At 43.6% G+C, this 57,671-nt stretch carries 61 protein-coding genes, 1 tRNA gene, 1 pseudogene and 1 other annotated feature (2 of these 64 running past the window's edge); of the genes and pseudogenes, 16 read left to right on the top strand and 47 right to left on the bottom strand.

What is annotated here, in order from left to right; translation table 11 throughout:
- The 7 genes from NLX67_RS09215 to hemA form a co-directional block, all read right to left on the bottom strand.
- Window positions 1-170: the beginning of a hypothetical protein gene (locus NLX67_RS09215; protein ID WP_254311496.1), read on the bottom strand. 478 nt of this gene lie to the left of the window's left edge; only the first 170 of its 648 coding nucleotides appear in the window; the start codon lies at window positions 168-170; its stop codon lies off the left edge, out of view.
- A gap of 107 nt (window positions 171-277) precedes the next feature.
- A complete protein-coding gene (gene hemL, locus NLX67_RS09210) occupies window positions 278-1,567 on the bottom strand; it encodes a glutamate-1-semialdehyde 2,1-aminomutase (RefSeq protein ID WP_046178651.1) in 1,290 nt (429 codons plus the stop codon).
- 14 nt (window positions 1,568-1,581) lie between these two features.
- A complete protein-coding gene (gene hemB, locus NLX67_RS09205; RefSeq protein ID WP_254311495.1) occupies window positions 1,582-2,562 on the bottom strand; it encodes a porphobilinogen synthase in 981 nt (326 codons plus the stop codon).
- 2 nt (window positions 2,563-2,564) lie between these two features.
- Window positions 2,565-3,320: a uroporphyrinogen-III synthase gene (locus NLX67_RS09200; RefSeq protein WP_254311493.1), complete on the bottom strand. Its 756-nt coding sequence runs from the start codon at window positions 3,318-3,320 to the stop codon at window positions 2,565-2,567.
- Window positions 3,317-4,243 carry a hydroxymethylbilane synthase gene (gene hemC, locus NLX67_RS09195; RefSeq protein WP_046178648.1) on the bottom strand — a complete coding sequence of 309 codons (927 nt, stop codon included), beginning with the start codon at window positions 4,241-4,243 and terminating at the stop codon, window positions 3,317-3,319. The genes NLX67_RS09200 and hemC overlap by 4 nt, the downstream gene beginning before the upstream one ends.
- Before the next feature lie 34 nt (window positions 4,244-4,277).
- Window positions 4,278-5,111 carry a cytochrome C assembly family protein gene (locus tag NLX67_RS09190; protein WP_046178647.1) on the bottom strand — a complete coding sequence of 278 codons (834 nt, stop codon included), beginning with the start codon at window positions 5,109-5,111 and terminating at the stop codon, window positions 4,278-4,280.
- 13 nt (window positions 5,112-5,124) lie between these two features.
- Window positions 5,125-6,468, bottom strand: coding sequence for a glutamyl-tRNA reductase (hemA, locus tag NLX67_RS09185; RefSeq protein WP_254311492.1), 1,344 nt, complete (start codon window positions 6,466-6,468; stop codon window positions 5,125-5,127).
- Window positions 6,469-6,688: 220 nt separating this feature from the next.
- On the opposite strand from hemA, the gene NLX67_RS09180 reads away from it, so the two are divergent.
- The gene (locus NLX67_RS09180) at window positions 6,689-7,183 is read left to right on the top strand and encodes a hypothetical protein (protein ID WP_046178645.1); all 495 of its coding nucleotides are present in this window, start codon (window positions 6,689-6,691) and stop codon (window positions 7,181-7,183) included.
- Between the two features lie 42 nt (window positions 7,184-7,225).
- Here NLX67_RS09180 and yihA read toward each other — a convergent pair whose 3' ends face one another.
- From yihA to NLX67_RS09155, 5 genes are all read right to left on the bottom strand, one after another.
- A complete protein-coding gene (gene yihA, locus NLX67_RS09175; protein WP_046178644.1) occupies window positions 7,226-7,864 on the bottom strand; it encodes a ribosome biogenesis GTP-binding protein YihA/YsxC in 639 nt (212 codons plus the stop codon).
- Window positions 7,861-10,185 carry an endopeptidase La gene (gene lon / locus NLX67_RS09170; protein ID WP_046178643.1) on the bottom strand — a complete coding sequence of 775 codons (2,325 nt, stop codon included), beginning with the start codon at window positions 10,183-10,185 and terminating at the stop codon, window positions 7,861-7,863. The genes yihA and lon overlap by 4 nt, the downstream gene beginning before the upstream one ends.
- Window positions 10,186-10,453: 268 nt before the next feature.
- The gene (clpX, locus tag NLX67_RS09165; protein ID WP_046178642.1) at window positions 10,454-11,719 is read right to left on the bottom strand and encodes an ATP-dependent protease ATP-binding subunit ClpX; all 1,266 of its coding nucleotides are present in this window, start codon (window positions 11,717-11,719) and stop codon (window positions 10,454-10,456) included.
- A 197-nt stretch (window positions 11,720-11,916) separates the two neighbouring features.
- Complete coding sequence (gene tig / locus NLX67_RS09160; RefSeq protein WP_046178641.1) at window positions 11,917-13,203, bottom strand: trigger factor; 1,287 nt, start codon at window positions 13,201-13,203, stop codon at window positions 11,917-11,919.
- Window positions 13,204-13,324: 121 nt separating this feature from the next.
- The gene (locus NLX67_RS09155) at window positions 13,325-14,272 is read right to left on the bottom strand and encodes a hypothetical protein (protein ID WP_254311491.1); all 948 of its coding nucleotides are present in this window, start codon (window positions 14,270-14,272) and stop codon (window positions 13,325-13,327) included.
- Window positions 14,273-14,408: 136 nt separating this feature from the next.
- On the opposite strand from NLX67_RS09155, the gene NLX67_RS09150 reads away from it, so the two are divergent.
- From NLX67_RS09150 to NLX67_RS09130, 5 genes are all read left to right on the top strand, one after another.
- Complete coding sequence (locus NLX67_RS09150; RefSeq protein WP_046178639.1) at window positions 14,409-14,798, top strand: SET domain-containing protein; 390 nt, start codon at window positions 14,409-14,411, stop codon at window positions 14,796-14,798.
- Between the two features lie 686 nt (window positions 14,799-15,484).
- A complete protein-coding gene (locus tag NLX67_RS09145; protein ID WP_082193962.1) occupies window positions 15,485-15,577 on the top strand; it encodes an IS3 family transposase in 93 nt (30 codons plus the stop codon).
- Window positions 15,578-16,278: 701 nt separating this feature from the next.
- Window positions 16,279-16,791, top strand: coding sequence for a type 1 glutamine amidotransferase domain-containing protein (locus NLX67_RS09140; protein ID WP_254311489.1), 513 nt, complete (start codon window positions 16,279-16,281; stop codon window positions 16,789-16,791).
- Window positions 16,792-16,892: 101 nt separating this feature from the next.
- The gene (locus tag NLX67_RS09135) at window positions 16,893-17,609 is read left to right on the top strand and encodes an SDR family oxidoreductase (RefSeq protein ID WP_254311487.1); all 717 of its coding nucleotides are present in this window, start codon (window positions 16,893-16,895) and stop codon (window positions 17,607-17,609) included.
- Window positions 17,610-17,868: 259 nt separating this feature from the next.
- The gene (locus NLX67_RS09130) at window positions 17,869-18,759 is read left to right on the top strand and encodes an aldo/keto reductase (protein WP_375143363.1); all 891 of its coding nucleotides are present in this window, start codon (window positions 17,869-17,871) and stop codon (window positions 18,757-18,759) included.
- Window positions 18,760-19,938: 1,179 nt separating this feature from the next.
- Here the strand turns inward: NLX67_RS09130 and NLX67_RS09125 are convergent.
- On the bottom strand, window positions 19,939-20,226 hold the full coding sequence (locus tag NLX67_RS09125; RefSeq protein WP_254311483.1) for a hypothetical protein: 288 nt from the start codon (window positions 20,224-20,226) through the stop codon (window positions 19,939-19,941).
- A gap of 331 nt (window positions 20,227-20,557) precedes the next feature.
- Here NLX67_RS09125 and NLX67_RS09120 point away from each other — a divergent pair, with 331 nt between their 5' ends.
- From NLX67_RS09120 to NLX67_RS09105, 4 genes are all read left to right on the top strand, one after another.
- Window positions 20,558-21,448: an aminoglycoside phosphotransferase family protein gene (locus tag NLX67_RS09120; protein WP_256519734.1), complete on the top strand. Its 891-nt coding sequence runs from the start codon at window positions 20,558-20,560 to the stop codon at window positions 21,446-21,448.
- Window positions 21,449-21,926: 478 nt separating this feature from the next.
- Window positions 21,927-22,163: a hypothetical protein gene (locus NLX67_RS09115; protein WP_254311481.1), complete on the top strand. Its 237-nt coding sequence runs from the start codon at window positions 21,927-21,929 to the stop codon at window positions 22,161-22,163.
- A 130-nt stretch (window positions 22,164-22,293) separates the two neighbouring features.
- Entirely contained in the window at window positions 22,294-22,572 is a 279-nt protein-coding gene (locus tag NLX67_RS09110) for a colicin immunity domain-containing protein (protein ID WP_254311480.1), read from the top strand.
- Window positions 22,573-22,731: 159 nt separating this feature from the next.
- A complete protein-coding gene (locus NLX67_RS09105) occupies window positions 22,732-23,214 on the top strand; it encodes an SMI1/KNR4 family protein (protein WP_254311472.1) in 483 nt (160 codons plus the stop codon).
- A 386-nt stretch (window positions 23,215-23,600) separates the two neighbouring features.
- Here NLX67_RS09105 and NLX67_RS09100 read toward each other — a convergent pair whose 3' ends face one another.
- Window positions 23,601-23,957, bottom strand: a complete 357-nt coding sequence (locus tag NLX67_RS09100; RefSeq protein ID WP_254311471.1) for a hypothetical protein — start codon at window positions 23,955-23,957, stop codon at window positions 23,601-23,603.
- A gap of 43 nt (window positions 23,958-24,000) precedes the next feature.
- Window positions 24,001-24,555, bottom strand: a complete 555-nt coding sequence (locus NLX67_RS09095) for a site-specific integrase (protein ID WP_254311578.1) — start codon at window positions 24,553-24,555, stop codon at window positions 24,001-24,003.
- 376 nt (window positions 24,556-24,931) lie between these two features.
- On the opposite strand from NLX67_RS09095, the gene NLX67_RS09090 reads away from it, so the two are divergent.
- Window positions 24,932-25,354, top strand: a complete 423-nt coding sequence (locus tag NLX67_RS09090) for a hypothetical protein (RefSeq protein WP_254311470.1) — start codon at window positions 24,932-24,934, stop codon at window positions 25,352-25,354.
- Window positions 25,355-25,612: 258 nt separating this feature from the next.
- Window positions 25,613-26,290, top strand: a complete 678-nt coding sequence (locus tag NLX67_RS09085; protein WP_254311468.1) for a DUF3885 domain-containing protein — start codon at window positions 25,613-25,615, stop codon at window positions 26,288-26,290.
- Between the two features lie 598 nt (window positions 26,291-26,888).
- On the opposite strand, the pseudogene NLX67_RS09080 reads toward NLX67_RS09085, so the two are convergent.
- From NLX67_RS09080 to NLX67_RS09020, 13 genes and pseudogenes are all read right to left on the bottom strand, one after another.
- Window positions 26,889-27,886, bottom strand: a pseudogene (locus NLX67_RS09080) (tyrosine-type recombinase/integrase).
- A 157-nt stretch (window positions 27,887-28,043) separates the two neighbouring features.
- Window positions 28,044-28,117 (bottom strand) — tRNA-Arg (locus tag NLX67_RS09075).
- Window positions 28,118-28,276: 159 nt separating this feature from the next.
- A complete protein-coding gene (locus NLX67_RS09070) occupies window positions 28,277-28,786 on the bottom strand; it encodes a metallophosphoesterase (RefSeq protein ID WP_046178623.1) in 510 nt (169 codons plus the stop codon).
- A 2-nt stretch (window positions 28,787-28,788) separates the two neighbouring features.
- Window positions 28,789-29,391 (bottom strand): XTP/dITP diphosphatase, encoded by a 603-nt coding sequence (locus tag NLX67_RS09065; RefSeq protein ID WP_254311466.1) that lies wholly within the window; start codon window positions 29,389-29,391, stop codon window positions 28,789-28,791.
- Window positions 29,384-30,142: a ribonuclease PH gene (gene rph / locus NLX67_RS09060; RefSeq protein ID WP_046178622.1), complete on the bottom strand. Its 759-nt coding sequence runs from the start codon at window positions 30,140-30,142 to the stop codon at window positions 29,384-29,386. Before rph ends, NLX67_RS09065 begins: the two co-directional genes overlap by 8 nt.
- 69 nt (window positions 30,143-30,211) lie before the next feature.
- Window positions 30,212-31,207, bottom strand: coding sequence for a GerMN domain-containing protein (locus NLX67_RS09055; protein ID WP_046178621.1), 996 nt, complete (start codon window positions 31,205-31,207; stop codon window positions 30,212-30,214).
- Between the two features lie 64 nt (window positions 31,208-31,271).
- A complete protein-coding gene (racE, locus tag NLX67_RS09050) occupies window positions 31,272-32,066 on the bottom strand; it encodes a glutamate racemase (protein ID WP_256519733.1) in 795 nt (264 codons plus the stop codon).
- 10 nt (window positions 32,067-32,076) lie between these two features.
- Complete coding sequence (locus tag NLX67_RS09045; RefSeq protein WP_046178619.1) at window positions 32,077-32,526, bottom strand: MarR family winged helix-turn-helix transcriptional regulator; 450 nt, start codon at window positions 32,524-32,526, stop codon at window positions 32,077-32,079.
- Between the two features lie 117 nt (window positions 32,527-32,643).
- Entirely contained in the window at window positions 32,644-32,850 is a 207-nt protein-coding gene (locus tag NLX67_RS09040; protein ID WP_156153950.1) for a helix-turn-helix domain-containing protein, read from the bottom strand.
- An 82-nt stretch (window positions 32,851-32,932) separates the two neighbouring features.
- Window positions 32,933-33,370, bottom strand: a complete 438-nt coding sequence (locus tag NLX67_RS09035) for an acyl-CoA thioesterase (protein WP_046178617.1) — start codon at window positions 33,368-33,370, stop codon at window positions 32,933-32,935.
- An 82-nt stretch (window positions 33,371-33,452) separates the two neighbouring features.
- Window positions 33,453-34,220 (bottom strand): succinate dehydrogenase iron-sulfur subunit, encoded by a 768-nt coding sequence (sdhB, locus tag NLX67_RS09030; protein ID WP_046178616.1) that lies wholly within the window; start codon window positions 34,218-34,220, stop codon window positions 33,453-33,455.
- On the bottom strand, window positions 34,220-35,983 hold the full coding sequence (gene sdhA, locus NLX67_RS09025) for a succinate dehydrogenase flavoprotein subunit (RefSeq protein WP_046178615.1): 1,764 nt from the start codon (window positions 35,981-35,983) through the stop codon (window positions 34,220-34,222). Before sdhA ends, sdhB begins: the two co-directional genes overlap by 1 nt.
- 67 nt (window positions 35,984-36,050) lie before the next feature.
- Window positions 36,051-36,659: a succinate dehydrogenase cytochrome b558 subunit gene (locus NLX67_RS09020; protein ID WP_046178614.1), complete on the bottom strand. Its 609-nt coding sequence runs from the start codon at window positions 36,657-36,659 to the stop codon at window positions 36,051-36,053.
- A gap of 220 nt (window positions 36,660-36,879) precedes the next feature.
- On the opposite strand from NLX67_RS09020, the gene NLX67_RS09015 reads away from it, so the two are divergent.
- Window positions 36,880-37,314 carry a YslB family protein gene (locus NLX67_RS09015; RefSeq protein WP_052728298.1) on the top strand — a complete coding sequence of 145 codons (435 nt, stop codon included), beginning with the start codon at window positions 36,880-36,882 and terminating at the stop codon, window positions 37,312-37,314.
- Window positions 37,315-37,337: 23 nt separating this feature from the next.
- Here the strand turns inward: NLX67_RS09015 and uvrC are convergent, their stop codons facing one another.
- Window positions 37,338-39,113, bottom strand: coding sequence for an excinuclease ABC subunit UvrC (gene uvrC, locus NLX67_RS09010; protein WP_046178613.1), 1,776 nt, complete (start codon window positions 39,111-39,113; stop codon window positions 37,338-37,340).
- Between the two features lie 14 nt (window positions 39,114-39,127).
- On the opposite strand from uvrC, the gene NLX67_RS09005 reads away from it, so the two are divergent.
- Entirely contained in the window at window positions 39,128-39,277 is a 150-nt protein-coding gene (locus tag NLX67_RS09005; RefSeq protein ID WP_254311464.1) for a hypothetical protein, read from the top strand.
- A gap of 73 nt (window positions 39,278-39,350) precedes the next feature.
- On the opposite strand, the gene trxA is transcribed toward NLX67_RS09005, so the two are convergent.
- The 9 genes from trxA to zapA all read right to left on the bottom strand — a co-directional run bounded on the left by trxA (window position 39,351) and on the right by zapA (window position 49,029).
- The gene (gene trxA / locus NLX67_RS09000) at window positions 39,351-39,665 is read right to left on the bottom strand and encodes a thioredoxin (RefSeq protein WP_046174009.1); all 315 of its coding nucleotides are present in this window, start codon (window positions 39,663-39,665) and stop codon (window positions 39,351-39,353) included.
- Window positions 39,666-39,767: 102 nt separating this feature from the next.
- On the bottom strand, window positions 39,768-40,748 hold the full coding sequence (locus NLX67_RS08995) for an electron transfer flavoprotein subunit alpha/FixB family protein (RefSeq protein WP_254311461.1): 981 nt from the start codon (window positions 40,746-40,748) through the stop codon (window positions 39,768-39,770).
- Between the two features lie 21 nt (window positions 40,749-40,769).
- The gene (locus NLX67_RS08990) at window positions 40,770-41,543 is read right to left on the bottom strand and encodes an electron transfer flavoprotein subunit beta/FixA family protein (RefSeq protein WP_254311459.1); all 774 of its coding nucleotides are present in this window, start codon (window positions 41,541-41,543) and stop codon (window positions 40,770-40,772) included.
- A gap of 20 nt (window positions 41,544-41,563) precedes the next feature.
- On the bottom strand, window positions 41,564-42,157 hold the full coding sequence (locus NLX67_RS08985) for a fatty acid metabolism transcriptional regulator FadR (protein WP_046178610.1): 594 nt from the start codon (window positions 42,155-42,157) through the stop codon (window positions 41,564-41,566).
- 102 nt (window positions 42,158-42,259) lie between these two features.
- Window positions 42,260-43,948 (bottom strand): long-chain-fatty-acid--CoA ligase, encoded by a 1,689-nt coding sequence (locus tag NLX67_RS08980; protein WP_254311457.1) that lies wholly within the window; start codon window positions 43,946-43,948, stop codon window positions 42,260-42,262.
- 229 nt (window positions 43,949-44,177) lie between these two features.
- Window positions 44,178-44,585, bottom strand: coding sequence for a DUF350 domain-containing protein (locus NLX67_RS08975; RefSeq protein ID WP_046178608.1), 408 nt, complete (start codon window positions 44,583-44,585; stop codon window positions 44,178-44,180).
- 12 nt (window positions 44,586-44,597) lie between these two features.
- Complete coding sequence (locus NLX67_RS08970) at window positions 44,598-46,952, bottom strand: endonuclease MutS2 (RefSeq protein WP_046178607.1); 2,355 nt, start codon at window positions 46,950-46,952, stop codon at window positions 44,598-44,600.
- Window positions 46,953-46,976: 24 nt separating this feature from the next.
- Window positions 46,977-48,683 carry a DNA polymerase/3'-5' exonuclease PolX gene (gene polX / locus NLX67_RS08965; protein WP_254311455.1) on the bottom strand — a complete coding sequence of 569 codons (1,707 nt, stop codon included), beginning with the start codon at window positions 48,681-48,683 and terminating at the stop codon, window positions 46,977-46,979.
- 67 nt (window positions 48,684-48,750) lie between these two features.
- Window positions 48,751-49,029 (bottom strand): cell division protein ZapA, encoded by a 279-nt coding sequence (gene zapA / locus NLX67_RS08960; RefSeq protein ID WP_046178605.1) that lies wholly within the window; start codon window positions 49,027-49,029, stop codon window positions 48,751-48,753.
- A gap of 91 nt (window positions 49,030-49,120) precedes the next feature.
- Between zapA and rnhC the strand changes: the two genes are divergently transcribed.
- Entirely contained in the window at window positions 49,121-50,044 is a 924-nt protein-coding gene (gene rnhC / locus NLX67_RS08955; protein WP_046178604.1) for a ribonuclease HIII, read from the top strand.
- Between the two features lie 91 nt (window positions 50,045-50,135).
- Here rnhC and pheT read toward each other — a convergent pair whose 3' ends face one another.
- The 3 genes from pheT to NLX67_RS08940 form a co-directional block, all read right to left on the bottom strand.
- Window positions 50,136-52,550, bottom strand: coding sequence for a phenylalanine--tRNA ligase subunit beta (gene pheT / locus NLX67_RS08950; RefSeq protein WP_254311453.1), 2,415 nt, complete (start codon window positions 52,548-52,550; stop codon window positions 50,136-50,138).
- Window positions 52,551-52,564: 14 nt separating this feature from the next.
- Window positions 52,565-53,560 carry a phenylalanine--tRNA ligase subunit alpha gene (pheS, locus tag NLX67_RS08945; protein ID WP_256519742.1) on the bottom strand — a complete coding sequence of 332 codons (996 nt, stop codon included), beginning with the start codon at window positions 53,558-53,560 and terminating at the stop codon, window positions 52,565-52,567.
- 81 nt (window positions 53,561-53,641) lie between these two features.
- Window positions 53,642-53,872 (bottom strand) — a binding site (T-box leader).
- A gap of 47 nt (window positions 53,873-53,919) precedes the next feature.
- Window positions 53,920-54,675, bottom strand: a complete 756-nt coding sequence (locus NLX67_RS08940) for a TrmH family RNA methyltransferase (RefSeq protein WP_156153949.1) — start codon at window positions 54,673-54,675, stop codon at window positions 53,920-53,922.
- Between the two features lie 91 nt (window positions 54,676-54,766).
- Between NLX67_RS08940 and sspI the strand changes: the two genes are divergently transcribed.
- Window positions 54,767-54,967 (top strand): small acid-soluble spore protein SspI, encoded by a 201-nt coding sequence (gene sspI / locus NLX67_RS08935; RefSeq protein WP_082091445.1) that lies wholly within the window; start codon window positions 54,767-54,769, stop codon window positions 54,965-54,967.
- Between the two features lie 39 nt (window positions 54,968-55,006).
- Here the strand turns inward: sspI and NLX67_RS08930 are convergent, their stop codons facing one another.
- The 6 genes from NLX67_RS08930 to infC all read right to left on the bottom strand — a co-directional run.
- Window positions 55,007-56,092, bottom strand: coding sequence for a M42 family metallopeptidase (locus NLX67_RS08930; protein WP_046178599.1), 1,086 nt, complete (start codon window positions 56,090-56,092; stop codon window positions 55,007-55,009).
- 20 nt (window positions 56,093-56,112) lie between these two features.
- Window positions 56,113-56,595, bottom strand: a complete 483-nt coding sequence (locus NLX67_RS08925) for a dUTP diphosphatase (RefSeq protein WP_254311452.1) — start codon at window positions 56,593-56,595, stop codon at window positions 56,113-56,115.
- Window positions 56,592-56,861 (bottom strand): DUF1294 domain-containing protein, encoded by a 270-nt coding sequence (locus NLX67_RS08920; RefSeq protein WP_082091444.1) that lies wholly within the window; start codon window positions 56,859-56,861, stop codon window positions 56,592-56,594. The genes NLX67_RS08925 and NLX67_RS08920 overlap by 4 nt, the downstream gene beginning before the upstream one ends.
- Window positions 56,862-57,002: 141 nt before the next feature.
- Window positions 57,003-57,359: a 50S ribosomal protein L20 gene (gene rplT, locus NLX67_RS08915; protein WP_046178597.1), complete on the bottom strand. Its 357-nt coding sequence runs from the start codon at window positions 57,357-57,359 to the stop codon at window positions 57,003-57,005.
- Window positions 57,360-57,394: 35 nt separating this feature from the next.
- A complete protein-coding gene (rpmI, locus tag NLX67_RS08910; protein ID WP_046178596.1) occupies window positions 57,395-57,592 on the bottom strand; it encodes a 50S ribosomal protein L35 in 198 nt (65 codons plus the stop codon).
- A gap of 23 nt (window positions 57,593-57,615) precedes the next feature.
- On the bottom strand, window positions 57,616-57,671 hold the end of the coding sequence (gene infC / locus NLX67_RS08905; protein WP_156153964.1) for a translation initiation factor IF-3. It continues 463 nt past the right edge of the window; the window shows 56 of its 519 coding nt (coding positions 464-519); its start codon lies off the right edge, out of view — the gene reads right to left on this strand; it ends in the stop codon at window positions 57,616-57,618.

Here is a 57,671-nt window from a genome sequence, read left to right as displayed (position 1 = left end):
CCGGATATACTGTTTATCCGGTACTCGCCTGTTATCTCAATCGATCCCTGTATAACAGAATCCTTAATCGTTACCTGCGGGTCAAGCGAAATGGACAGCAGCTCATCCACTTCTTCCCCTTCCGGAAATACAACATCCTCCTGAATGGAAACAAAAAATAACTCCTCCATGCACACCCCTCCCTTTCGCGCTAGTGTATGCGCCAAAGAGAAGAAACATGAAAAAAAGTGTCAGTCCCCACAACGGTTTAACGCAATGGGGGACTGACACCAAAATATTATTTTTTTAAACGGCTGAATGCTTTTTCAGCCGCTTCAATCGTTTTGTTTATATCTTCATCGGAATGAGCCGTTGAAAGGAATAAGCCTTCAAACTGAGATGGCGGCAAAAAGATGCCTTCAAGCGCCATTTCACGGAAATAGTCCGCGAACAAGTCAAGATCAGAATTTTTTGCATCATCATAATTTTGAACCGGTCCTTCGTGGAAGAAAAATCCAATCATCGAACCTGCACGATTAAATGTAATCGGAATGCCGTGCTTGCCGGCTGCGTCCGTAAAACCTTTTTCAAGGAGATCTGCTTTGCGTGTAAATTCTTCATAAGAAGCAGGCGTCAATTGGCGCAGCGTTTCGAGCCCAGCAGCCATTGCCATTGGGTTGCCGGACAAGGTGCCTGCTTGATAAATAGAACCAGCCGGTGCAATGTTATTCATAATTTCTGCTTTCCCGCCATACGCACCAACAGGAAGACCGCCGCCGATCACTTTGCCAAGACACGTCAAGTCCGGCGTGACCCCGAAGTGGCCTTGCGCACAGTTGTAGCCGACGCGGAAGCCAGTCATGACTTCATCAAAAATAAGCAGTGAGCCATTTTGTTCTGTCACTTCACGCAGCCCTTCCAAAAAGCCCTGCTGCGGGGGGACAACCCCCATATTGCCTGCAACCGGCTCCACAATTACGCACGCAATATCATCACCAAATTGTTCAAACGCGAAACGAACACTCTCTAAATCATTATATGGAACGGTAATCGTATTTTTCGCGACGCTTTCCGGTACACCAGGGCTGTCCGGCAAACCAAGCGTCGCCACACCAGAACCCGCTTTAATCAGCAGCGAGTCCCCATGACCATGGTAGCACCCTTCAAATTTCAAAATCTTGTCACGGCCAGTATAACCGCGAGCGAGGCGAAGTGCGCTCATCGTCGCTTCCGTTCCGCTCGACACCATCCGGACAACTTCAATCGATGGAACGCGCTCAATAACAAGCTTGGCCATTTCATTTTCTAAGAGTGTCGAGGCCCCAAAGCTCGTACCTGTTTCCGCGCTTTTTTTCAACGCTTCCACGACCTGGTCGTTCGAATGGCCTAAAATAAGCGGCCCCCATGACAGCACATAGTCGATGTATTCATTTCCGTCAATATCGTAAATTTTCGAGCCTTTGCCCCGCTCCATAAAAATCGGATCGATGTTTACCGATTTAAACGCACGAACCGGACTGTTTACGCCGCCCGGCATCATTTGGACGGCTTCTTTAAAAGCTGCTTTTGATTTTTCGAATGAACGCATGAAAACGCCTCCTCTTATTGTTCGTTCAGCCAGCGTGCCGCATCTTTTGCATGATACGTCATAATTAAGTCGGCACCCGCGCGCTTCATGCTTGTTAACGTTTCAAGCACAATCGCTTTTTCATCTACCCAGCCGTTCAATGCGGCCGCTTTCACCATCGCATATTCACCACTTACGTTATACGCAACGACCGGCGCGGCAAATTCATTGCGCACATCCCGGACAATATCCAAATAAGACAAAGCCGGCTTAACGATTAAAAAGTCTGCCCCTTGCTCGATATCCGCACGTGCTTCCCGTATTGCTTCACGGCGATTCGCCGGGTCCATCTGATATGTTTTCCGGTCGCCAAACTGAGGGGTAGAATCAGCCGCATCACGGAATGGACCGTAATAAGCAGATGAGTATTTGACGGCATATGACATAATCGGCACTTCTGTATAACCTGCTTCATCCAGCCCTTTCCGGATCGCCGCCACAAACCCGTCCATCATGTTTGATGGGGCAATGATATCTGCCCCGGCTTCTGCCTGGCTGACCGCTGTTTTTGCCAGTAAATCAAGCGATGGATCGTTTAAAACAGTACTTCCCTCAATCACACCGCAATGGCCATGATCCGTATATTCACATAAACACGTATCGGCGATCACAACAAGATCCGGATACTGGCCTTTTATATAGCGAGTCGCCTGCTGGACGATGCCATGATTGTGATACGCACCGGTTCCGACCGCATCCTTCACATCGGGCAAGCCGAATAAAATGACTGATTTAATACCGAGACCGACCACTTCATCCAGTTCTTCTTTTAACTGGTCAATCGACAGCTGGAATACACCCGGCATCGATGGTACTTCATTACGGATTCCTTCTCCTTCCGCCACAAAAAGCGGATAAATAAAATCATTCACCTGAAGCTGTGTTTCCCGCACAAGCGCACGCATATTCGCTGTCTGGCGCAAACGGCGGTGTCTGTCAAAATTCAATTCCATCATGATCACTCCTTATAAAATTCGCTTATTTCGCTTACAAGTGCATCAATTGTAAATTCCGCTGGACAAACCGAAATCGGCATGCCAAAAGATAATGCTTCTTTTTCTGTCACCGGTCCGATCACACCGTAGTCCGCATCCGGGAGCGGTTCTCCCGCTTCCTGAAGCGTCTTCATAAAATGCCTTACAGCGGATGGACTTGTGAATGTAAACATATCCATCTTTTCCGTTCGGATCAGCTTTAATAAGTTCGCCTGCTCTTCTTTCGGAAAATAGGTTTCGTATACAGTCCAGTCATCGGCTCGTTTACCTGTTTGGCGGATTGTATCCCTGATCAAACTGCGGGCCAGATTACCTTTTGGAATCAGTACTTTCTCGGGCAGAAAAAGACCTTTTTTTATTTCTTCCGCTAGATCATCCGCGGAAAAACGTGCCGGCATATAAGAAACTGGCAGTCCATAAGATGCCATTGCTTTCGCCGTTTGAGTGCCGATTGCAGCCCACTTCGCCTCGATTCCATCCAAAAGATGCCCCGCTTTTTGCATAAAAAAATCAACACCATTTTTGCTTGTAAACAAAATCCAATCATATGTATGCAGGCTGCTCAGGATCGCCTCGTCCTGCTCATCATCAAACTGCCGGAACGCGATAAGCGGCACTGCGTATGCTGTGCCGCCCGCTTTTTCTATTTTACCAATAAACGGTGCTGCCTGTCCCGCAGGACGCGTCACAACGATTCGTTTATCAGCCAGTGGCTTCATTCTGATGCCGCTCTCGCCGCTTCGATCAGTTCCACAGCACCGCGTAATTTCAACAATCGTGCAGCTTCCAGCCCAACCTGCTCGGCATCTGCTCCCGAAACGGTTTCTTTTAAAATCGTTTTCCCGTCCGGCGAAGCAACGAGCGCCGTTAAAGAGACCTCTTCACCTGTGACCGCCGCGAAGCCTGCGACCGGCACTTGGCAGCCTCCATCAACCGCGCTTAAAAAAGCACGTTCCGCTGTAACGGTCCGTTTGGTGTTTTTACACGTAAATTGATCAAGAAGGGCCAGTAATTCCGCATCATCCGCGCGGCACTCAATCGCCAATGCCCCTTGTCCAACAGCGGATACCGACAATTCATCATCCAAAAATTCGGTGACAATATTTGATGACCAGCCCATACGCGCAAGACCTGCTGCCGCTAAAATAATCGCATCATATTCTCCATTTTCAAGCTTCGTCAGCCGCGTATCAATATTGCCGCGAATCCATTTGATTTCAAGATCTGGTCTTGCCGCCAACAGCTGTGCGCCACGACGAAGGCTGCTTGTTCCGATGACAGAACCTGCCGGCAAGTCACGGAACTTCACATGTCCATTCGAAATAAATGCATCACGATGGTCTTCACGCTCCGGCACCGCACCAATAACAAGTCCTTCCGGCAGGACAGCTGGCATGTCTTTCATGCTGTGGACCGCCATGTCAATCTCACCGTCAAACATTGCCTGTTCAATTTCTTTGACAAACAAGCCTTTCCCGCCGACTTTTGATAACGTGACATCTAAAATACGGTCGCCCTTTGTAACGATTTCTTTTACTTCAAATTCCGTTCCTGGTGATAGCACTTTTAGCTGGTCAATGACCTGATTGGTCTGTGTCAGCGCCAGACGGCTTCTTCTTGATCCGACAATAATTTTCCGCAAAATGATTCCCTCCATAACAGCCCGAAAGCCGGTGTCACGAATACCAGAAATGGAATGTGGACAGCCGGCTTCCGAGGAAAAAGTTCATTAAGATGATGAGAAATGCTGCTGTGTTCATATAAGCAAGTGTTTTTCCCGATACACCCTTTCGTACTTTCACGTACAAAAAAGCACTATATACAAACAGTAAAACAAAAGACGTAATAATTTTCAAATCAAACCAGCTGACGTCCGGCAATTTAATTGTTTTCCAGACAAGTCCAAGGATCAGGCTGAGCAATAGAAGCGGCACACCCATCGCATTTAAAATGACTGACAGCTTCTCAAGCTTTCCGAGATCCCCCAGACGCCAAAGCCGCTCGTTCCACTTTTTCGTTTTTAAGAGCCGGTACTGCAGCACGTAAAGCGCCGAAAAAATAAACGACAGGGAAAAGGCCCCGTATGATAAAATGGCGATCGTAATGTGCAAAAGCAATAATTCCGATATGAGCTTTTCTGCCGCCGCCTGCGATTCCACTTGTACAGGTGCAAACGTATGAATTGTCATGATCATAAATCCGATCACATTTGTAAAAAACACGGTAAAATCCATCCGGAGCAGTTTGTTTAGCACAAGTGAAAACGTAATAAGCACCCATGCATAAAAATAAAGGCCTTCAAAAAGGGTCAGGACCGGAAACCTGCCTGTGTTGTACATGTACAGGCATAAAAAAATTGTTTGAAGGCTCCAAACAATCGTTAAAATCCAGAAGGCGATTTTGTTCGCCCTCTGGTTTTTTTGAACAAAATCAAGAAAATAAAGCAGTACGCTTACTGCGTATAAAATAATCATAAGTTCATGAAGACGTGTCATTCCCTGCTCCAACATCGCGTAACCTCACTTAAAACTGGAGTAAAGGCTTTGTCTGAACCATTTGAACGCGCTCTTCTTCTTCCTGTGCACGCTTCAATTCATTGACGTCCTCTTCGATATTGAAAATGCGCATAAAGAGCTCAAGCTTTTCCGCTGCCCGCTTATCGCCGGCAAGTTCTTTCGCCTGCAAAATCGGGTCTTTCAGCATTTGATTGACAATACTTTTCGTATGCTTGCTCAACACTTTCCGGTCACGTTCCGATAAATTCGGCAGCTTCCGATCAAGGCTTTCCATCGTTTCCGCTTGGATCAAAAGCGCTTTTTGACGAAGTGCGGAGATAACCGGTACAACACCAAGCAAGTTAACCCATTCATTAAAAGCAACAATTTCGCCTTCAATCATGATACCGATTTTTTGGGCAGCTTTTTCACGTTCAGCCAAGTTCGCTTGGACAATTCCTTCCAAGTCGTCAATATCGTATAAAAAGATGCTGTCAAGATTGGCAATATCCGGTGCAATATCACGCGGCACTGCAATATCAACCATAAAGAGCGGCCGTCCTTTACGCATTTTTTGCACGCCAGTCATCAATTCTTTCGTAATGACATAGTCTTTTGAGCCAGTCGAACTAATTAAAATATCTGCTTCACCGAGCGCGGATTGCAGGTCTTCCATCGTTTTCGCCTCGCCGTTAAACCGGCCGGCGAGTGTTTCCGCTTTTTCAAAAGTCCGGTTCATTACAGTCACTTTTGTCGCACCGCTTCCGTGCAGGTTTTTAATCGCCAGTTCGCCCATTTTCCCGGCACCTAAAACGAGTACGTGACGGCCGTCAAGACGTCCGAAAATTTTCTTGGCAAGTTCAACTGCCGCATAGCTGACGGATACCGCGTTGGCGCCAATGTTTGTTTCTGCATGCGCGCGTTTCGCCAGTGTAACCGCCTGTTTGAACAAGTGATTGAAAACAGCACCCGCTGCGCCCATTTCCTGTGACTGAAGAAAGCTTTGGCGGACCTGTCCAAGAATTTGTGTTTCGCCTAGCACCATAGAGTTTAAGCCGGCGGACACACGAAAAAGATGTTCTACCGCTGCTTCTTGCTCATAAATGAACAAAAACGGCGTGAACTCCGCCTGCGGAATATGAAACCATTTTGATAAAAATTCTTTAATATAATAACGGCCGGTATGCAGCTGATCGACGACCGCATAAATTTCTGTACGGTTGCATGTCGATACAATGACATTTTCGAGCACACTTTTCTGTTTTTGGAGCTCGGTCATGGCTGCCGCAAGCGTCTCTTCCTGAAAAGACAAGCGCTCGCGGATTTCTACCGGGGCTGTTTTGTAATTTAATCCCACCGTGATGATATGCACGTATCTTGCACCCCCGAAAAACGAATCATTGTGGTCCCATTATAACATAATGTGACGTTTTTATTATTCAAAATTTGTGAACATATGCTAACATAAGAGACAATCAAAAACGATTAGTTTTTTTATACCCTATTTCCTATAGGTTATTCTTATTTATAAATATTATCAAATAAAAATGATTTTCGCAATAGAATTGAACTGGAAAGCGGGGCAAGACAATATGAATGGACAACGTATTTTTCCGGGCGTCCTGTTAATCGGGTTCGGCCTGTATTTTTTTCTTCAGCAATCCGCGTTTACGTGGGTAAAGCCATACCTTGGCTGGCCGGCTCTTTTGCTGATTACCGGTGTTGCTTTTCTTGTACAAGGTTTTAAAAGTGACGGCAGCGGTATTTTGCCCGGCGTTGTCCTTTCAGGTTTCGGCCTCCATTTTTATGTTGTCGATTATCTTGGCTGGTGGGCAAATGATACAGGTGTTTTTATTTTAATCATTGCTGTCGGTTTTTTATTGCAGCACCAAAAATCGGGCAGCGGTCTTTTAAATGGCATTTTATTTTTAGTGCTGGCTGCGGTCACGCTTTTCTATGGAACGGTAAAGCAATGGCTTGGCCCGGTTGGTTCCGTTTGGCAGTTTTGGCCGCTCATCCTTGTCGCCACGGGTGGATACTGGCTGTTTGTGCAAAAAAATGGCAGTTATACTCGTAAAAAATCATAAAAAAAGCTGTCTCTGAAATGCCGGAGACAGCTTTTTTCTCATTTATTCTTCTTCATGACGTTCTTTTTTACGTAATTCTGCTTCATATTCTTTGTGTTCATACATTCTCTTTTTAACGGCTTTCCATACTTCGTCCTTGCCGAGACCCGTTTCAGATGAAAAAACAATAATGTCATCGAGTGGATCAAAGTCTAATGTTTCTTTAACGATTTTTAAATGCTTCTGCCATTTGCCTTTTGGGATTTTATCCGCTTTTGTCGCAATAACAATGGCCGGAATGTTATGATGCTTTAAAAATTCATACATCGCTACATCATCGACGGACGGCGCGTGCCGCAAATCGACGATATGAATACAGGCCAAAAGAGGTTTCCGGTCTGTCATGTACATTTCGATCATGCGGCCCCAGACTTCACGTTCTGTTTTGGCCACTTTTGCATAGCCGTAGCCTGGCACGTCAACGAAAAACAGCGTGTCTTCAATTTTATAAAAATTCAATGTTTGGGTTTTGCCGGGCTTTGACGAAATGCGGGCCATGCTTTTACGGCCGATCATCCGATTAATGAGTGATGACTTTCCGACGTTCGAACGGCCGGCGAGTGCGAATTCCGGCAGCCCGTCTGCTGGGTACTGATGCGGCTTTGCGGCACTGATGACCAGCTCCACGTTGTTTACTTTCATGACTTGCTTCCTCCGATCGCGATATCCAGCACTTCATCCATTGTCGAAACTGGTAAAAACGTCAGTCCTTCACGGATGCTTGCTGGTACATCATCGATATCTTTTTCGTTATCTTTTGGCAAAATAATCGTTTTTAATCCGGCACGATGCGCACCAAGTGACTTTTCTTTTACACCGCCGATTGGCAGCACCCGGCCGCGCAATGTAATTTCCCCAGTCATGCCGACGTCACGACGCACCGGACGTCCAGTCAGTGCGGAAATAAGGGCAACCGCCATAGTAATACCGGCAGATGGCCCGTCTTTCGGAACAGCGCCTTCCGGAACGTGGATATGAATATCATGATGTTCATGAAATTCAGCTTCAATACCCAGTTCATCCGTTTTTGAACGGACGTAGCTGAATGCAGCTTGAGCGGATTCTTTCATCACATCTCCCAATTTTCCGGTTAAGATCAATTTTCCTTTTCCTGGCGAAAGGGATACTTCGATTTGCAGTGTATCGCCACCGACTGTTGTATACGCAAGACCGTTCGCAACGCCGATCTGATCTTCCGTTTCTGCCTGTCCATAGCGGAAAATGTGCTTGCCAAGGTATTCCTGCAAGTTTTTATCTGTTACTGTTACACGCTTTTTCTCGCTTGACACGATTTTCTTCGCGGCTTTACGGCAGATAGCGGCCAATTGACGTTCTAAGCTCCGCACACCTGCTTCACGTGTATAATAACGAACAATATCGCGAATGGCTTCTTCCTTCAAACGAATTTGATTGCTCGAAAGACCATTTTCTTTGACTTGTTTTGGAAATAGATGATCTTTTGCGATATGAATTTTTTCTATTTCTGTGTAGCCGGCAATCGAAATAATTTCCATCCGATCGCGCAATGGTCCGGGAATGGCACTTAAATCGTTTGCTGTTGCGATAAACATGACATTTGATAAATCGTATGTTTCTTCAATGTAATGGTCGCTGAAGGTATGATTTTGTTCTGGATCAAGTACTTCAAGCAGCGCAGATGATGGATCACCGCGGAAATCACTGGACATTTTATCGATTTCATCGAGTAAAAAGACAGGGTTGACTGTTCCTGCTTTTTTCATCCCCTGAATAATCCGCCCCGGCATCGCACCGACGTACGTGCGGCGATGGCCGCGTATTTCAGATTCATCCCGGACGCCGCCGAGTGAAATTCGGACAAAGTTCCGGCCGAGCGATTCCGCAATCGAGCGGACAAGGCTTGTTTTCCCCACTCCCGGAGGACCCCCCAGGCATAGAATCGGACCACGCAGCGATTGGGTCAGCTGACGGACAGCCAAAAATTCAAGTACACGTTCCTTTACTTTTTCCAATCCATAATGGTCACGGTTTAAGACGTCTTCGGCCTTCATTACATCGAGGTCGTCTTCTGTTGCATCGGACCAAGGAAGTGTCACAAGCCATTCAAGATAGTTGCGAATAACGGCACTTTCAGCGGCGCTTTGTGGAATTTTCTCGTAACGGTCCAGTTCTTTCATCGCTGTTTTTTCTACATGTTCCGGCATATTCGCTGCCATGATTCGCGTCGTCAGCTCTTCCACTTCACCCGTTTTTCCTTCTTTATCACCGAGTTCCTGCTGAATGGCTTTCATCTGCTCGCGCAAATAATATTCTTTTTGCGTTTTTTCCATTGACGTTTTCACACGCTGGCCAATTTTTTTCTCCAAATTAAGTACTTCACGTTCATTATGAAGAAGTGAAATAAGCTGTTCAAGTCGTTTTTTAACGGAAAATGTTGCTAAAATGTCTTGCTTTTCTTTTACTTTAAGCGACATGTGTGATGTGACGATATCCGCAAGCCGCCCTGGTTCCTCAATATCTGCAACAGAACTGAGCGTATCAGACGAACCTTTTTTCGACAGCTTCACATATTGTTCGAATTGTTTTAACAGCATGCGCATAAGCGCTTCTGTTTCCGAATCTTTTGATGAGTCTTCTTTATGAACTTCGACGACGGCTTCGTAAAATGCTTCTTGATCCACAATGGAAATCAGTTTTGCCCGCTCTAACCCTTCCACAAGTACGCGAATTGTTCCGTTCGGAAGCTTGAGCATTTGTTTGACTTTTGTTAATGTACCGACTTCATATACGTCATCGCCAGCCGGATCATCCAAATCCGGGTCTTTTTGAGCGGATAAAAACACGAGCTGATCGTTCATCATTGATTTTTCAAGTGCTTCAATCGACCGATCGCGGCCCACATCCAAATGCAGCACCATCGTCGGGTACACGTGCATCCCCCGCAACGGCAAAAGTGGCACCGTATAAATTGTATCTGCCTTCATGACAAATCTCCCTTCCCAATAAGAAAAGTGCAAGGTGGCCGTACAGGTCCGACAGACGTAAGACGAACCGGCAGAGTGGCGTTCTTTGCCACACAGCCGTGACGGCTTACGACCTAGGGACTGGCCGCCTGAAGCTGGACATCGTCCAAAACACATCTTTTCTTCTCTTTCTTTTTTCCTATCTTAACGCAAACGCACAGACGCTGTCGATTGAAAAGAAGGGACAGCACCTGTTGAGGCACTGTCCCTTCCTAAAATCAACTGGCACTTATGCAGATGTTTTATCAGCAGAACCAACGTCATTTCCATTTTCGTCAAGAAGACGAGGTGGTGCAAAATCGGTCACTGTTTCTTTTGTGATGACACATGTTTTAATATCTTCACGCGTTGGCAGTTCATACATCACATCCAGCATGATGCTTTCAATGATGGAACGAAGGCCCCGCGCACCTGTTTTGCGTTCAATCGCTTTTTTCGAAATTTCGCTTAATGCCGCTTCTTCAAATTCAAGTTCCACATCGTCAAGCTCAAGCATTTTTTTGAACTGCTTGACGAGTGCATTTTTCGGTTTTGTTAAAATTTCAATCAACGCTTCTTCATCAAGCTGTTCAAGGCTCGCAATAACCGGAAGACGCCCGATAAACTCTGGAATCAAACCGAAACGCAGCAAATCTTCGGGAAGAAGCTTAGAAAGAAGGGCCTTGTCATTCACTTCTTCTTTTTTCTGATCAGAGCCGAATCCGATCACTTTTTGACCGAGACGACGTTTAATAATTTGTTCAACACCATCAAACGCTCCGCCGCAAATAAAGAGAATGTTCGTTGTGTCGATTTGGATGAACTCCTGATGCGGATGTTTTCGGCCGCCTTGTGGCGGAACACTCGCAACTGTTCCTTCTAAAATTTTCAACAATGCCTGCTGAACACCTTCACCGGATACGTCACGTGTAATAGACGGGTTTTCCGATTTACGTGCGACTTTATCAATTTCGTCGATGTAAATGATGCCTTTTTCCGCTTTTTCCACGTCGTAATCTGCTGCCTGGATTAATTTCAGCAAGATGTTTTCAACATCTTCCCCAACATATCCTGCTTCTGTTAATGACGTTGCATCGGCAATCGCAAATGGCACGTTTAGAATACGCGCAAGTGTTTGCGCCAGGAGTGTTTTTCCACTTCCCGTCGGACCGATCAAGCAAATATTTGATTTCGCGAGTTCCACATCGTCAATTTTGCTGTTTGAATTGATGCGTTTATAGTGATTGTAAACAGCAACAGCAAGCGATTTTTTCGCACGCTCCTGGCCGATGACATATTCACCTAAAATTTCACGGATTTCTGTCGGCTTCGGTACATCTTTAAATTCTACTTCTTCTTCTGTACCAAGCTCTTCTTCCACGATTTCTGTGCACAGTTCAATACATTCGTCGCAAATATAAACGCCTGGGCCCGCAACGAGTTTCCTCACTTGGTCCTGCGATTTTCCGCAAAACGAACATTTCAACTGTCCTTTTTCTTCATTGAATTTAAACATCTGGTTCACCCCTTATGCTATGTTGGTGCAGCCGGAGCCATTCAGCAGTCCGCCTTTTAACTGCGCCGTAACTAAGTTATGTATCGCATTGTAGCACACTTGCCACAAAACAAAAACGAAAAAGCGTTTTTCGCCTGTTTATAGGTAGAAAACAAGGCACGATCACGTCGCGCCCTGTCAGTGTGTTCTTTTATTTATTATGCACCAGTCTTGCTGTTTTCCACAAGAAATTCGACTGCTTTACGGATTTTCAAGTCTGCTTTCATGCCTTCAAGGCTGCCAAGCGCTTTTTCAACGTCTTCTTTTGAAAGGCCGAATTGCTCAGACATTTTGCTTACTTCAGCATCGACATCTTCATCCGTCGGTTCAAGATTTTCTGCTTCCGCAATTGCTTCAAGCGTTAAGCTTGTGCGCACGCGTGTTTCTGCATTTTCCTTCATTTGGGCGCGAAGATCTGCTTCTGACTGACCTGAGAATTGGTAGTACAAGTCAAGATTCATTCCTTGCATAGAAAGATTTTGCGTGAACTCTTGAAGCATACGATCGATTTCAGAATCGATCATCGCATCCGGTACGTCTGTTTCAGCATTTGCTACCGCTTTTTCAACGAGGTCGTCACGAAGCTTTTGCTCAGAAGCGCTTTTCTTTTGCTCTACAAGACGCTCCTGCAATTTTGCTTTCAACGCATCAAGTGTTTCCACTTCTTCGTCTGTTTCTTGCGCGAACTCATCATTCAATTCAGGAAGCTCCTGTGCTTTTACTTCGTGAAGTTTCACTTTGAACGTTGCCGGCTTACCTGCAAGTTCTTCTGCATGATATTCTTCAGGGAATGTTACTTCAACGTCTTTTTCTTCGCCTGTTTTCATCCCAATTAGCTGCTCTTCAAAGCCAGGAATGAATGTGCCTGAACCGATCACAATTGAATAGTTTTCGGCTTGCCCGCCTTCGAATACTTCGCCATCAACGAATCCTTCAAAGTCAATTACAACTGAATCTTCATTTTCAACCGCGCCGTCTTCTTTCACAACAAGCTCCGCATGGCGTTTTTGAAGATCTTTTAATTCATTTTCAACGTCTTCATCTGTTACATCTGTATTATCTTGTTCCACTTCAAGGCCTTTGTAGTCACCAAGTGTAACTTCAGGCTTCACTGTAACTTTCGCTGTAAAAATGAATGGCTTGCCTTTTTCAAATTGCTCAACATCAATTTCAGGACGGTCAACCGGATCGATGCCTGTTTCGTCAATAGCATTTTCGTATGCTTCCGGAAGGATCGCATCGATCGCATCCTGGTAAAGCGCTTCTACGCCAAAACGTTGTTCGAACAATGGACGAGGCATTTTCCCTTTACGGAATCCTGGTACGTTAATTGTTTTAACGACTTTTTGGAATGCTGTGTTAAGACCTTGGTTAACCGTTTCAGCATCAACTTCAACTGTTAATACGCCTTGGTTACCTTCTAATTTTTCCCACTTTGCTGACATAAAAAATTCCCTCCAACAATCTATTAATAAATATGAACGTTCGTCCTATGTATATTCTTATTGGATATAAAAAGGACACAATACGACTTTTACATTATACCATACAGACACTTTCTTTCAACTAAAAGGCTGAAATTTCATCGAGTTCCTGCATGAACGCCAATGCTTGATCTATATCGGGATCAATTTTGTTCATTTCAACAGGCTCATACAGCTGGTTGATTTTTAATACGATCGCTTCTGCCCACTTTTCCGACGAAATGTCCGGATCAAACGGATGAAGCAGAAATTGATACTGCTTGGTCAATTCAACTGCCTGCGCGAATAAAGCGGGGTTATTTTGCCCGGCAGTTTTCTCTAAGCACTGCATTACTTCAAGGAAAAATGGCCCATTGAATGCTTCATCAGTAATAGCCGGGATCACCTTTTTTTCAAAATGAAATTTCCGGACCGTCACGTTTTTGGCTGTTCCCATTTCCCTCAGCAGCCCGAGCGCCACCGTTTGAATAAATGGATGCTCTGTTTGGTCTCCCGCTATGTGAATCAGCTCTTCTTCAAATGGAGCAGCGTCAAATTTAGCCAGTTCAGACAGCTTCATCATCTTATCCTGGATAGAATCTCCTACTTTAAACAGGGAATCCTTCTGCTTTGCACTCATTCGGTCGGCCAATGCCTTTAAATGAGCAAAATGCTCGTACCGGTCCGGCGGCAGCCCTTCTTCGAGCAGGACAGATAATGTGTCCGCAACTTCCTTGTAACGTCGCTTTTGAATGAGCATGAGGACATGTAAATCAAGCACATCAAAATAATGGCCTTCCCCGGCACGAAGCATCTCGCGTGACAAATCAATTCCCGCGTCGTGGCTGCCGCTTTCATGATAAGCGATCAAAAGCGCCATTTTAATCTCTTCCTGACGCCCTTCTTCAAAACGGAGCGCTTCCGTATAGAAGCGAATCGCTTCATCAAACCGCTTTTCTTCCAGTGCCTGCTGTCCTTGCTGTTCAAGCCGGGCTGATGTTCCAGGAAATTGAACAACATTGCCGGATTTCGCCCGCTTTTTTTTCTTCATTATTCTCACCCGCCCGTAGTTCTTTAGTTGAAGTGTAGCATGGCGTTATTCGATTGAACAGAGAAAACAGTTGCTCTTCGCCCGTCCGCCTGTCATGCTTAAGAAATGAATATGAAAAAGAAAAGGAGATCGAGTCATGATCGAAGTAAAAACATCTACATTAAGCGACGGCGAATTCAACCGGGGTGTCTTTGCCACGCGTGACATAAAAAAAGGCGAAATGCTTCACGAAGCGCCGGTTATTCCATATCCAAACGACCAGCACGTCCATATTGAAAAAACGCTTTTAGCCGATTATGCATTTGAATATGGGGCAAACCACACGGCAATGTTATTAGGGTATGGGATGCTGTTTAATCATTCTTATGAACCAAATGCAACGTACGATATTCATTTTGAAAGCCATTCGTTTAAATTTTACGCCTACCGTGACATAAAGGCAGGCGAAGAAATTTTAATTAATTATAACGGTGACGTGGATGACGATGCTCCGCTTTGGTTTAACGACGACAGCCTTGAGCAATAAAGGAACTGACCGCTTGCAGCTGGACAATACCACCTTCTCATTTGAAGGTGGTTTTTTGCACAGAAAAAAGACAATCCGCACCATAACGTGACAGATTGCCTTTTTGATTTCTTATGTATGATGTCCCAGGAGGGATTCGAACCCCCGACCGACGTTGAACACGTCATGTCTGCTCATACTAAGGCATCTATTTATAACACTGTTCATCTTCCAAAGGAGTGAAACGGTCACTTTACGAACTTAGACCGTTAATTGACTTACTTCTATTATAATGACGAAATGTTTAATAAACAACATATGATTTTAATACTCACTTTTTTCAACTTTCCACAAAAAGAACGGTCTTCTAGATGATTCTAAAACGGGTTTACCTTAGAACCAGCGACCTCTACTCTGTCAAAGCGAAACAAGCTGTTTTCTTAATTTCAGATATAATAGGTACCAACTAACCATCTGATAAACGTTGATTTATAGACTTTTTCAAAATATCAAATAGTATAGGTACTACCTGATGTTTTTAATGGTACCATTTAGGCACCAAAAATAGTGCAATAACAATTCCCTCTAAACGTTGATATGACAGGCTTCTTTTCACGCTATCTGTCTGCTCCTTAAAGGTCAAATATTGAAGAAAATAATGATCTTCCCCATTTGCGTACTTTTAATTTGCAAATTCATAACCTAATATAGATTACTATAATAACAAACGTATAAAGCAAAAATTGGCGGGAATGAGTCCGGTTCAATACCGCCTTCACACCAGCCAATTAACTGCCTAGTATAAACTCTAACTTTTTGGGGCACACCAGTTTAACGTCCTACTTCGCTTTTACCTTGAATTGGGACACTTCTACTGTTCCCCCATTCCATCAAGATTCTTTGACCCAAAGTTATCGAGCAATGCACCGCATACCCGCCGCCTCTTCTTTTTCATGAGTGAATATAAAAAAAGAAAGGCTGTTATAGCTTGATTCTTTCTAAAAAAAGAGGATAATCGCTGCGCCAATAAAAAGCGAAACTCTCCAGCTTGAATACTCGCTGCTCTTCAAAGCCAGTTGGTGAAATCCGGCAGGCTTCACCAACTGGCTCCCTTTCAAAACAACAGACATTCTCTACAAGACCGACCCATGCCTGTAAAAATAAGATGTTGGTTGGAAGAGTGGATCCTAGAACAAATTGGTGATCATCCTTGCATCTATACGAAACACGCACCAGCCTAAACAGGCACGGTTTTCTAAAGGAAGCATCTTTATTCAACTTATATAGAATCAGTGTTTTTAAAATTCTAAGTATTAATGTGACCTAAACCTCGTTCAATAAAAGTATATAATAGGACCACAATTCCCACTCAATTTCTATCATTGAGCATATTACGTGAGAAATGTAATAGTCTGCATTAATATATTCAATACACAGAAGAACATGTTATAAAAATACATATTCGTACTTCTGTCTTATCATTTTAAGGAGGTTATTCAGCATGAGCAAAAAAATCGCTACACTGATCACAAACTTATTTGAAGACGTTGAATACACTGAACCGGCACAAGCCTTTAAGGAAGCTGGTCATGAAGTGATCACGATTGACACACACTCAGGTAACGAAGTGACTGGTAAAAAAGGCACGACCGTAAAGATTGATAAAGCCATTGATGAAGTCAATCCTGCAGACTTTGATGCTTTGCTTATCCCTGGCGGATTTTCTCCTGATTTATTACGTGAAGACGATCGTTTTGGTGAATTTGCAAAAGTATTCATCCAAGAAGAAAAACCTGTTTTTGCCATTTGTCACGGTCCACAAGTGTTAATCGATACAGATCTTTTAAAAGGTATCGACATCACTGGCTTTAAATCCATTCGCAACGATTTGAAAAATGCTGGTGCAAACTATAAAGACGAAGAAGTTGTCATCAGCCAAAACATTGTAACAAGTCGGGAACCAAAAGATATTCCAGCATTTAATCGTGAATCATTAAAACTTTTAGCTAAATAATAATGCTGATGTAAAAACTTAAATATTTCCAACTTGTGAATTCTTTAAACAGAATCCGCAAGCTGGTTAAAATTAATATTTGAATAAAGGAGAGCATGAATTTGTCACTAAAAGGAAAAAGAGTGGTTGTTTTAGGAGGTACATCCGGCATTGGGTTAGCCACTGCTAAGGCGTTTCTCGATGGATCCGCCCAAGTCATTATAGCCAGCCGTTCTGCTTCAAAATTATCTGACGCAAAAGCAAAGCTTGGTGGTAACGCAGAAGGTTATGAAATCGACTTTCGCAGTGAGGAAAAGGTTGCTGACTTTTTCAAGAAGGTTGGAAAATTTGATCACTTAGTGGTTACTGCAGGTCAAGGAGCAATGGGTCACTTTAGCGAACTACCTGTCGCAGCCGTAAGAGAGGCTTTTGACAGCAAGTTCTGGGGTCAATATATTTCGGTTCATGCAGCTCTTCCATACTTGAATGATGAAAGCTCCATTACATTAACTTCTGGCGTATATGGTGTACGTCCTCCTCAAGGTGCAACCACGCTGGCTTCGATCAATTCAGCAATCGATGGATTAGTAAGAGGACTTTCAGTAGACCTGGCACCTATCAGAGTAAACGTGGTATCACCTGGTATTGTTGACACTCCTCTTTACGGCGGAATGCCAGAAGATCAACGGCAGGATATGTACAATGAGATTGCTCAGCAATTACCGGTTGGACGTGTTGCTCAACCGAAAGATATAGCTGAAACCTATGTTTACCTAGCGAAAAACGGGTTTACAACTGGTACATCAGTACTTATCGATGGCGGAGCTCATTTAATCTAATTCAGTGATATCAAAGTTGATTAATAAATTGATTTAAAATAAAATTGGTGAGAATGAATAAAAGTGTCAGACACTTTTAGATCATCCTCACCTTTTTTGTTATTTGTCACAAATAGAAGCAGAAATGGCCATATCATATCATACAATAAAGAATATTTTTGTTGGTTGTGGAAATCCTAACATATGCGTAATTCTACGAAGTGCTGTAAAAATTCTACTTCGATGATGCTCAAATACATAAAAGAAAGGGTTGGGCCTGATGGATGAAAAGAAAATAGCGGAAATTAAACATGTATTAGCCAAACGCGTGGCAACCCTGCCTGACGGCACTTCTTTACCTAGTTTAGGACAAGGAACATGGTACATGGGGGAAAATCCTCAAGTGAGGGATAAGGAAATTAAAGCCTTGCAACTCGGCTTAGAATTGGGCATGACACTTATTGACACTGCTGAAATGTACGGAAATGGTGATTCTGAACGTTTAGTAGGCGAAGCCATTAAAGGACGCAGAGATGAAGTCTTTTTAGTCTCAAAAGTGTATCCCCATCATGCAGGTTTAGACATGATTTCAAAAGCATGTGAAAACAGCTTAAAACGACTCGGAACAGACCACTTGGACTTATATCTTCTTCACTGGAGAGGACGTGTTCCTTTAGCAGAAACAATTGAAGGAATGGAAAAGCTACGCGAAGAAGGGAAAATTTTAAGATGGGGCGTCTCCAATTTTGACACCGCTGATATGAAAGCGCTATGGAACACTGCGAATGGAAAAAATAGTGTGACGAACCAAGTACTATACCATTTAGGTTCAAGAGGAATCGACTACGATCTCTTACCATGGCAGCGTGAACATAACATGCCAATCATGGCCTACAGTCCCCTTGCTCAAGGAGGCTCTTTAAGAAGACAACTCTTAAGCGATCCAACTATTCTTGATATTGCTGACAAATACAATGCCCAACCATTACAAATCGCTCTTGCTTGGACGATCCGTTCGAATAACGTCATCGCCATTCCAAAAGCAGTTCAAGAAGAACATGTTTTATCAAATGCTGAAGCAGCAACAATTGAGTTGACTGAAGAAGACCTCAATAGACTTGATCAAGTATTTCCTAAACCCACTAGAAAAATGCCATTGGATATTATTTGAAAATTTATTTTCACAAAGACTCCTGATGGGGGAGTCGACAATTTAATAGGAATTTCAAAACCTGTGTAGAATTTATTCTACACAGGTTTTCACAGTGTTGAAAAATGAATGTGTCAATGAAAATGAGGCTGGGACAAAACTCTAATGCGCTAAAACGGCGATGCGTTACATCGTCATTATGCAACGAAAAGTTTCAGAGGGCCACGCGCCAGACGCAATCAGCCGGTAAAATGTGAACTATTGTGCAACGGTGATTTCTCGTTTCTTCTATAAGATAAACGGAATTTCAGCCGTTGCAGTCGTTTCACATTCCGAAGTGTTTCGGGCAGGCATCCGTCTGGACCCGCGTGCCCGCAAAAACTAAAGCAGAGTCTAATCGCAAAATCGCGTTTCTTCTTATAAGGTACATCGGAAAACGGACGTTTTAGTCTAACAGAGTCCAACGAAATCACAACTTTTCATAACCCGCCTGGGCGAGTTTCTTCCATATATTGAACGAAAAATAACGCAGTTGTGATCGCAATTAGACTTTTAACAGCCGGACTAAAGCGCCTTGGCCACACATATACTGTAAAAACAGACAGGCCTCCATTCGCGCTATTCGTTGAAAAAACATCCACATCGGGTAGTCTGCCCGCGACGTTTCTCCATACAAGGCACGCAGCACTAGCGATTGTCTATGCCGGCCTCAGGACCGCTTTTTTACGTTTACGCTTTGGCCGCAACTGGTAACGATTAACATACGACAGTGTAGCCACTTTACCACGCGTTACATACTCTTAACTCACCTCTTCCTGTGGCCTTTTTTGCGTCCGGAATCCAAGGAATATATCGGCCAAGCCGTACATATATTGATTTAACTTCTCCTGACAACTATCAACTTTCAAGCGTCGCTATCACATAGCTGCGCTCTTTTACATTTTTAATACGGACATCAAATTCAAGTGGCTACTGGCAGGCTGCTTTTTTTAATATGGTTTAAATTTCTTCGTAACGGGCGATAATCTAGGTTAGGGTCTCTGCATTGACCCAGCACCATCATAAGTAGTTTGTCGTTTGTACCGCGGAGATTCCCCCCGCGGCCTTTTTACGTATTCGGCCAGTACGCTTAAAAGGAACCTGCCTGTAAAACTAAATATGTATGCAGGTTTATCGTAAATATTGGCGAATAAATTCTGTTTATTCTCCATTCCACTTTAAATCAGGATAATTTTGCTTTAATTTATATAATTCCTTAAGCCTTGACGTTAAAAATTCTTGAATAGCATCTATATGATCTTTTTCTTTTAGAAAGTGAACAAGTGATTTATCCGAAGAAAGAGTAAACCAGCTGTTTTGATCGTCAGGACCATCCAATAACCACTCTTCATTTTCTAAGACAAATTTTTCAAAAACCAGCTGTAATACTGCTCTGTTTTGACTGTTTGGACTAACTGAAAAATTTTGGGGGAGATATTGAACTCCCATGAAAATTCAATTCTCTACCTTCATGAAATGGCCATACTAAAGTGGTCGTTGGAGTCAGACTAACGGATGGGCTCTACGGCACCATAGTTGATCGACCTTCCTCTCCCAGCCGTAGTATTCTATACCCATTCTGCATTCCATTTCCATTATCTGTGGTGTAGCGCTGATTTTGTGCTACATGGATGGCTAACGGGTCAAGTATTGAGCAATGGGCTTGCGACGGTGACCTCTTTTTTATTGCACTAAAGAGGCAGTTTACTTTTAGAAGGATTTCAAAGTATTGGGGAAGAAAATATCTATTAGGATTAGAAAAGAGCAGGTGAGTTATATAATGATTATCAATATTGATTTAGTATTAAGACTAATAAATGAACAATATCCAAAATGGTCTGATTTATATATCAGACCTGTAAAAAATGGTGGAAATGATAATAGAACATTTCATCTAGGCGATCATATGAGTGTAAGGTTACCTAGTGCAGCAGGCTATGCTCCACAAGTAGAAAAAGAACAAAAGTGGCTTCCAATTTTAGCTAGAAAACTTTCATTACCAATTCCTGTTCCAATAGCAAAAGGAAATCCGAATGAAGAATATCCCTGGTCCTGGTCTATCTATAGGTGGCTTGATGGAGAACCCCTATCTCATAACAATATTGAAAACCTTAATCAGATAGCAAAAGACTTGGGGTTATTTTTAAAAGAATTACAAGCCATCGATGCCAGCAAAGGACCCTTAGCTGGTAAACATAATTTTTATAGAGGTGGGTCTTTATCTATTTACAATGATGAGACCCGAAATGCTATTGAGAAAAACAAAGAGTATTTTGATGAAGGTTTGTTGAGTGAAATATGGTGGTTGGCTTTAGATTCTGAATGGAAATCAAAGCCTGTATGGGTACACGGTGATATAGCACCTGGGAATTTGTTGGTTAAAGATGGAAAGCTCTGTGCGGTTATTGATTTTGGTATTTTGGGAGTAGGTGATCCTTCTTGTGATGCAGCAATTGCCTGGACTTTCTTTGATGATGCCAGTAGACAAGTGTTCAAGAATGAAATAAATCTGGACCAGGCAACTTGGAATAGAGCACGAGGATGGGCTCTATGGAAGGCATTGATAACATATGACGGTCAAAAGGATTCTGATAAAGTGAAAGCAAAAGAAGCATTTAATACGATTGGGACAATAGTAGAAGATTACAAAAAAATAATGGAAAAAGATTAATTCTAAAAAAGAATGTAAAACATTGCAATTACACTCCCATGAAAATTCAATTCTCTACCTTCATGAAATGGCCATACTAAAGTGGTCGTTGGAGTCAGACTAACGGATGGGCTCTAGGGCACCATAGTCCATCGACCTTCCTCACCCAGCCTTAGTATTCTATACCCGTTCTCGTTCTGTACCCATTTTCATTCCGCTACGCTACAGGAGAAAGTCCGTCCCACATCAACACACTCGCTACGCTCGGTGTGTCGATGTAAACCAATCACACTTTGTCATTCATTATATATCTGGTGTGACTAAGCAGATGTGAGTGACGAAAGCAAATCGGAGCGTAGCGGAGTTTGCTGGAGTAAAATGGAGTTTGCAGCGAAGCGTAGCGTAGTGAAAACTACATTTGTGCTCTTGATCTTAAACTTCTCTATTGTAAAATCGTTGTAAGGCTAGTGAGAGCAAATGCAAAAAGGAAGGTGATGAAATGACTAAGAGTGAGTTTATGGAACTCCAAGAACGTGTAGGTTGGGGAGAAGAATTTAGTTTTGATTACAAAAACGAGGAATATTGGATAAGCCAAAATGTAGATGGATACTACCTTACTCGTAGTAGAGACTCCTTTATCCAAGATTTTGACACAGCAGAGTCCCTTTTCGAAAAGGGGACAATTGAGGGACAGCTTCTTTCGGAAATTTACAAGGATATAAAAAGGCTCTGTTAAAGCCTAAGGTTGGTAAAAGCACTGTTTGTTCTGTGATACGCTGTATGAGCGTACTGCTGATTAAATATGTGTTATCTTTCCTTTTAGATAGAGATAAGCTTATATAAGTACTTGTATAAGGAGACTCCAAATGGATGTTTATAAATATAAAAAATTGATAGAAGACTTTTTAAATAAAATCATTTCTGTAGAAGACTTTGAAGTCACTTATCTTGAAACCTTCAAAAAAGAAACAGAACCGATGGGCGAGGAAATATTTCGTATCTTAAATAATGTGTTCGAATCAGTTGATTGTTATTGGCACGAGTGTCTTCCAGGTCAAGAAACTGCCTTTGAAATTTCCGAACAGAAATTAAGAGAAGAAGTATATCAGGCATTAACGAAACTAACCAATGCACTCAACTTTTAAGAATGTTATTAATCAGATTCGGTCAACTGCCGCTTAATCTAGAATTATTCCTGCTTGTCTGTGTTGACGTACTGTTGATTAAATAGGTGCTGCTGTTCAACTATAAATCAATGATATGAAAATAAACGAAACCTGCCGTAACCATAGGAGGCTACATATATGAAGGAGCATTATAACGGCAAAAACTTTTGGGATAAAGAAAAAAGTTGGCGTATTGAATATCCACTCACTGATGACATCATTCAAAAAGCAGAAGCCATGTTAGATATTACATTTCCAGAAACGTTTAAGCGTTTAATGAAAGAACAAAATGGCGGAGAACTCACCTATCCGTATTTTATGTTTCCTGACAGACCAGAAAAGTACCATCTAGATATTGATCCTATTCATTTTGAGGAAGATGATGTGAGCATTATATCATCTGAAGATTTGTTGGAAGAAGCTAACCTGCCGAAGGATTTAATTATATTGTGGTGGGATTTTCATCACTGGCTTGTTATGGATTACCGATTTACAAAAGAAAATCCTCCTATCCAATATATTCAGGAAGATTACTCAACAGAGAAAATGTCTTGGAAATATATCAAAATGGCAGATACATTTGATGATTTCTTAAAACAACTTTTTCGTATAGTTGACTAAGTTAGTTCGTTTTTTTAGTCAACAGTTTCGGTCTACTGCTTCATTTCATTCGAAGAAAAAGAGATAGTTCAAAGCATGAAATCTTGTATATAGCGTGATAAAAACAGAATTTTATCATACGTAGAGCATACGTAAAAATCATGTCTATTGAGATGATTTTAAACATGCTGCTAACGTCTTCATACGTATGAGAAATAAAGATGAGTGCAGGAATAAGAGTGCATAAGCTGGTTTCAAGGAAGCTTTACGGTTATTTGGTGATTAACCCCCCCCCACTTACGTATACACTCCCCCTTTATCTACAAAAAGCATGTCCCTAGTTGACGTTTTTAAAAACAGGAGCTGCTTAGGCAAACTCTTCTTCTAGGCTTGTTATTTTTAGCTAATCACCTTCTCCAGAACTTTCTTGCGTTCGCATAGCTTCTTGCTGACGTAGAAGGGGAAAATTTTATTTTGTGCTTTCCTTCTAATTCCTTCTTTGCTTTTTCAGTTAGTTCCATTCCCTGTCTATTATGCTCTACTTCAAGTTCGATTCCGTTAGGCAGCAGCTTGTCCTTATCCCAATCAATCCATTCTCCATATCTTGTCATCCAATCCCAAAGTTCTTCTTTTAATCCCTCCGAAATTGAAACTTCATCTATATCAAGGTTGCGGCCACAATGACTACACCATATAGGATCGCCACCCATATCTCCTTCAATTATCAATTTATAAGGTGTTTTTTGTTCACAAGAGCATTCCATTCTCTTCAAGCTCCTTCACATTCGAATTTCACTGAACGACTTGTCATAATTTAAACGTGTCAAAGTCCTTCTCAATTTCTTCTGCTGTAATTCCAATATAATCTAGTGTGATGGCTGGATGGGAATGATTTAGTATCTTTTGCAACTTTGCTACGTCATGGAATTGTTTGTAATGCCAGTATCCGAACGTTTTACGCATCGTGTGTGTTCCAATTCCTGTACTTATATCAGCCATATCTGCTGCTTTATTCAATTGTCTGTACGCTTGTATGCGTGTTATTGGTCTATCGCCTTTACGTGATGGAAAAAGCCATTCTGTATCACCTAATGTACGAATATATTCTTCAAGTTCCTCCTTAATCTGTTTCAAGTGAATCTTTCTCACTTTCTTCGTCTTTCCCTCTTTTACCGTGATTTCATTCTTCCCTCTTATTTGCTTCACTTTTAATTCAAGCAAGTCACCCACTCGTAAACCGCTGTTGATGCCAAGCAAAAATAATATGTAGTCCCGCTCACTACAATGTCTTTTAAGTGACCATTTCATGTTGTCTAAGTCTTCCTTGCTTCGAATCGGTTGAACGTCCTTGATCGTAGCCATCATTCATAACTCCTTTAATATCAATATTTTGAATGTAACGTATCTAACCTATAAACTGATTTTATGTATAAAACCAGTAAAAGTCAACAAAATAAGCATTTTGAATGTAACATTTTATTTACTAAGTTACATTGATTTTAAGTAGTCATTTATCCAATAAAAAAGGCTCGCGATTGATCATCGCAAGCTTTACTTTTTTATATTAATTATCGATCAATAGTAGACTAAAACTATTGAGTAAAAGGTTCTTACGGTAATTGACTTTAAAGAAGGGCTTGTTAAAGGATGTTGTTAATTTTTCCACTATTAACAGTTTCAACAATTCAAGTAATATAGTAATGACATAAATACTTTAATGAAAGGAAATATACTTTAATTGAAAAATTTTACAATATCAAAAAGAACTATAAAAATAAAACAGTTTTTGTCTTTTTGCTTGCTGTTATTGCTTTATACAGTGGTGAATGAAATTTGGTTAGCAGCATTGTATACAAACAACACTTGGAATATAAGTGGAATTGTTATAGTTGCTATCCTTCTAGTTCCACTCTACACGTTCATAAACACAAGATTATCGCTTGGTGTAGGGAAATATATATTTTATATTCCGATTTTACCTGCCGTGATTGGAATGATGTTGTTTCAGCCGATTGTATTTAGTATTTTCCCAAATCCTTATCCAAAAGATGACTTAGGAATAGGAATTCTTATGATGATGATTACTTTTCCCCATTGGATTGCTATGATGCTTTCTTTTTTGTTGGCTCATAAAATAAAAATGAGAAGAAAAGACTATTGAAATTCCTTCTTGTATCAACTGGTGCATTGGCTAAAGAAAGATAAACAAAGGACTAGAAATGGTCATTTTTCTTTTGGTGAAATATCAAGACCAATATTTAATACAGCCTTAAAAAAACAAGATGGTTATTACTCAACAGTTCGTCCATACTGCCCAAAAACATCTTCAGTTAAAAAGTAAGAGCATCATTTCTTTAATAATAAATAGGTGTTAATATGTTATTTTGAATCAATTATTAAAATAAATTGGAGAGACAAAATGACTAAAGTGCTGCAATTGTTTTTAGATCAATATTATAATGGTTTAGTTTTAGCACCTAGTTTGTTTTATTCATGGGAGAATAGCATTCGTTTTGAAATTTCACCGCCTTCCCCAGATAATGAAGAACAAAGAATCAAACAAACTTTCCAACGAGCTATTACTTTATTCAATAAGGCTTTTGAGGAAAACGACCATATATTGCTTGTTACAGATGTGCATTCCACAAGCGGGGACAATTTTCTTCAAAGAAAACCTTTAAATGTTTATCTAAAATACGCGAAACACAAACAAACATTATACAAGCTGCAATATCAACTGTTACCTAGTGTTTTTGATGACCAAGATGAAGAAGACGATGAGGACGAATCGATCACTCATCGTTTTGTTCTTCCTTGTCTGAAAAATGAAATTAAGTATTCCCAGCTTTTAAAAGCTATTAGCTATGAAGACTTTGCTCACCCATCTACAATATTGAAAAATAATTATCAAAACGGGTATGATATCTACTTTATTAATCTCTCTAAGAAGATAATTTATCATTTGTATGATGACTGTGGGTGCGATATTCTGGCGGCTGATAAAGAGGATATAAGATTTTTTTACGAAGAATATAATGATTGGATTTTAGATTATGACCGTGCAGAAATTGACCTGTTGTTTAGAGAGAGAGCATAAGTCTTATTTCACTAACAGCGATTGCTTAATAAAGCCAAATAACAACCTTCATGCTGCCTTTTACAGAAGGTAACATGAGGGCTTTTTGTTCTTGGTGTTAATTAAATATTTAGAGAGTTAAGTGGATTATACTTATCATTTTGCTCTCTTAGTTCATTCCCCCACATTGCAACATAACGCATTGTCACATTAATTTTTTTGTGTCTCATTAACGTTTAGATAGCAAAAGCACTCATGACGGACATTGCCAGCCTACAACAGAATGTATAATGAAAGGGTGAGAAATTTATTCACAAACATACTTGTTAATAAAAAAGACATCTCCAAATAGAGATGTCTCTTTATACGTATAATGCGTGGTCACATCACCTTATTTTGTACTTCTGTTGGTCACATTTTTAGTCACATTTTTCGAAAAAAAGTTGTTTTCGTGGTCACATTTCAGCCAATTTCGTGTGACCACACTCTTTTCCCTGCTCCCTGCCCCTTACCGATTATCCACCGTCTCCGGATACAGATCATGATTCATCACTTAGCACCGCCATTTCCCCATACATCTTCCTCGGCTTGCTAAGCGAGAGTGCCTACTTACTATTTTTCACAAATATCTCCGCAAATTATCTGCTACCTCGTCCATATCCAGATATAAATATTTCGTTGTCACTGCAATATCAGAATGACCGAGTGCTTTGGAAATCACGGCTACACTCGCTCCTTTATCTAATAAATTCTTCGCAAACCCTCTACGCAAAGCATGAGGATTGATATTCTCCAGTCCATACATTTTACTGTACTTATTTAACCTTTTTTGAATATTGTTATGAGTCGGCGAATTAGAAATCACATCTCCGTATTTCGTGATAAACAGCAATTGATTTTTTTACGGTATTCTTTGCGAATTATTGCATTTTGTTTAACTAAAACGGCTAAAAGATTTCCCAGCAATTCATTAAACGGCAGCTTTAGGCTTTGGTGATTTTTCATTATACTGCCATCAAGCATCAATACATTTTCGTTTAAATTAATATGCTGCTCTTCTAGCTGGGATAGGGTATTAATCCTAATACCTGTTTTATACATCAGAAGTACCGCTACAGCGTCTCTCAGCTCAATAAAGCTGTTCAGGTCTAACACAGATAATAAAACGTTTATTTCGGCGTCTGTAGCCCCTTGTTTAACTTTTTGGTCTACTTTTATGTTTACGGTTTTCCAGAACTTTGTTTCAAGCCATCCATTGTCCAAACATCTTGAAAGAAAAGCTTTAAAGCATTTTAATCTGGTTAGTTTTGTTTGATTGCTGACGTTCATGCTATCCAACCACTGATAAATGCTTTCAACTGTAATATCTGATACATGTACCACGTTTGTAACAGTTCGAAAATGCTCTACATGAAGAACATAATCGTTTATTGTTCTACTTCTGTTCCCGCTTATTTTCATTTGACGTGAAATCACTGTTAGAGCGTCTTTAATTGTCTTAGAGTGGTTTGGTATTACTGATTGCTCAGAATCGATTTTAGGAGCATTTTGAGGCTTTTCACCAAGCAATTCCCGTACATCTACTTTCACATCAAATATCCCTTTCTTTTTCGTCATAAAAAAACACCTCCATTGTAAGTGAAGCCAATAACGGGCAAATTTCTTAGGTGACCGTATCACTGACCGTTTCACTTGAACAATGAAAGTGTATAGATAAAAAAAGACAATCCGCACCATAACGTGACAGATTGCCTTTTTGATTTCTTATGTATGATGTCCCAGGAGGGATTCGAACCCCCGACCGACGCCTTAGAAGGGCGTTGCTCTATCCAGCTGAGCTACTGAGACTTGCTTTAAAGACAATATTTATAATAGCAATCGTTGGATACGATGTCAACATGAATTTTAAATTATGGCTGGAATTATTTTTATGTCTGAGTAAATCCTTCTATGTCTGAGTAAAAAAACGCCCTGCACACCGGCAGGACGTTCCAGCCGCCTGACCAATCAGCGGTTGAATGTACAGCTTAACGCTTCTACTTCATGATGCCTCTCATCAAAAAAGCGGACAGCAATTTTAGATTTTTTCACATCCACAATAGCGTACGTTTTTTCGCGGCGTCCGCGCGGCAAAGAGATGCTGCCCGGATTTAAATACAAAACGCCATCGGCCATTTCGGCACCGGCCGTGTGCGAGTGACCGAAGAAAACAAAGTCAGCACCTGTTTCTTTCGCTTTCATCGCTAAATTGGTTAACGTCATTTTAATGTTGTATCGGTGACCGTGTGTAACGAATACACGGCAGTCCTCCACACTTTCTAACACGTCATTGGGGAACTGGTCTTCTGAATCACAGTTGCCGCGGACAACGGTATAGCCATCAACTGCTGGGTCCTCAGCCGTCATTTCAGAATCCCCGCAATGAATCATTGCATCCACTTTGTCTTTGTAGCGGCGCTTCAAGTCAGTTAAAATACTGTCCCATCCGTGGTTGTCGCTTACGATTAACATTTTCACCTTTATTCACCTGCCAGTTCGGGCAGTACTGCCCGTAATGTGTTTAATGCATGCGCGCGGTGGCTGATTATGTTTTTTTCTTCCGGATCGATTTGGGCCAGCGTAACCTCATATCCGTCCGGAATAAATAAAGGGTCATAGCCAAAGCCATTTTTGCCTTGTTCTTCAAAAGCGATCGACCCTTCACAAAATCCTTCCGCGAATATAGGCTTTCGTCCGTCTGGAAACGCCACAGCCAGCACACACGCAAACCGGGCACTGCGGCTGCCACTGGGTACATTTTTCATTTCATCCAACACTTTTTCCTTGTTAGCCCGGTCATTTTTCTCTATTCCCGCATAACGCGCGGAATACACTCCTGGGCGGCCATTAAGCGCATCAATGACGATTCCGGAATCGTCAGCAATCGCCGGCCGGCCTGTTAACCGGGCAGCGGATTCTGCTTTTAAGAGTGCGTTTTCTGCGAACGTTTCACCTGTCTCCTCCACGTCCGGCAGCTCTGGATAATCGAGCAGTGTTTTCACTGTAATGCCAAGAGGTTCAAACATGCGAACGAACTCTTTCGCTTTTCCCACATTTTGAGTGGCAACAATAAGTTCATTCATTCGCTGATTTCCTTTCATGAATCAAATCCGCCGCAACACCGAGTACATCCGCCTGAATATCAAACAGCATTTTCATGCCGCCCTGTGCTGCTTCAAGCAGCTGTTGAAGCTCATTCATGGAAAACGTTGCTTCTTCCCCGGTTCCCTGCACTTCAACAAATTGACCATCGCCGGTCATGACAACATTCATATCCACTTCCGCACTGCTGTCTTCTTCATAGTTTAAGTCTACCACGACGCCGTGCTCTTTGACGATTCCGACACTGGTCGCCGCAAGAAAATCGGTAACCGGGTACAGCGGAAAATCTTTTTCAATCGCCAAATCATGCAAGGCGAGCGTCATCGCCACAAATGCGCCGGTAATCGCCGCTGTGCGCGTTCCGCCATCCGCTTGAATAACATCGCAGTCAATCCAGATCGTCCGTTCTCCGATCACATCCAGATCCACAACTGCACGCAGCGCCCGGCCAATAAGCCGCTGGATTTCCATCGTCCGTCCCGTTACTTTCCCTTTTGTTGATTCCCGCATGTTACGCTGGCCAGTCGCACGCGGGATCATCGCGTACTCTGCTGTCACCCAGCCTTTTCCGCTTCCCCTCATAAACGGCGGAACACGATCTTCAATGCTCGCCGTGCAAATCACTTTTGTGTTTCCAATCGAAATGAGTACAGATCCTTCCGGGTGTGTTAAAAAGCTTGTTTCAATTCCAACTGGGCGAAGTTCTTTTTCTGTCCGTCCGTCTATGCGCATATTGATTCCCTCCGTTTTTTCCTGCTTCCGCTGTCCATTTTCCGGAATTTACGCGCGTCTGTCAAATGTTCATTCCGCCGATAGATTACTTTCTGCATTTACAAACAACGGAGCGGTCAACGAAGCAGGTACCGGGGCGCCCGTTTCCATCTTCACATCCGGATGTCCTTCCACTTTTACAGCAATGCTGTCTATCTCCGCCGAAGCGGCGAGCGTCAGTGCGAGTGGCTTCAGCAAACTGCTGGAGACGAGTGCTTCGCCATTATTTTCTAAAATCGCGTCGCTAAATTGAAGCACCGCCCGTCCATTTTCCACAACTGGCGATGCAGCTAATTTTGCATCAGAAGGCCAGGTTGTCATAAGGCCGCTGCCAGGAACAGGCCCCTTGGCAAGTTCAGAAACAGAAGCAGCAATCAAATCAGTTGTTTGCGCTGAAATTCGCCGAGTAACCGGTACTAAATAAGGACCCTGTTCATTTTGAGCTGTAAAATAAACAGTAATGGGCTTTGTAGCACCGGTGTCTGTATAACCGGCTTTCATATTAATGCCATCTTCTCGTTTCATCCCGCCTGCCGCAATTGGCAAGCCCGCTTTTGGCATCGCGTCCAGTTTTTCTCCATTCAGCTTCAACTGAACGCGTTCAGCCTGTCCCATTCCTGTTACGGTCCATGTAATGGCCGCGGCAACTAGTTCTTCCTCTTCCGCCGGATAGTCTGAAAAAGCACCTGCTACACTGACAATGGCCGTTTTCCCTTTCAATTCAACATCTTGAATAATCGTTCCTTCCGGAAGTGGCGACTGAAACCCGGCTGGAGCAGTTCCTTCTGCTAATGCAAGAAGGGCGGCTTTTTCTTCATGCCCATTCGCTTCAATCGGCAGCACTTGCGGGACGAGCAGCCGATTTTGATCGACTACATACAGCTCCGCCATCACGGTTTCAGCAGCTGATGCAGGACTGTCTTCCCCTTCTTCTGTGTATACGACTTTTATCGGCAGTCCTTCTTCTGGTTCTCCTGCACAGCCTGACAGTATAAGCAGCATAGCCAGCCCACATTTTTTCCGCACGCAAACCGCCCCTTTCTTTATGCATTCATACAAATATATGCGGTCAAACGAAAAAAAGCCGGCATTATGCCAGCTGAATTTTTTTCGTATCCAATTGAATGTCGCCAAGCCAGTCAGCCGCAATGACATTAAATGATTTAATGCTTCCCGTTGTGAAAAAACGGTGTTTCGCCTGCTCATTTTCCGCAAGCATATCATTAAATTCCAGAATTGCACTGACACCACGTGCCGTTTCATCACCTGAACTGATCACGGATACATCCGGTCCCATATAATCCGCAATAATCGGTTCCAAAAGCGGATAATGCGTACAGCCTAATATAACCGTGTCTGACGGAGTTTTTTTAAACGGCTTAAGGGTTTGTGCAACAATTTGTTTTGCACGCTCACTCCGGTATTCTCCGCTTTCTACGAGCGGCACAAAATCGGGACAGGCAAGCGAGTACACTTCTGCACCTGGATCAATCGCTTTGATGGCTTTTTCATATGCACGGCTTTTCACTGTGCCGGTTGTTCCGAGCACGGCAATATGACGATTTTTCGTTTGCTTAATCGCTGCCCGGGCCCCCGGCTGAATAACACCGACGACTGGAATGGTCAGCTCACGTTTAATTTCATCGAGTACGACGGCTGTTGCCGTGTTACAGGCAATGACGAGCATTTTCATATCGTACTGCTCCAAAAAGCGGGTCATTTCCCATGTGAACTTTCGAACCTCTCCCGGCAAGCGCGGACCATACGGGCAGCGTGCGGTATCCCCTATATAATAAATCGTTTCTTTCGGCAGCTGACGCATCATTTCTTTTGCAACTGTCAGTCCGCCGACACCTGAATCAATGACTCCGATTGGTCTATTCAACACGTCCGCCTCATTCCACTTTCATTTCAATGTGCATTTTGTTTAAAAGAGCGTTTAATTGTGCTGTTTCTTTTTCCGAAAAGTTGTTCAGCACGCCTTCCACATATTCACGGCGCCTTTTAATGACATCTTTAATAATTTTTTCGCCTTCTTTAAGCAGGTGAATGCGGACGATGCGGCGGTCTTTCGTATCTCGGACCCGCTCAACAAGGGAAGTCTTTTCCATCCGATCGATGAGATCAGTCGTCGTGCTGCACGCCAGAAACATTCTGGATGACAGCTCCCCGATTGTCGTGTCTCCTTTTTCATATAATGAATGCAGCGCGATAAATTGCGGTGGTGTAATCTTATAATCATTTAAAATCTCGCGGCCTTTTTGCTTGATAATGCCGTCGATATGACGCAGGTTCCGCTCAATATCAGCGACAGCTTCTCCCGGGCTGCTTTGTATGAGAGACATTCATTTGCACCCTTTCATGTGAAAACAATATGCGATTCTTCGTCTATTTTCCTTGTTTTTTACGTAAAATGCAAGCAAGGGAAAAACCGTGCCGAGTGAATCGGCACGGCCATGATGCTATAGAGAAAGTTCTCCAATCCGAAGCAATTCGACAATAGCTTGCGCCCGCCCTTTGACGCCAAGCTTTTGAATGCCATTTGAAATGTGATTCCGTACCGTTTTTTCACTAATCCCTAGTTCTTCTGCAATATCATGAGTCGATTTACCATCAATAAGCCGCTTAAACACATCTTTTTCCCGTCTAGTCAAAATCAAAGCTGCCACACATATTGTCACCCTTTCAAAGAGCAGCCTGTTTCGGTTAGCCGCCGCTACACTATCATATGCGCACAGCCTTTAATTGGTTTTATGTGAGCAGCTGTTTTGTTTCATTATTAAAAGGAACCGGCCGGCCAGATACCTTGTCTATTTGTACAATTGTCCCGCGTCCCGTGAAAACCACTTCTTCTTTTTCATTTATTCCTTTATAGTGAATATCACACGATGACGTGCCAAATGAAGCCGTTTTCACATAGATTTTAAGATTGTCTCCATAAAAAACCTGCTTTATATAGTCACATTGCAAATCTGCTACAACGAATACTATGGAATCGTGGCCCCATTCTTTTTTCAAACCCTGCTCCTGTAAAAACTGAATACGCGCTTCTTCAAAATATTTGAAAGTAACCGTATTGTTTACATGACCAAGCATATCAATTTCTGAAAATCGAACGGTTACTGGCCAATAATACGTAAATGATTCAAACCATTTTGTCCAATCATCAATGTATGCAGGTATTCTCATAAAAATCCTCCTAATTAATTAATGAATGATCATTCATTTATGCTGTAAAGAAAACCTCCAGCACATGCTGGAGGTTCTGTTATTAATCTACCGCGTGGTCACTTCCAAAGAAGCTGCGGAAAGACTGCATTGTTGCTTCGCGGTTTAGCGCCGCAATCGACGTCGTTAATGGAATGCCTTTCGGGCAAGACTGTACACAGTTTTGCGAATTGCCGCAGTTGCCAAGACCGCCGTCTCCCATGATTGTCTCTAACCGCTCATCACGGTTCATTGCGCCTGTCGGGTGAGCATTAAATAAACGAACTTGTGACAACGATTGTGGGCCGATAAAGTTTGATTTGCTGTTTACGTTCGGGCATGCTTCTAAGCAGACGCCGCACGTCATGCATTTTGAAAGTTCATACGCCCATTGACGCTTCCGTTCCGGCATACGCGGTCCAGGGCCAAGGTCATACGTACCATCGATTGGCACCCATGCTTTTACACGCTTCAATGAATCAAACATACGGCTGCGATCTACTTGCAGATCACGGACAACCGGGAACGTATTCATTGGCGCTAAGCGAATTGGCTGTTCCAACTTGTCGACAAGTGCTGTACAAGACTGACGCGGTTTGCCGTTAATATTCATAGAGCACGCACCGCACACTTCTTCAAGGCAGTTCATATCCCAGTTAATGGGTGTTGTTTTTTCGCCTTTTTTATTCATCGGGTTACGACGGATTTCCATTAGTGCGGAAATGACGTTCATATTCGGGCGGTATTCTACTTCAAACTCTTCATCATACGGAGCAGAATCAGCGGCATCCTGACGGGTAATAATGAAGCTGATTGTTTTTTGCTCGCTCATTATTTCTCCTCCTTCTTCTTCGAGTAGTCCCGTTTACGCGGTGGAATAAGTGAGACATCAATCTCTTCATAATGGAAAGAAGGCGCTGTATTTTCACCTGTAAACGTGGCCATCGTTGTTTTCATAAATTCTTCGTCATTCCGTTCTGGGAAGTCCGGCTTGTAGTGTGCACCGCGGCTTTCATTCCGGTTTAACGCGCCGATTGTAATAACGCGTGCTAAATGAAGCATGTTTTTCAACTGACGGGTAAACATTGCCCCTTGATTGCTCCATTTTGCCGTATCATTAATATCGATGTTTTTATAGCGTTCTAAAAGTTCGACAATTTTATCGTCTGTCTGCTTTAATTTATCGTTGTAACGAACAACAGTTACGTTTGCCGTCATCCATTCGCCTAGTTCTTTGTGGATAACATAGGCATTTTCAGACCCTTTATTCAATGACATAATGCCATTCCATTTTGCTTCTTCTTGCTTCACATGGTGATCAAAAATGGAAGAAGAAACAGCATCAGCACTTTTTTCAAGACCACTAATGTAACGTACTGCATTCGGCCCTGCCACCATACCGCCATATATAGCGGAAAGAAGCGAGTTCGCACCGAGACGGTTTGCACCGTGCTGTGAGTAATCACACTCACCAGCTGCAAAAAGGCCTGGAATATTTGTCTGCTGCTCGTAATCTACCCACAAGCCGCCCATTGAATAATGGACCGCAGGGAAAATTTTCATTGGCACTTTACGCGGATCGTCACCCATGAATTTTTCATAGATTTCGATGATTCCGCCCAGTTTTACATCGAGTTCATGCGGATCTTTATGAGAAAGATCCAAGTACACCATATTTTCACCGTTAATACCGAGTTTTTGGTTCACACAGACATCAAAAATTTCACGTGTCGCGATGTCACGCGGCACAAGATTTCCGTAAGCTGGATATTTTTCCTCAAGGAAATACCAAGGCTTTCCGTCTTTGTACGTCCAAACCCGACCGCCTTCACCACGCGCCGATTCACTCATAAGACGGAGTTTATCATCTCCCGGAATGGCTGTCGGGTGAATTTGAATAAACTCACCGTTTGCGTAATTAACCCCTTGCTGATAGACAATTGATGCCGCTGATCCTGTGTTAATAATGGAATTCGTTGATTTCCCAAAAATAATGCCCGGACCGCCTGTCGCCATGATCACAGCGTCGCCAGGGAATGACTGAATATTCATTGTTGAAAGATTCTGTCCAACAATTCCACGGCAAATGCCTTCATCGTCAATAATGGCCCCAAGAAATTCCCATCCTTCATATTTCGTCACAAGACCCGCTACTTCAAAGCGGCGAACCTGCTCATCAAGTGCGTACAAAAGCTGCTGGCCTGTCGTCGCGCCAGCAAATGCTGTCCGGTGATGCTGCGTGCCCCCGAAACGGCGGAAATCAAGAAGTCCTTCCGGCGTCCGGTTAAACATAACGCCCATACGGTCAAGCAAATGGATAATGCCTGGCGCCGCTTCTGTCATCGCTTTAACAGGTGGCTGATTCGCTAAAAAATCGCCTCCATAAACCGAATCATCAAAGTGCTCCCAAGGAGAATCGCCTTCTCCTTTTGTATTCACAGCGCCGTTAATGCCGCCCTGCGCACAAACGGAATGAGAACGCTTTACCGGAACAAGCGAAAATAGCTCAACAGGCGTACCTGATTCCGCTGCTTTAATCGTAGCCATCAGACCGGCTAGCCCGCCGCCGACTACGATAACTTTACCTTTACTCATTGCGAGATCCACTCCCTTTTCAGTTCTATCTTTTATCTATCTGACAGAACTCAATTCATTGCCGGTTTTACACGAACGCAAAGATTGCGCGTAATCCGATAATTGATAAAGCAAAAAAGACAAATAGCGTTGCGTATGTAACGATTTGCTGCGAACGCGGTGATACAGCGATTCCCCAGCTCACACAGAACGACCATAAACCATTTGCAAAATGGAAGATCGCTGCGAGGACGCCAACTATGTAAAAGACAAGCATGAATGGATTCCCTAAAATGTTCTCCATCATTTGAAAGTTTACTTCTGCACCTAATGCAGCTTGAACCCGTGTTTCCCAAACGTGCCATGCGACGAAGATGAGTGTAACTACGCCTGACCAGCGCTGTAATACAAACATCCAGTTACGGAAGTAGCCGAAGCGCCCAACGTTATTTTTTGCTGTAAACGCGATATACAGTCCATAAATAGCGTGGAACAAAAGCGGCAGGAAGATAATAAACGTTTCTAGTACAAGCACAAACGGCAAGCTTGCCATAAATCCTGCAGCCTGATTAAACGCTTCTTCCCCTTTCGTCGCAAAATGATTGACGACTAAGTGCTGCGTCATAAATAGCCCGACCGGAATGACACCGAGCAATGAATGCAGCCTGCGGTAAAAAAACTCTCGATTGTCAGCCACCATTTCCCCCCCTTAATCTTGAAGCATTCGACAAATATTTTCATTATTCGCACACAGCTTCATCTACTACTCTTACGATGTGACAAGTACATTTTACTCCCATAAAGTATAAGCGTCAAGGAAAGGTGGGCACATTTTTGTCCGGCTTTTCATACGGAATATACTTTTTTTGACGCGGTCAATTGTATATAATAACGAGAGAGAAAGCGAGGAATTAACTTTGACTATTGAAAACGAAGAACAGAGACTGTCTGAAGCGAAGAATGCGTCTGTTTCTGTCTTTGGCTATGAATTGATCCGGGACGTTTTAATCGGCGATCTTTTGGGTTCGGATGCAGGTGATGTTTTATATTGGGGCGGAAAAGCGCTCGCACGGCGATTTCCGTGTACAGATACAGAAGAATTGTCCGCTTTTTTCCAAGAAGCCGGATGGGGCATGATTTACCTTATAAAAGAAACGAAAAACGAACGACTTTACCGGCTTTCCGGCGGGATGACTGAACGTCGTTTTAACGTGCAGACCAATCCTTCTTTCACATTGGAAAGCGGATTTGTCGCAGAACAGATGTCAGCGCATTTTGATAGAGAAGCGGAAGCCATTTGCCAATTACATAAAAAAAGCAAACATGTTGACATTACTGTAAAATGGGAATAGACCGCCTTTTAAGGCGGTCTATTTTATTTTTCTGCCAGGGCCGCGAGCAGAGCATCGGCTGTTTTTTCCGGAATGCCCGCAGCAATAATCTCTTCTTTTGACGCTTCTTTTAGCTTTTTCAACGAACCAAACGTTTTCAGCAGCTGTTTTTTTCGCTGTGGTCCAACGCCTTCAATGTCATCTAAAATGGACTGAAATGCTCCTTTCCCACGAAGTTGCCGGTGGAATGTAATCGCAAACCGGTGTACTTCATCTTGAATGCGCTGAAGCAAATAAAAAGCCTGGCTGTTATGCATAAGCGGCACAATTTGCAACGGATTTCCGTAAAGCAGCTGGGATGTACGGTGGCGATCATCTTTGGCGAGACCTGCAATCGGAATATCGAGTCCGAGTTCATTCAATAAAATGTCGCGCGCTGCTTCAATTTGTCCTTTTCCCCCATCGATAATAATCAAATCAGGCAATGGCAAATGATCACGTAAAACGCGGGTATAACGGCGGCGGATGACTTCGCGCATCGAGCCGTAATCATCCGGTCCGGTGACTGTTTTAATTTTATATTTCCGGTATTCTTTTTTCTCTGGTTTTCCATCGATAAATACGATCATCGCTGATACAGGTGCTGTTCCTTGTATGTTTGAGTTATCAAACGCCTCGATTCGAAGCGGTATATGAATACGCATTGCCTCTCCAAGCTGTTCGGCTGCTTTGATGGTACGTTCTTCGTCCCGGTCAATCAGCGCAAATTTTTCCCGCAGGGCAGCTTTTGCATTGTTTTTCGCAAGCTCAACGAGTTCTTTTTTCTTGCCTCGCTGCGGCTTCGTTATCGGCACGCCAATAAGCTGACCGGCAAGATCCGCGTCGACGGCATCCGGCAGCAAAATCTCTTTTGGCTTAAAATGCTCCGGCGCTTCATAAAAACGACCGAGAAAGGTGAGAAATTCTTCTTCCGGTTCGCTGTAAACCGGAAACGTGGATACATCCCGCTCAATTAAACGCCCCTGCCGCACGAAAAACACTTGGACACACATCCAGCCTTTATCCACTGTATAGCCAAATACATCACGATCTGTCAGATCAGCCATATTGATTTTTTGCTTTTCCATCAATGTATCGATATGGGACATTTGGTCCCGGTATTCTTTTGCTCGTTCAAATTCGAGTTTTTCTGCCGCTTCCATCATTTTTGCTTCTAACGCTTTTTTTACGTCCTGATGGCCGCCATTTAAAAACCGGGTTATTTCCGCTGCCATCTCTTTATATGTTTCATTGGGAACATTCTTCACACAAGGAGCAAGACACTGCCCCATATGGTAATACAAACAAACCCGGTCCGGAAGCGTAGAGCATTTACGCAGAGGATAGAGCCGGTCTAACAGCTTTTTCGTTTCAGACGCCGCGTACGCATTTGGATAAGGACCGAAATATTTCGCTTTGTCTTTTTTTACTTTTCTCGTAATGATTAAACGAGGGTGCCGTTCCGCTGTCAGCTTAATAAACGGATAGCTCTTGTCGTCTTTGAGCATGATATTATATTTCGGATCGTACTTTTTAATTAAATTCAGCTCTAAAATAAGCGCTTCGAGATCAGACGACGTAATAATGTATTCAAAATCAACAATCTCGCTGACGAGCCGTGTCGTCTTAGCATCATGTGAGCCGGTAAAATACGAGCGGACACGATTTTTCAGCACTTTTGCCTTGCCGACATAAATAATGGTCCCCTGCCGGTCCTTCATTAAATAACAACCGGATTCATCCGGTAAAAGAGCCAGTTTATGCTGGATCAGTTCATTCATAAGATGCACCTCTTTTGGTAAGAAAAGCGGAAGGCGCCTGCTTATCATCGGCTAATGAAACAAAAGCTAAGAACGCGGCATCGTGCCGACGCGCTTCAACGCTGCCAGTCGCCCGACTAGATCATCCGGATCGTCGCAACGCTTTTGCGACCCACATCATGTAGGCCTCCGATGGCACCTAAAGCTAGACATTATACAAAAAAAACGCCCCGGTGTATCGGGACGCCTCTCATTTTATTACGCGTTGCGGTTGATTAGCTCTTCAAGCGCTTCTTTCGGCTGGAAGCCGATAACTTTGTCGACCGGCTGTCCATCTTTAAACAAAATCAGCGTCGGAATGCTCATTACGCCGTATTCGCCAGCTGTCTGCTGATTTTCGTCAACGTCAAGCTTTACGATTTTCACTTTGTCGCTCATTTCAGAATCTAATTCTTCCAATACTGGAGCAATCATTTTGCACGGTCCGCACCAAGGTGCCCAGAAGTCCGCGAGAACGAGTCCGCTTCCTGTTTCAGTTGAGAAGTTTGCATCAGTTGCTTTTACGATTGCCATGTATAAATACCTCCTAAAGTTTCTAAATCATATGGAAAGTATATCACCGTTTTTTTGCGTTAGCTATTATTTTGCTTATCCACTAAAAAAACAGCCTCAAACTTAGAGGCTGCCCGCTTTTACTTTTTTAAATTCTTCTGTCAGCATCGGTACCACTTCAAATAAGTCCCCGACTATGCCATAATCCGCCAATTTAAAAATCTCCGCTTCCGGATCTTTATTAATGGCAACAATGACTTTTGAATTAGACATCCCCGCTAAATGCTGAATGGCGCCGGAAATGCCACATGCAATATACAAATCTGGCGTGACAACTTTGCCGGTCTGGCCAATTTGCAGGGAATAATCACAGTAGTCCGCGTCACACGCGCCTCGTGAGGCTCCAACTGCGCCGCCAAGCACATTGGCCAATTCTTTTAACGGCTGAAATCCTTCTCCACTTTTCACGCCGCGCCCGCCGGCAATGATCACTTTCGCTTCGGATAAGTCGACTCCATCTGTTGATTTGCGAACGACATCTTGAATGATCGTGCGCAAATCCGATATAGAAGCGGATACAGAAGAAACATCACCAGAACGAGTGTCATCTTTTTGAAGCGGCTCAATGTTATTCGGACGGATAGTCGCAAACAAAAGACCGTCTTCCACCATGATTTTTTCAAATGCTTTGCCGGAATAAATAGGCCGGGTAAAAAGAACATCCCCATTTTCTTCACTAATTGATGTCGCATCAGAAATGAGGCCGGTGCCAAGTTTTGCTGCTATTTTTGGGGATAAATCTTTTCCAAGAGCTGTATGTCCAAACAAAATCCCATCTGGCTGTTCTTGTTCGATGACCGCCAGCAGCGCTTGGGCAAACCCATCGGATGTATAGTGACCAAGCTTTTCATTTTCTACAGTCAGCACACGGTCTGCTCCGTATTGAATCATTTCCTGGGCGAGTGACTGGACGGAATCGCCAATCAGCACGCCAAGTACTTCACCGCCCTGAGCAGCTGTTTTTCCTGCTGCAATGGCTTCAAACGACACGTTGCGGAGTTGTCCTTCACGTGTTTCTCCAAGTACAATTACTTTTTTTGACATGATAATCCCCCCTATAAAAAATCAAATGACTTTTGCTTCAGAACGGAGCAGTCCAGCCAGTTCTTTTACTTGATCGGATAAGTCCCCTTCAAGCACACGGCCGGCTGCTTTTTCAGGAGGCATAAAAATATCAATTGTTTTCGTTTTTGACGCTACATCAGCTTCCTCTAAATCCAAATCATCCAGTTCCAGTTCCTCCAGCGGCTTTTTCTTCGCTTTCATAATGCCTGGCAATGAAGGATAGCGTGGTTCATTCAATCCCTGCTGGCAAGTAACTAGAAGCGGCAATGATGTACTGATTTTTTCCGAGTCGCCTTCTACATCCCGCGTAATCGATACATCAGCTCCATTCACCTCAATGTCTGTTATAGTCGTTACATATGGAATACCGAGACCCTCTGCCACTCGCGGACCAACCTGGCCGCTTCCGCCATCTATAGCGACATTCCCAGCTAAAATCAAATCCACTTCTTTGTCCTTTAAATACTGGGTCAAAATTTTAGCGGTTGTGTATTGATCCCCTTCATCAAGGTCTTCCTCTGAATTAATCAGAACCGCTTTATCTGCCCCCATTGCAAGTGCGGTCCGCAGCTGCTTTTCGGATTCATCGCTGCCGACTGTAATAACTGTCACTTCACCGCCATGCTCATCACGAAGCTGGATGGCTTCTTCTACGGCGTATTCATCGTACGGATTAATAATAAATTCGGCTCCATCCTCTTGAATGCGCCCGTCTGAAATCGAAATTTTTTCCTCTGTGTCAAATGTTCTTTTCAGCAATACATACAAGTTCATTTGATTCCCTCCCCATTTGTTCAGACACTTACCTTGCCAGAAAATCCGTTCAGCAGCATTTTTGTGACGTCGCCCGCTGATGCGGCTAAATCATATTTTTGATCATTCATGATCCATGTTGTAATCATTTCATCCAGCGTCCCGAAAATCATCTGCCGGGCAAGCCGGATATTCAGTCCATCATTGAATTCCCTATTTTCAACACCTGTTTGCAAAATCTGATCAATCAGCAGCAAATATTCTTTTAGCACCTCATTGATTTTCAGACGAAGCTCCTTATTTGACTGACGCAGTTCAAGCTGTGTGACGACTGCCAAATGCGGATCTTCTTTCAAAAGTGTAAAGTGGTTTTGTACAAGTAGTTCAAGCTGCTCAGCTGCCGTTTGTTTCGCTTGAATGCTTTCGGATGTTTTTGCTACGAATGTACCCATTTTTTCTTGAAATAATGAAATTAAAATATCTTCTTTATTTTTAAAATATAAGTAGATGGTTCCATCTGCCACACCGGCCTGCCGGGCTATTTTTGACACTTGCGCCTGGTGGTAGCCGTTTTCAGCAATTGCGATAACAGCGGCATCGATGATTTGATGGTATTTTGGTTTATTCTTTTTCATAAAACAAGCCGCCTTCCTGTAAAATCAATAATGAATGATCATTCATTCATGCACTTATCTTACCTTCATTTATTGATTTCGTCAAGCAGGCAGCCTATTCCATCAACTTATTTTTTCGGCTTTTTGTTTTTCTTCATCAATAAGTACGCGCCGCAGGATTTTTCCGACAGCTGTTTTTGGCAGTTCTTCACGGAACTCATAAATGCGTGGAACTTTAAATGCCGCTAAATGCATACGGCAATAGTCGTCAAGATCTTTTTCCGTTACGTGCCGCCCTTCTTTTAAGACAATAAATGCCTTGACCGTTTCACCGCGGTACGGGTCAGGAGCACCGACAACAACTGCTTCCTGGATTGCATCGTGTTCATATAATATCTCCTCAACATCACGCGGATAAATGTTGAAGCCGCCTGCAATAATCATGTCTTTTTTTCGGTCAATGATATAAAAATGTCCTTCTTCATCCATGTAGCCGATATCTCCCGTTAAAAACCAGCCATCTTTAAATGACTGCTCCGTTTCTTCCGGACGGTTCCAATAGCCTTTCATCACTTGTGGTCCCCTAACAGCAATTTCTCCTTTTTCACCCGGCTTCTCCACTGGCTTTCCCGTCTCCATCGATAAAATGACCGCATCTGTATCCGGCCACGGAACGCCAACACTCCCTTTAATACGATTACCCCAAATGAAATTCGCATGTGTCACAGGTGATGTTTCTGTCAAGCCGTATCCTTCAACCAGTTTTCCACCTGTTACCTGTTCAAATTTTTGCTGCACCTCCACCGGCAGTGGTGCGGAGCCGCTAATACACGCATCGATGGATGACAAATCATATTTGCTAATATTCGGATCATTTAACAAGCCGATATAAATCGTCGGGGCACCTGGAAAAATAGTTGGCTTTTGTTTTTGAATTGTTTTTAACGTCGTTTTCACATCAAACTTCGGCAGCAGTACCATTTTATAGCCTTGCATGACACCTAAGATCACAACAGTTGTCATGCCGTATACATGGAAAAATGGAATGACACCGAGCAGGGTTTCTTCTCCGGGACGATATTTGTACATCCAAGCGCTGCACATCGAAGCGTTCGCTACAAGATTTTTATGCGTTAAAATGACGCCCTTTGGAAAACCCGTCGTGCCGCCAGTATACTGTAGAACGGCTGGATCATTTTCCACATCCATTTGGAGCGCTTCTTCATTCACAGCCGTTTCTTCCATAATCTTCGTAAAAAGGTGATTGTTGTTTCGATTTTCAATGTGGACAACAAGACCGCTTTGCTTTTTTTGAACAAATGGATAAATGATGTTTTTCGGGAATGGCAGATAATCTTTGATAGCGGTTACAATCACATGTTCTAAGTTTGTGTTCCGAATGATTTTCTGAACACGCGGGTAAAGCAGATCGAGGACAATCATCATTTTTGCGCCACAGTCTTTCAACTGGTACTCTATTTCCCGTTCTTTATAAAGCGGGTTAAACTGGACAACAATTGCCCCGGCATATAAAACACCATAAAAGCTGATGACCGCCTGCGGTGTATTCGGCAGCATGATGGCCACGCGGTCTCCTTTTTGAATCCCCAATTTTTTTAAATAGGCCGCCAGTTTCAATGCAGATTCATGCAGCTCTTTGTAGGACAGTTCTTTGCCGAGAAACTGAATCGCTGTTTTGTCCGCATACTCGGCAGCGGCTTTCGTTAAAAACAATGGCAGCGGCTGATCCGGATACGAGAGTGTTTCAGGAATTTCTTTTGGATAATGAGCAAGCCACGGTTTTTCAGACATCTTCATCCACCCCTTTGTGAGAAGAATTCATACTACTTCTAGTATAGTGAATAATGATTCATTTTTCAAGAAAAGAAAAAAGCATCCGGGCCTGCAAAATACAGATCCAGATGCTTGCGCGGTTTTTCATCCATTCATGACCATATAAATTACGCCAATAATTAAAAAAGCCGCACAAAAACCGATTAATACTTTTGCCAAAGTTTCCATACTTACGTTCCTCTTTTCTTTACAACAAAGCAGCACCGATCATATAGGACAGCCCTGCTGAAATAACGAATGAAATAAAACCGACGGCACGGTTGTCCCGCTCGATTTCTTTATCGACATTAAAGCTCGGGGTGAGAAACTCAAACATAAAATAGCCGGTTAACAGCAGAATAAAGCCGAAGATGCCCCATCCCGCCATTGTTAAAACTGAATCATTGTGCAAGATTGAATGGCGGAATACGTTCGCAATGCCAAATATTTTGCCGCCGGTTGCCATCGCGACCGCCATGTTGCCATTTTTAATTTCCTCCCAGTTTCGGTACGATGTCACCAGTTCAAAGACAGCCAAACACATAATAATGCAGATCGTCGCAACGCTGTAATAGCCGGCCAGCTGCACGTATTGATTTTCCCAGAAACCTGTCATAACTAGGCCCCCTTATTTCAGTTCAGCGATTGTGACGCCAAGGCCGCCCTCGCCAGACCCACCAAATCGAATATTTTTTACCATCCGATGTTTTGTTAAATAACCGCGCACGCCTTTCATGAGAGCGCCCGTACCTTTTCCGTGAATGATCGATACTTGATGATAACCAGCTAAAAGTGCATCGTCCAAATACTTTTCAACCCGCTTCAGCGCGTCTTCATACCGTTCACCGCGTAGATCAAGTTCAGATGAAACATGAAAATCTTTGCCGCGAATCGTCGCAATTGGCTTCGGTTCTTTCTTTTTCTCCGATTTTACAAATTGCATGTCGGGTTCTGCTACTTTCATTTTAATGATACCCATTTGCACGACCCATTCATCGCCGGCCGCTTTTTCAATAATGCTGCCTTTTTGGCCAAAGCTGATCACTTTTACTTCGTCACCTGGCTTCCATTGCCGCTTCGCAGATTCAATGACTGGTTTTTTCGTTTTCTGCTCTGGCACTGCGCTTTCCAGCCTTTTTCTTGCTTCAATAAGCTCATGCTCTTTTACGCCCGCCCCACCGGCCAGGCGGAGGGCGCGCAGCTCTCTCATCACTTCTTCTGCTTCCACCCGCGCCTTTCCAACAATTTCTGCAGCTTCGGCACGAGCCTTTTCTTCCATTTTTTCTTTTTGCTCATGGTAGGCAATCACTTCTTTTTGCAAATCCCGGTGCAGCTTTTCCGTATCACGCAAATACTCACGTGTTTCTTGTTCATGTTGTTCCGCTTGTCTGCGGCTTGAATCGAGTGCCGCAATCATGTTGTCAACTTCATGTGAATCTGCGCTGATCATGTTTCGGGCATTTTCAATAATCTCCGGATCAAGGCCGATCCGTTTTGAAATTTCAAACGCGTTGCTTCGGCCTGGAATGCCAATTAGCAATCGGTACGTTGGGCTGAGCGTTTCGACGTCAAACTCTACACTCGCATTAATAACACTTTCTCGATTGTATCCGTATGCTTTTAGTTCTGGATAGTGCGTCGTCGCGATAATGCGGGCGCCACGTGCAATCACTTCATCCAAGATCGAGATCGCCAGCGCCGAGCCTTCCTGCGGATCAGTTCCTGAACCAAGCTCGTCAAATAAGACAAGGCTTTCATGGTCGATTTCTTTTAAAATGCCGGCAATATTCACCATATGGGAAGAGAACGTACTTAAATTTTGTTCAATCGACTGCTCATCGCCAATGTCGGCGAATACCGATTGAAAAATCGCCGTTTCCGACCCGTCCTCGGCCGGGATAAATAAGCCGGACTGCGCCATAAGAACCGAAAGACCAGTCGTTTTCAGGGTGACAGTTTTCCCCCCGGTATTCGGCCCGGTAATGACGATAGCCGTATAGTCTTTGCCAATTTCAATGTCGCTCGCTACTGCTTCATCTGCCGGCAGCAGGGGGTGGCGCGCTTGAATATAATGAATATACCCATCTTCATTAATAAGCGGCTTTGTCGCATTCATGGAGCGGGCAAATTTCCCTTTTGTAAAAATAAAGTCGATTTCTGAGAGCATCTTCGTCATCGTGAACAAGCCCGGCGCATGTTCAGCCGTTTCCGCTGACAAATCACGTAAAATCTTTTCGACTTCATATTGTTCTTTCACTGTCAGCTCGCGCAGTTCATTGTTTAAACTCACCACAGACGCCGGTTCAATAAACAGCGTCTGACCCGAGGAAGACTGGTCATGCACGATCCCACCGTAATGAGACCGATATTCCTGCTTAACCGGAACCACATACCGGTCGTTTCGTATCGTTACAATCGCATCTGAAAGCATTTTTTGTGCGCTTTGTCCGCGCGTTAAGCTTTCAAGCTTTGACCGGATCCGTGACTCAGCAGACCGCATCCCGTGACGAATGTGGCGCAATGTATCACTTGCTGAATCCAATACACGTCCGTTTTCATCTACCGTATGTTTAATTTTGTGCTCAAGGTCTGTCAATACCGGAATGACTGCTGTTTTCTCCGGTAAAATGCGCAGCGTCACTTGCCCTTCCGAACGAACGTCTTCAATAAATTTGCGAATGTGACGGCTCGCTCCAATGGTGCTTGCGATCCGCATTAGTTCTACGCCGCTTAAGACACCGCCGATTTGGGCCCGCTTGGCATGAGGACGGATATCATAAATACCGGCGAGCGGCACATTTCCCTTAATCCGGATGACAGCCGCCGCTTCTTCTGTTTCATCAAGCCAGCGCTGCACTTCCTCCGCATTATGCGACGGCTTTAATTCTTCCGCAAACGACCGGCCGACTTCAGACGAAGCATGGCCGGCCAGTTTTGCGATAATTTTATCAAATTCAAGTGTTGCAAGCACTTTTTTGTTCAAATGGTTTCGACTCCTTTAAGGGCATCAAATGCTGCGCAAAAAAGAAAGGAATTCGTCTTTCGGCCAGGTGTTAATCACCATCTCCGGCCGCAGCCATCCTTTTCTGCCCGCACTTGCGCCTGTTTCCATAAATTCAAGATGCTCGATCGCATGCGCATCTGTATTGATCATAATTTTTGCGCCTGCTTCCTGTGCCATTTTCAAATGAACAGCAGATAAATCAAGCCGGTATGGATTTGCGTTCAGCTCAAGGGCTGTGTTCGTTTCTGCCGCGAGCCGAATGAGCTCCTCCATGTCGACCGGATAGCCATCCCGGCGGCCGATAATACGCCCGGTCGGATGAGCAATGAGCTTCACATATGGGTTATAAAGCGCTGTTTTAAGCCGCTCCATTATTTGCTCCTGTGGCTGCGAAAAGCTTGAATGAATGGATGCGATAACAAAATCAAGCTGTTTCAGCACCTCATCTTCATAATCGAGCGTGCCATCCGGTAAAATATCCATTTCAATTCCGGATAATACCTCAATGTCATTGAATTTCGCATTCCACTCCTTGATTTCTTCATTTTGGCGGATGAGCCGTTCGATGGACAATCCGTTCGCCACTTTCAAGTACTGGGAATGATCGGTAATCGCCATATATTCATATCCGCGCGCACGGCACGCTTCAATCATTTCTTCAATAGAAAACGCGCCATCCGACCAGGCTGTATGTATATGAAGATCACCTTTTATGTTTGAGAGCTGAACGAGTGTTCCTTCTTCATATTTATCTGTCTCGGTGCCGTCTTCCCGAATTTCCGGCGGGAAAAACGGAAGCCCCAGATGGTGGTAGAGTGCTTCTTCGCTGTCAAAGGTTTTAACGCTTCCATCCGGCTGCTCAATCCCATATTCGCTTACTTTCTCATTGCGTTCTTTCGCAATTTGGCGAATTTTCACGTTATGGTCTTTCGAGCCGGTAAAATGGTGGAGTGCGCTGGCAAACTGATCCGGCAACACAATCCGGAAGTCAATCGATAAATCAAAGTCTCCTTCAATAATAACTGACACTTTTGTCGGACCGGCGGCAATCACTTCTTTTATATCCAGCATGGCAAGAAGATGTTCTTTTACTTTTTCCGGCTGCTCCGTTGCTACTATAAAATCGAGATCTTTTACTGTTTCACGCAATCGACGCAAGCTGCCTGCCCGTGAAAAACCGTTAATTTCAGCTAGACTGTCCAAATAACCTTCAATACGCTCTGCGATCGGCAGTACGTACATGATCGGCAGACGGTCCGGCTGCGTGCCTGACTTTTCAACAGCCGCAAGAATTTTCTCTTCTGTTTTCGCACCAAATCCGGCAAGAGCCTGCACGCGGTTCTCTTCACACGCAGTTTTTAATTCGATCATGTTCGTAATGCCAAGTTCTTTATATAGTTTGGCAATTTTCTTGCCGCCAAGACCCGGCAGTCCTAAAAGTGCCATGAGCCCTTCAGGCACTTCTCCAGACAGTTCTGTCAGCACCGTCGATTCTCCCGTTTCAATATACTCTGTAATAACAGCGGCAGTTCCTTTTCCGATTCCCGATAATTTCGTCACGTCATCAATCTCAGAAAGGCTGCGTTCATCCTGTTCAAGCGCTGCTGCCGCTTTTCGGAATGCGGATATTTTAAATGGGTTGTCTCCTTTTAACTCCATGTAAATCGCAATTTTTTCAAGCAATTGAATAATATCTTTTTTATTTACCATTCATGTCACCTGCTTTTCTTTAATAGTAGCAGAAAAAAACTTCTCTACCAAATAGGAGAGAAGTTTTTCAGCCGTTGACGGCATTCCGGTTTTTCATGTGGCTTAATTCCATTTTCATCTGCTCTAATTCTTCTTCCATCTTTAAGTAATCATTCACCATATTAACAGCCGTCAGCACCGCAATTTTCTGCGTATCGAGCGAAGCATTACGGCTGCCGAGTTCACGCATTTTGTCATCAACCATTTCCGTTACACAGCGAATATGGTATTCTGATTCAGTTCCGATAATCGTATACTGATTTCCGTAAATGTCAACTGTTAGGCGAGTCTTTTGTCCATCCGACAAATGCAAGGCCCCCATTTCTGTTGCAATTCTGTTATATATCATACCATGAGTTATTTACCGTGAAAAGGAAGAAAGTCTGGAGGATGTCGAATTGAGTCATACTGTGCTTGTTGTAAACAACGATACATTACAAAAAATGAAGAACTATTATGGTGTTCCGGCCACTCTGCCCGCTGGAGCTGTCTTTGCCGCTAAAAGGGATGGCTGTTCTGTGACAGGCTACCGTTCAGGAAAAGTGCTATTTCAAGGGAAAAATGCGGAGCGAGAATCAGCAAAATGGGACGGGCAAACAGCCAAACCAAAACCAAAAAAACCTTCAGCACCAAGCGGAAATCTGCCGGATGGTTTTGCAGGGATGTCAGTGATCGGGAGCGATGAAGTCGGAACAGGCGATTATTTTGGTCCGATCACGGTCGTCGCCGCTTTTGTCGAAAAAAGCCGGATTGCAGAGCTGAAAGCACTTGGGGTCCGGGATTCAAAAGATATGAAAGACCCTGAAATTGTGTTAGTTGCAAAAAAACTGTTGAAAGATATTCCGTACAGCCTGCTTATTTTACGAAATGAAAAGTATAATGATTTACAAGAAAGCGGCATGTCACAAGGAAAAATCAAAGCAATCTTGCACAATCAGGCGCTCGGCAAGCTTCTTGATAAGATCGCGCCCGAAAAACCAGAAGCTGTGCTCATTGACCAATTTGCCGAAAAGCCGATTTATTACCGCCACTTAACAGGACAGAAAAATATCGTGCAGGAAAACGTCTTTTTCAGCACGAAAGGCGAAAGCATTCATAGTTCGGTTGCCGCTGCCTCCATTTTAGCGCGTTATGCATTCTTAAAAGAAATGGACATATTGTCTGAAAAAGCAGGTTTTCCCATTCCAAAAGGCGCCGGTTCCATTGTGGACAAAGCGGCGGCCCGGCTGATTCAAACATACGACGAAAGCGTTCTGCGCCCCTTTACGAAGCTTCATTTTGCCAATACGGAAAAAGCGAAACGGATTGTCAGAGGTCTTTAATTCCTTTAATTAGCCGGCGGGGTCATCCTTCAAATAATATAAATAGGCTGTGCAAAAGGAATGTTTTATCCCTCTGCACAGCCCATTTACTTTATGCCCGCAAATCTGCGTCTGCTTTTTCCTTCAGCGCGGCAAGCACTTTTTCATGCACCGCAGTGACTTCTTCGTCTGTTAATGTTTTGTCCGGATTGACATATGTTAAAGCGAATGCGACAGATTTCTTGCCTGCTTCCATCCGGTCTCCTTCGTATACATCAAACACGTGGACGTTCGTCAGCAGCGATCCGCCTGCTTCTTTAATGATTCCTTCGAGCGATGCAGATTCAACTGTTCTGTCCACAACGAGCGCGATATCACGGCTGATGAATGGAAAGCGTGGAATTGGCACGTACGCTAAGTCTTTACGCGCAGCATTTAATAAAACATCCAGCTTTAATTCAAATAAATACGCTTCTTTTAAATCGACTTCTTTCGCAAATGACGGATGAAGCTGGCCGATCACACCGATTGGCTGCTCATCGAAAAGAACACTCGCTGTCCGGCCTGGATGGAATCCTTCCGGTGCTGCTTTTTGGAATGACAACCGGTCCATTAAGCCTAGGCGTGCGGCCACTCCTTCAATGACACCTTTGACGGTGAAGAAATCAGCTGCTTTTTTCTCTCCTTGCCATAAATGCTCCTGCCACATTCCCGTTATAATACCGGCAAGTCGTTCCTCTTCTTTCGGCTGTACATTTTCGCCTTCATTTAAGTAAACAGAACCTGTTTCGTATAAAGCGACAGAGCCCATTTGACGGGCACTGTTGTACGCAGCCGCTTCCACTAAATGCGGCAGCAGGCTCTCACGCAAGTACGCACGTTCTTCACTCATCGGCATCGCAAGCGCGACTGGCTTGCGTTTCTCAAGCGAAAATTGAGCCGCCCGTTTTTCGGATGTTAACGAATATGTGACCGCCTGATTGAATCCGGCGCCTTCTAAATAACGGCGGACAACGCGGCGGCCGAGCTGGTAAGGTGATAATCCGCCTGGCAGCGATTCTCCTTCCGGCAGTGTGAGCGGAATGTGGTCATATCCGTAAAGACGCGCCACTTCTTCCGTTAAATCTTCCGGAATGGTAATATCACCGCGTCGCGTCGGTACTGTTACGGTAATTTCATCGCCATTTGTTTCAGTCGTAAACTTCAGACGGCTGAAAATGTCTTCGACGCCGCCCATTTGCAGCTCTGTGCCAAGGCGCGTATTCAACCGATCAAGCGTAATCGACACTTTTTTAGGTTCAGGTGCATATTCGCCTGCAATAACACTATCAGAAAGAACAGTTCCGCCTGCAAGCTCCGTCATGAGTTCGGCCGCCCGATCACATGATGCCTGCACGCGAGCAGGATCCACGCCTTTTTCAAAGCGGGCACTTGCTTCTGAACGAAGCCCGTGTGCTTTTGAAGCGGCGCGAACGATCTGGCTGTCAAAATAAGCAGACTCAATCAATACGTTGACAGTCTGTTCTGTTACTTCTGAATTGGCGCCGCCCATCACGCCGGCAAGCGCAATAGGCTCTTGGCCGTTTGTAATAACAAGCTGTTCTGCTGACAGTGTGCGTTCTGCGTTATCAAGCGTGACAAATTTCTCGCCTTCCTCTGCACGGCGAACGACGATTTCACCTGTTTGAAGCCGGTCAAGGTCAAACGCATGGAGCGGCTGCCCATATTCCATCAATACGTAGTTTGTAATGTCCACGACGTTGTTATGTGGACGTACGCCAGCGTTCATAAGAAGCGTCTGCATCCAAAGCGGCGATGGGCCGATTTTCACACCTTTCACAACACGGGCGACGTAAAGCGGATTGTCTTCTGGCGCGTCAATGCGAATTTGAATCGCATCAGATGCCTGCTCATCCGCTTCAACCGGATTTGGTTCCGGCAATTTTACATTGCGTCCTAAAATCGCTGCGACTTCATACGCAACACCAATCATACTTAGGGCATCGGAGCGGTTTGGCGTTAGTGATAATTCTAAAATCGCATCGTCTCGGTTTAACGCAGCGAGTGCATCTTCTCCCGGCGTTACGTCGTTCGGGAAGTTAAAAATGCCTTCAGCGTATTCTTTCGGATTCAAGCGGCTTTCAATACCCAGTTCTGACAGCGAGCAAATCATGCCGTTTGATTCTTCGCCGCGTAGTTTTGCGCGTTTAATTTTAAAATTGCCTGGCAATACCGCACCGGTTCTTGCCACCGCTACATATTGACCGGCATCCACATTTTTTGCGCCGCAAATAATTTGGACCGGCTCTTCTTCACCCACATCAACAAGGCATTTGCTTAATTTATCGGCATTCGGGTGCTGCTCGCGCGTTTTCACGTAGCCGACGACAATGCCTTTCATTTCAGCAGCAGGCATTTCCACGCCTTCCACTTCAATACCGGCACGCGTAATTTTTTCAGCCAGTTCTTCCGGCGTCTGATCGGCAATGTCAACATATTGTGACAGCCATTTATATGAAACAAACATGTGTGAATTCCTCCTTATTCGTGTACAGAAAATTGCTGCAAAAAGCGAAGATCGTTCGTGTAAAAATGGCGTATGTCATCAATGCCGTATTTCAGCATCGCAATGCGTTCCTGCCCCATGCCAAAAGCAAAACCGGAATATACCGTTGAATCAAAGCCAGCCATTTCAAGTACATTCGGATGTACCATGCCGGCACCAAGCACTTCAATCCAGCCGGTCCCCTTGCAAATCGAACAGCCTTTGCCGCCGCACATGCAGCTGACATCGACTTCAACCGATGGCTCTGTAAAAGGGAAAAAGCTTGGACGAAGACGGATTTCGCGGTCCGTGCCGAACATTTTTTTCGCAAAAGCATCCAGTGTGCCTTTCAAGTCGCTCATGCGGATGTTTTCACCGACAACAAGCCCTTCAATTTGGTTGAATTGATGAGAATGCGTCGCGTCATCGCTGTCGCGGCGGTATACTTTACCTGGACAAATAATTTTCACTGGTCCTTTGCCTGCATGTTTCAGCATCGTTCGCACTTGGACAGGTGACGTATGCGTACGCATTAAAAGTTCCGGCGTAATGTAGAATGTATCCTGCATGTCGCGTGCTGGGTGACCTTTTGGCAAATTGAGCGCTTCGAAGTTGTAATAATCCTGTTCCACTTCCGGTCCTTCCGCTACTGTATAGCCCATGCCAATAAATAAATCTTCAATTTCTTCTGTCACGCGTGTCAATGGATGATGGCCGCCAAGCTTCACCGGACGGCCTGGCAATGTCACATCAATCGACTCTTCTGCCAGCTGCTTTTGAATCGCTTCTGATTCAAGCGATACTTGTTTTGTTTCAATCGCTTTTGTGATCGCTTCACGGACGACATTCACAAGCGCGCCCATTTTTGGACGTTCTTCTGCTGTAAGCTTTCCCATGCCTTTTAATACTTCTGTAACCGGCCCTTTTTTGCCGAGATACGCGATACGCACGTCATTCAGTTCTTTTAAATCCTGCGCTGCCGCTGCTTTCATAACCGCTTCTTCCTGCAGCCCTCTTAACTGTTCTTCCACGTTTTTTCCTCCTTTTTGGCAACAAAAAAAGCCCCGTTCCCGGAAAGGGACGAGGCTTCTGATATCGCGGTACCACCCTTTTTAACGCGCAAAAAAACACGCGTTCACTTCATTCAGATAACGGTAAAAACCGGTGTGCCTTTACACAAAAGTGGTCCAAGCACCGGCTCGGGAGGTGAACTTCGGCCATTTCTTTTTAAAAATGCTTTCAGTCTGGGCATTTTCTCTCTAAAAAAAGAAGGATGGCGTACTTTTCTCCGTCATTGCCTTTTGGTTATCAAATTTATACTTACTTATTATAGACAACCCATTTTTGAAATTCAATTGTTTTCCCGAAAATGATACAGAAGAATGCCGGCAGCAACCGCGACATTAAGTGATTCACTTTGACCATAAATCGGAATGTACACATTTTTTGTCGTGATGCCCAAAAGCTCCTGACGCACACCGCTGCCTTCGTTGCCGACAATGAGCGCGAACGGACCCGGATTTGTTTCGCGGTAATCAACAGCGCCTTCAAGTGCTGTGCCATACACGGGAACGTTGCGGCTATTCAATTCCACGATCGCATCCATTAAGTCCATTGACATAACAGGCAGATGAAAATGGCTTCCCTGCGCCGAACGAAGCACTTTTGGATTGTACAGGTCGCCTGATCCATGACCAAGCAAAACGGCATCAAGCCCTGCCGCATCAGCCGTTCGAATCATTGTACCAATGTTACCCGGATCCTGCACGGCATCGAGCAGCAAAAATGTCGTTCCATCCGGTAAATCTACTGTTTCCTGCTTTCTGCATAACGCAAAAACGCCTTGTCCATTTTCCGTATCAGACAGCTTTTTTGCGACATCAGCAGAAATCATCGTCACGTTCAAATCGTCCACATTCCAGGATGCCGGAGGAACTGCTTCTTCGGACAAAAGCAGTTCCTCTATATATTCTTTATGACGAAGTGCTTCTTCAACAAGATGAAACCCTTCAAGTAAATAAAGGCCGGTTTTATCCCGTTCTTTTTTTGTCCATAACTTATTCAGTTGTTTTATATGTGTATTGTTCGCGGATTGGATATAATTCACGGTCATTCTCCTTTCACCGCATTCATTATAGCATTTTTCTGTATAATGGGCGCCGCTATGGTGAAAATAACAGAAACGAGGAGGGATGAACATGAATTTGCGAGGCGCAGTGATTCAAAATTTAAATGGTCAAAATCCAAATGAATTGTCAGAAGTGATCCAAGATGCGATTTCAACCGGCGAAGAAAAAACACTGCCAGGTCTTGGTGTTATGCTGGAACTATTCTGGAAAAAAAGCACAACCGAAGAACAAAAAGTCGTGTTAGAGCGCATGTCGTCCGCTCTGCAATAACAGGAAAAAACCGCTCACAGCGTTGTGAGCGGTTTTGTTTTAGTCAAATGTAATTGTATTAACTGTGTCACGGTCCAAACGAAGAATGACTTCTCCGAGAAGCTTCACTGCATTCTCGTAATCATCCCGGTGAAGCATCGCAGCATGAGAATGAATGTAGCGCGTCGCAATCGTCACCGACAGAGTAGGGACGCCATTTGCCGTCATATGAATTTCGCCGGAATCTGTTCCGCCTCCCGCCATTGAATCATATTGGTATGGGATGTTAAGCTCATCTGCAACATCCGTCACGAAATCGCGCAATCCTTTATGCGAAACCATCGATGCGTCGTACAAGATAATTTGTGGCCCTTTACCCATTTTACCCATCGCTTCTTTTTCTGTTACACCTGGCGTGTCACCGGCAATCCCGACATCAACACCAAACGCGATATCCGGCCCAATTTGGTGAGCGGACGTTTTCGCACCGCGTAAACCAACTTCTTCCTGTACTGTTCCAACGCCATATACAACGTTGGCATGCTGTTTATTCTGTACGTATTTCATGACGTCAATCGCAATCGCACAGCCGATTCGATTATCCCACGCTTTTGCAAGCAGCATTTTTTCATTGTTCATGACCGTAAATTCAAAATACGGCACGACCATATCACCTGGACGAATACCCCATTCAGTTGCTTCCTCACGGCTTGATGCACCGATATCGATGAACATATCTTTAATATCAACTGGTTTTTTGCGTGCTTCTGCCGGCAAAATGTGCGGCGGTTTTGAACCGATCACACCCGTCACATCGCCTTTACGCGTGACGATTGTGACACGTTGTGCGAGCATCACCTGGCTCCACCATCCGCCAACCGTTTGAAAACGAATAAACCCTTTGTCATCAATACGTGTGACCATAAAACCGACTTCATCCAAGTGACCGGCTACCATAATTTTTGGACCGTTCGCATCACCTGTTTTTTTTGCGATTAAGCTGCCTAGCCCGTCTGTTGTCACTTCTTCGGCAAATGGTTCGATGTATTTTTGCATGACATCGCGCACTTCACGCTCGTTGCCGGCAATACCTTTTGCATCAGTTAATTCTTTTAACATGGTTAACGTTTGGTCAAGTTTCTTCATTAATACACTCCCCTTTTTTATTAATAGCCCGATTGCTGTCGTTCGTAGTTTACTTCATTTTTGGCGATATATGCCCGTTCAACTTCATCAGATGAAAAGCCAAGCATATCTCCTAATGCAAAATAGCGGTTCAGGAGCAGCCCATAATCACCTTCTGATTTTGTTTTTTGAAAAGTGTGAACGGATTCCATCACATGTAAGAACTGCACCGTTGCTGTTTCAGCCGATACTTCTTTTTCAGGCTCCGCTCTATTATTTGTTAAAAGGCCAAGTGATAAAATAAAATGAACACCATCGACAAATTCTTCTAAAATGACATTTCGTTCGGACGGCCCTTTTTTGCTCCAAAATTTAAAACAGCGCGTCTCATTGGCCAATTCGCCTATTTCTACCAGCAATGCCAGCACCTTTTGATCAAACAAATCGACGCCTTTCAAGTCATGACCTTTTTTTATGTATTCATCAAGTCCCCGCTGCATGTTATACAATTTTTCAATATTCAAATCGCAGTTCCTCCAGTCATTGCGAGAAGTAATAAATCAATTACAGCTAAAGCCGGCATGCCATATTTAAAAGCGTTATGCTTTGTTTTGTGGCGATATGTCTGCATGGCGATAAAGCCACCGGGTGCACCGCCTAATAAGGCCAATAGCCAAAGTGTTCGTTCTCTCGTCCGATACTGATTTTTCCGTGCTTTTTTCTTATCGTTCGCCATGGTGACGTACGTGATAAAGTTAATCGCTATAAAATAAATAAAAACAATAGACACTGCCGCACCTCCTCATCTATTTTAGCAAACTTACTGCGAAAGCGCATAATTTGTGCACACTTGGAAGGATTTGCGTCCATTCATTATAAACAAAACAAAAAACCGTCCTGACAAGAAGTCAGGACGGTTTCAAAGCTAAAATTAGCCTAGTTGTTTTTTTGCAGCTTCTGCAAGCTGTGTAAATGCTTTTTCATCGCTGACTGCAAGATCAGCAAGCATTTTGCGGTTTACTTCAATGCCGGCAAGTTTCAAGCCGTGCATTAAACGGCTGTAAGAAAGACCGTTAATACGTGCAGCTGCGTTAATACGCGTGATCCACAATTTGCGGAAATCACGTTTTTTGTTACGGCGATCCCGGTATGCATATTGCAGGGATTTCATAACTTGTTGATTGGCAACTTTATATAAACGATGTTTCGAACCGAAATAACCTTTTGCTAACTTAAGAACCTTTTTACGACGTTTGCGTGTTACAGTACCGCCTTTTACGCGTGGCATACTATTTCCCTCCTAATGATGTTGCGTTGATTTTCTTACAGATTGTCAAGCATATGGCGAATGCGTTTGAAATCGCCTTTAGAAACCATTGCACTTTTGCGCAATTTACGTTTTTGCTTTGTAGATTTGTTTGCAAATAAGTGACTTGTATAAGCGTGGGAACGTTTCAGTTTACCTGAACCTGTTTTCTTGAAACGTTTGGCAGAACCACGGTGAGTTTTCATTTTTGGCATTTCGACTTCCTCCTCAAACTGGTTTACTTTTCGTTTTTCGACGCCATAATAAGGAACATACTACGGCCATCCATTTTCG

The organism is Domibacillus sp. A3M-37, from assembly GCF_024213455.1.
Taxonomy (GTDB): Bacteria; Bacillota; Bacilli; order Bacillales; family Domibacillaceae; genus Domibacillus; species Domibacillus tundrae.
Note: the sequence above shows the minus strand (reverse complement) of the source record. Positions and strands in the feature narration are given on the sequence as shown.

Excerpts from the sequence above, each read along its gene's own strand:
- hemL (WP_046178651.1), bottom strand. The coding sequence starts at position 1,567 with ATGCGTTCATTCGAAAAATCAAAAGCAGCTTTTAAAGAAGCCGTCCAA.
- hemB (WP_254311495.1), bottom strand. The coding sequence starts at position 2,562 with ATGATGGAATTGAATTTTGACAGACACCGCCGTTTGCGCCAGACAGCG.
- NLX67_RS09200 (WP_254311493.1), bottom strand. The coding sequence starts at position 3,320 with ATGAAGCCACTGGCTGATAAACGAATCGTTGTGACGCGTCCTGCGGGA.
- NLX67_RS09190 (WP_046178647.1), bottom strand. The coding sequence starts at position 5,111 with ATGTTGGAGCAGGGAATGACACGTCTTCATGAACTTATGATTATTTTA.
- NLX67_RS09180 (WP_046178645.1), top strand. The coding sequence starts at position 6,689 with ATGAATGGACAACGTATTTTTCCGGGCGTCCTGTTAATCGGGTTCGGC.
- yihA (WP_046178644.1), bottom strand. The coding sequence starts at position 7,864 with ATGAAAGTAAACAACGTGGAGCTGGTCATCAGTGCCGCAAAGCCGCAT.
- lon (WP_046178643.1), bottom strand. The coding sequence starts at position 10,185 with ATGAAGGCAGATACAATTTATACGGTGCCACTTTTGCCGTTGCGGGGG.
- clpX (WP_046178642.1), bottom strand. The coding sequence starts at position 11,719 with ATGTTTAAATTCAATGAAGAAAAAGGACAGTTGAAATGTTCGTTTTGC.
- tig (WP_046178641.1), bottom strand. The coding sequence starts at position 13,203 with ATGTCAGCAAAGTGGGAAAAATTAGAAGGTAACCAAGGCGTATTAACA.
- NLX67_RS09155 (WP_254311491.1), bottom strand. The coding sequence starts at position 14,272 with ATGAAGAAAAAAAAGCGGGCGAAATCCGGCAATGTTGTTCAATTTCCT.
- NLX67_RS09150 (WP_046178639.1), top strand. The coding sequence starts at position 14,409 with ATGATCGAAGTAAAAACATCTACATTAAGCGACGGCGAATTCAACCGG.
- NLX67_RS09140 (WP_254311489.1), top strand. The coding sequence starts at position 16,279 with ATGAGCAAAAAAATCGCTACACTGATCACAAACTTATTTGAAGACGTT.
- NLX67_RS09130 (WP_375143363.1), top strand. The coding sequence starts at position 17,869 with ATGGATGAAAAGAAAATAGCGGAAATTAAACATGTATTAGCCAAACGC.
- NLX67_RS09125 (WP_254311483.1), bottom strand. The coding sequence starts at position 20,226 with ATGGGAGTTCAATATCTCCCCCAAAATTTTTCAGTTAGTCCAAACAGT.
- NLX67_RS09120 (WP_256519734.1), top strand. The coding sequence starts at position 20,558 with ATGATTATCAATATTGATTTAGTATTAAGACTAATAAATGAACAATAT.
- NLX67_RS09115 (WP_254311481.1), top strand. The coding sequence starts at position 21,927 with ATGACTAAGAGTGAGTTTATGGAACTCCAAGAACGTGTAGGTTGGGGA.
- NLX67_RS09110 (WP_254311480.1), top strand. The coding sequence starts at position 22,294 with ATGGATGTTTATAAATATAAAAAATTGATAGAAGACTTTTTAAATAAA.
- NLX67_RS09105 (WP_254311472.1), top strand. The coding sequence starts at position 22,732 with ATGAAGGAGCATTATAACGGCAAAAACTTTTGGGATAAAGAAAAAAGT.
- NLX67_RS09100 (WP_254311471.1), bottom strand. The coding sequence starts at position 23,957 with ATGGAATGCTCTTGTGAACAAAAAACACCTTATAAATTGATAATTGAA.
- NLX67_RS09095 (WP_254311578.1), bottom strand. The coding sequence starts at position 24,555 with ATGGCTACGATCAAGGACGTTCAACCGATTCGAAGCAAGGAAGACTTA.
- NLX67_RS09085 (WP_254311468.1), top strand. The coding sequence starts at position 25,613 with ATGACTAAAGTGCTGCAATTGTTTTTAGATCAATATTATAATGGTTTA.
- NLX67_RS09065 (WP_254311466.1), bottom strand. The coding sequence starts at position 29,391 with ATGAATGAACTTATTGTTGCCACTCAAAATGTGGGAAAAGCGAAAGAG.
- rph (WP_046178622.1), bottom strand. The coding sequence starts at position 30,142 with ATGCGCATAGACGGACGGACAGAAAAAGAACTTCGCCCAGTTGGAATT.
- NLX67_RS09045 (WP_046178619.1), bottom strand. The coding sequence starts at position 32,526 with ATGTCTCTCATACAAAGCAGCCCGGGAGAAGCTGTCGCTGATATTGAG.
- NLX67_RS09035 (WP_046178617.1), bottom strand. The coding sequence starts at position 33,370 with ATGAGAATACCTGCATACATTGATGATTGGACAAAATGGTTTGAATCA.
- sdhB (WP_046178616.1), bottom strand. The coding sequence starts at position 34,220 with ATGAGCGAGCAAAAAACAATCAGCTTCATTATTACCCGTCAGGATGCC.
- sdhA (WP_046178615.1), bottom strand. The coding sequence starts at position 35,983 with ATGAGTAAAGGTAAAGTTATCGTAGTCGGCGGCGGGCTAGCCGGTCTG.
- uvrC (WP_046178613.1), bottom strand. The coding sequence starts at position 39,113 with ATGAATGAACTGATCCAGCATAAACTGGCTCTTTTACCGGATGAATCC.
- trxA (WP_046174009.1), bottom strand. The coding sequence starts at position 39,665 with ATGGCAATCGTAAAAGCAACTGATGCAAACTTCTCAACTGAAACAGGA.
- NLX67_RS08995 (WP_254311461.1), bottom strand. The coding sequence starts at position 40,748 with ATGTCAAAAAAAGTAATTGTACTTGGAGAAACACGTGAAGGACAACTC.
- NLX67_RS08990 (WP_254311459.1), bottom strand. The coding sequence starts at position 41,543 with ATGAACTTGTATGTATTGCTGAAAAGAACATTTGACACAGAGGAAAAA.
- NLX67_RS08985 (WP_046178610.1), bottom strand. The coding sequence starts at position 42,157 with ATGAAAAAGAATAAACCAAAATACCATCAAATCATCGATGCCGCTGTT.
- NLX67_RS08980 (WP_254311457.1), bottom strand. The coding sequence starts at position 43,948 with ATGTCTGAAAAACCGTGGCTTGCTCATTATCCAAAAGAAATTCCTGAA.
- NLX67_RS08975 (WP_046178608.1), bottom strand. The coding sequence starts at position 44,585 with ATGACAGGTTTCTGGGAAAATCAATACGTGCAGCTGGCCGGCTATTAC.
- polX (WP_254311455.1), bottom strand. The coding sequence starts at position 48,683 with ATGGTAAATAAAAAAGATATTATTCAATTGCTTGAAAAAATTGCGATT.
- pheT (WP_254311453.1), bottom strand. The coding sequence starts at position 52,550 with ATGTTTGTTTCATATAAATGGCTGTCACAATATGTTGACATTGCCGAT.
- pheS (WP_256519742.1), bottom strand. The coding sequence starts at position 53,560 with ATGAAAGCAGCGGCAGCGCAGGATTTAAAAGAACTGAATGACGTGCGT.
- sspI (WP_082091445.1), top strand. The coding sequence starts at position 54,767 with ATGAATTTGCGAGGCGCAGTGATTCAAAATTTAAATGGTCAAAATCCA.
- NLX67_RS08930 (WP_046178599.1), bottom strand. The coding sequence starts at position 56,092 with ATGAAGAAACTTGACCAAACGTTAACCATGTTAAAAGAATTAACTGAT.
- rplT (WP_046178597.1), bottom strand. The coding sequence starts at position 57,359 with ATGCCACGCGTAAAAGGCGGTACTGTAACACGCAAACGTCGTAAAAAG.
- rpmI (WP_046178596.1), bottom strand. The coding sequence starts at position 57,592 with ATGCCAAAAATGAAAACTCACCGTGGTTCTGCCAAACGTTTCAAGAAA.